This is a genomic window from Micromonospora sp. NBRC 101691 (assembly GCF_030269285.1).
Taxonomy (GTDB): domain Bacteria; phylum Actinomycetota; class Actinomycetes; order Mycobacteriales; family Micromonosporaceae; genus Micromonospora; species Micromonospora echinospora.
Genome location: NZ_BSTB01000019.1, coordinates 115,344 through 169,647, shown reverse-complemented (window position 1 = coordinate 169,647; position 54,304 = coordinate 115,344). Strand labels below are relative to the sequence as shown.

Here is a 54,304-nt window from a genome sequence, read left to right as displayed (position 1 = left end):
CAAGATCAAGATAAGCCTGCCGCTCGGCAGACAACTTCACCCGACCCTGAGGAGCCCGCACCCCACGCAACCCGAACACCACAACCCCTGCACACGTCAGGTGTTGCAACCACCACTAGAACCCAAGCTTTTTGCGGAGCAGGGGACCCCTGCAACCACGCGGGCGGTGGAGCGACGCAACCAGCCGGTGTGGCGCGGCGGCTGCCCGGAGGCGACGGGGTGAGCAGGCCGTGGCGCGCGGGAAGGGTGCCGGGGTCAGGCCCTCGTTGCTGCGGGGCCGGGGTCGTCCGGGGCGTCGAGTCGTCTCCGGCCCGGCCGCCAGCCCCGCCGCCGGCCCCGGCGGATGACCGGCCGGGACACCAGCAGGACGACCGCGAGGAGCGCGCCGACGGCAGCGGCCCAGATCGCCACGATCCGGTCCTGGCTCCACGGGTCCGGCACGGGCACCGGCTCGGCCATCGCCCCGAGCGGCGGATCGTCGCGCGTGCCGAGCAGACTGCCGACCGCCCGGTACGGATTGACCACGCCGTGCCCGACCTGGTCGTTGCGCCCCTCCGGCGGGGCGTCCGCGGTACGGGTCAGCCGGCTGGCGACCTGCGCCGGGCTGAGTTCGGGGTACATCGCGCGGACCAGCGCGGCCGCCCCGGAGACGTACGCCGCCGCGAAGCTGGTGCCCCCCTCGGGTTCGGTGAGCCAGCCGTCACCACCGGGTGCCGGGGCGACGATGTTGTGTCCGGGCGCGGCGATGTCGACGTAGTCGCCGCTGATCGAGGTGCCGACGTGACCTCCCTGCTCGTCGACGCCGGCCACGGCGATCACCCCGGGGTAGCCGGCCGGGTAGGCGGGCTGGTCCCGTTGCTGCTGCTGGTTGCCGGCGGCGGCGACCACCACGACCCGGTTGTCCAGGGCGTACTCGACGGCGGCGGCCAGTTGCGGGGTGGGCAGGGTTTCCAGCGAGAGGTTGATGACCTCGGCGTCGTTGTCCACCGCGTACCGGATGGCCTGGGCGATCTGGCCGGGCAGGCTCTCGTCGTTGGTGCGCCGGGTGTCCGGCAGCACGCGGATCGGCAGGATCCGGGCGGCCGGCGCTATACCGGTGAAAGGCGTCCCGGCCTCCGTCCGGCCGGCGATGATGCCCGCCACCATGGTCCCGTGCCCGGCCAGGTCGCACTGCCCGTCACGCTGTGGCAGGCCGCTGAAGTCCCGCCCGGCACGGACCTGCCCACGCAGGGCGGGATGGGTGGCGGACACTCCGGAGTCGATGACGGCGACGACGACGCCACCACCACGGGTCAGTCGCCAGGCCGCCGACGGCTCCAACCGCCGTAGCGGCCACGGCGTCGCCGTGGGGGCGTTCTCGCCGGCCGGGCCGCACTTGGGCGCGGCACGAGCCGGGGTCGGGGGTACGACGAGCGTCGCCAGCAGCGCGACCACGGCACCGCAGAACATCGCCCGCCACCGGGCCGGTCCTCGCGCGGCATGCGCCCGGAGCGGGCGGCGGTTCCCGGAGCGTCCGTGCACGGGCCCCAGGTTACCGAGGTGGTGACCGGGCCGGGCGGTCGGGCGGTCGGGGTGCGCGTCGGGGCGGAACGCTCCGGTCACCGTCCGATAGGGTCACCGGCGACCAGGCGTGGCGATCGACGAGGAGAGACGAATGAGTGCGCGGCTGTCGGCCCTGCGCCGGAGCGTGCTGGCCGGCGTGGCCGGGCTCGCGCTGACCGTCGTCGGGACGCCGGTGCCCGCCGTGGCCGCGCCGCCGCTTCAGCGGCAGTGGCACCTCGACGCGCTGCGGGTCGGCGAGGCACACCGGATCTCCACCGGTGCGGGCGTCATCGTCGCGGTGGTCGACACCGGGGTGTACGCGGCGCACCCCGACCTGGCCGGCCGGATCCTCGACGGCCGGCGGCTGATCGGCCGGGACGACAAGGGCCAGGTCGACGAACGCAACCACGGGACCGGGGTGGCCGGGCTGATCGCGGCCCGGGGCGGCGGCAACGGTCGGGCCCTGGGCATCGCTCCGGATGCACGGATCCTGCCGGTAACCGTCGCGACCAACACCTTCGGCGGCAGCAACCTGCCGGAGGGCATCCGGTACGCGGTCGACCACGGCGCGACGGTCGTGAACATCTCCAACGGCGGCCCCACGACCAGTTCCGCCCTGGACGAGGCGGTGCGGTACGCGCAGTCGAAGGACGTCGTGGTGGTCGCCGCGGCGGGCAACGCCGAGCAGGGCGACACCGGGGTGCTCTATCCGGCGCGACTGCCCGGGGTGATCGCGGTGGGCGCGACCGACCGGGACGGGGAGCCGTGGTCGGGTGGCACCCGGGGCGAGATCGCCATCACCGCGCCCGGCGTGGATGTCTCCACCACCGCCGGCCGCTGGTCGGACCTGACCGAGGGCGGCTACGTCACGGTGGACGGTACGAGCGCGGCGGCGCCGCTGGTGGCCGGGGCGGCGGCGCTGGTCCGGGCCCGTTACCCCGAGGCGAGCGCGGCGGAGGTGGTCAACCGGCTGGTATCCACCGCCCGGGACGCCGGTCCGTCCGGCCGGGACGACCGGTACGGCTTCGGCCGGCTCGACCTGGTCCGGGCGCTGACCGCCGACGTGCCCCCGGTGGACGCGAACCCGCTGGGCGCGGTTCCGGCGGCCGAGGCGACGGAGGAGACCGGCGGACGCGCTGGCCTCGCTCTCGGCCCGCTCGTCCCGGTGGTGATCGGGCTGCTGGTGGTGGCCGCCCTGGTGGTGCTGGTCGTGGTGCTGCTGGTGCTCCGGCGGAGCAACCGCGCGGCGGGCCGGTAGGCGGTCCGCCCGGCTCAGTCCACCGGGGTGAGTACGAGCAGGGACATCGCGTTCGGCGTCAGGTCGAAGGTGGCGCTGACCGTGCCGGCGGGGTCCAGGGTGTAGCGCTGCACCCGCTGGAGCGACGACGTCGCCGGATCGTGCGTGTAGTTGCTGGTCACCGCGTCCACCAGGTAACGCTCGACCCGGATGCGCCGGCCGGCGAACTCCGCCGGGAGGTTGCCGACGTTGACGGTGACGCCGTGCGTGACCCGGTTCGTCCACTGGTAGTTGGTGGCGAGCACGGCGATCCCGGACGCGTCCCGCGTCGCCAGGGCGTTGACGCCGAGACCGGCCGGCGTGATCGCGTCCGAACCGGCGGGAACCCGGACCTTCTTCAGCATCCGCTGCATCCGCACCAGGTTGTAGTACGGGTACACCGCGCCGTCCGCGCCGTCGACGAACATCGACTTCCGGTCGTTGCTGCTGTGGTTGAAGACCCAGTGCATCGGCATGTCCGTGCCGCCCTCGAGGTAGAAGTAGCCGAGGGTGGCCATCGCCGCCGCGTGGGTGAGCAGGTCCTCGGTGAACGACGAAGCGCCGTTGCCGCCCGGGAAGACGCCGTACTCGGTGACGAACGTCGGGATGCGGTCGTCCAGGCCCCGCTCGCGCAGCCAACGCTGGACGGTGCTCTTCTCGGCGGCGACGGCGGCCACGTCGTCACGCCGCTGGTACTGGTGGTACGAGATGAAGTCGAGCCGCTTGGCCGGATCGGCGTCGTCCCGGTAGCGGTCGAGGAACTCCTCGATGTAGCTCTCGTTGAAGGTGTGCGTGACCGGCCCGCCGACCCGCAGCGGCTGCGCCGGCCGCAGTTCGGCGTTCACCTCGTTGACGATCTGGTATCCGATCCGGTACCAGTCGTAGTACTCGGCCGCCGACATGGCCCGGGGCTCGTCCGGTCGGGTCTTCCAGGGCCGGTCCGGTTCGTTGAAGATCTCGACGTAGCGCAGGCCCGGGTAGCGCTGCTTGTAGTGGCGGATGCCGTTCCGCAGCACCTCCCGGCAGCGTTGCGGCGTGGCGCGGGTCATCAGCTCCCGCCGGCACTGGTCGACGTTCATCATCAGCACGCCCGAGTAGCCGCTCACCTGGTCCAGGTAGCCGTACATGCTGCCGCTGCCCTGGCCGGCGGGGTCGTAGTCGTACCGGTCGGTGTTCGGGTCGTGGTAGGCGGCGGGCGCCGACCAGACCCGGGTGAGGGTCGGCCGCAGGTCCCGCACGAGCTGGAGATCCCCCGGTCCCAGCAGCGTGGTCGGACCGGCCTGGTTGTGGTAGGAGGCCGGGTTGTTGAGCTGCCCCCGGGACGCCCCGGCGTCCACCGTGACCAGTGCCGTCGTCCCCGTCGCCGGGGCCGCGTCGGCGCCCTGGCCGCCGGCTTCGTCCGGGGTGTCGGTCTGCTCGCGCAGTGCCACCGCCGCGGTCAGCAGGCTCACCACGATCATGAAACCGGCCAGCAGGCCGAGCCGGATCGGTGTTCGCACCCGGCACCTCCTCTCGGTCTCCCGACTGACGACTCAGGCCGGTGGCGGTGCGAGCGTCAGCCGGGCGAGGCCGGTCCGGAACGCCTCGACCGCGTCGGGTTGGGTGGTGAAGCGCCAGTCACCGCTGCCACCGTCGACCCGGTCGTACTCGAACCAGATGAACCCGACGACGTCGGTGCGGCGGTTCAACCAGCCGAACAGGTCGCGGATGAAGGGCAGCCGGTACTCCTCCGGCCGGCTGCCCGTCTCGGTGATCAGCAGTGGCCGGTCGGTGAACGCGCGGAGCTTGCGCAGGGTCGGTCCGAACAGTGCGGTGGCGGTCCGCTCGCCCGTCGAGTAGCCGACCAGCCCGATCCAGTCGACGTACCGGTCGCCCGGATAGAGCGCCTTCAGGCTGACCTTCGGCACCGGCCGGATGATGTTCGGACTCCAGATCCAGATGACGTTGGTCGCGCCGACCCGGGTGAAGACGTCGTGTACGTGCCGCCACGCCCGCACGTACTCCCCCGGCCGGTTGCCGGAGCGCTGTTCCGACCACGGGTACCACGAGCCGTTCATCTCGTGCGCGAAGCGCAGCCCGATCGGCCACCGGTGGTCGCGCACGGCGGTGGCGAAGCGCGTCAGGTACTCGTCGTGCTCCCCGGCGGCGATCCGCCGGAGCGCGTACGCCGGCTGGTCGAGGCCCGGTTCGCTGCCGCTCCACGGTTCCCAGGAGATCACCGGGACGCCGCCGTTGCCGTACGCCGCGTCGACGCTCTCCGGGCGGAACTCCTCGGTCCACTTCACGAAGTACTGGAGCAGGGTGGGTCGCGCGCCGGCCTTCGCGGCGATGGCGTCGATCTCCGGCTGTGACCACGGCACGTGTGGTGCGCTCAGCCCGAACCGGTGGCCCGGCGCGGACATGATGTCCTTCTTCGCCGGGATCCGGGTACGGCCACCGGACGCGCCCTCGCCGGGCACCGCCGACGGGGGCGGGCCGGCCGACGGCGCGACGGTGGGCGGAGCACCGGAGGCGCTGTGCACCACCCAGCCGCTGAGCAGGAGCAGCACCGCGGTGTTGGCGGCCATCCAGAGCTGGAACTGACGAGGCCGTCGCCGGGTGTGTTCAGACACCGAGCAGCACCGACGCCACGAGCATCGCCCCTCCCAACAGGTACGGCACCAGGACGAGCGGGTTGCGCCGCTTCTCGCCCTGGAAGCCGCCGGCCCGGGTGCCCCACCCGGCGTTGTGGGCCATCCGGAAGAAGCCGACGACCCGGACCGGCATCAGCACGAACGTGTTGATCATCATGAACGCCGGCAGGTAGAGCAGGTCCCGGGGCCGGAAGGCGAAGTGCCGGGCGAAGCGGATCATCAACGAGAGGATGGTCATCGCCGCGCTGAGCGCCAGGATCGCCCCGATGAGCCGCCATCCGGCCAGGTTGCCCGGCAGCCGCAGCTCGTCGTAGATGGTGACCGTCTCCCCGACCAGCACCGAGAACGCCCAGGAGAAGTACGAGCCGACCAGCACGAACGGCACCACGATGTCAGCGACGTAGAAGGTGGCGAGCACCGGGGTCCGGCGGACCATCCAGCCGAGCATCCGCAGGGTGTTGTACTGCGACCCCCGGGCCCAGCGGTACTGCTGCTTGACCAGTTTCCGCAGTTGCAGCGGCGCGTCGGTGTAGACCAGCGAGGTCGACTGGTACACCGTCCGGAAGCCGGCCTGCAACGTGTAGTTGGTCAACGTCCGGTCGTCGCTGACCTCGAGGAACACCCCGAGGAACTTCTCGCTGAGGAACCGGTCCATGGTGCGGACCAGGATGAACCGGCGGAAGGCGATGGTCCGTCCCGGCAGGCAGCCCACCGTGCCGAGCACGCTCATCGCCGGCATCGAGTACTCGTTGCGGACGTTCTCCAGCCAGTCCGCCCACCGGGTCAGCACGGTGCGCTCCGGGTTGAGGATCCGTTGCCGGGTGGTGACCCCGCCGACCCGGGGGTCGCGGAACGGTTTGATCAGCTCGGACAGGGTGTTCCGGGTCCAGATGGTGTCCGAGTCGACCAGCACGGCGATGTCACCGGTCGCCATGCCGACCCCCACCTGGAGCGCGTTGCGCTTACCGGCGATCTCCGTCCACGCCCAGCGCACCCCGACCTCGGCGCAGACCTTCTCCAGCGTGGTGTTCCGGGGACCGTTGATGACCACGATGACCTCGGTGGGACGCTGCTCCAGGATGCGGTCCAGCACGGACCGGAACAGCTCCTCGGTCTCGTCCACCACCGGAATGATCACGGAGGTCGTCGTCCGGTACGGCGCCTTCCAGGGCCGGTACGAGGCGGACAGCACCACGCGTACCAGCCACAACGCCCAGATCATCATCATGAACAGGGCGAAGAGGTACAGCTGTCCCTTGCTCAGCCAGGAGTTCACCTGGAGCAGGAACGCCAGCATGTCAGCTCTCCCCGAACTCGACGACGGCTCGACCGGTGGTCACCGGACCGGCTGCTGCTCGCTGCCCACCTGGCGCCGCAGCAGCAGCGCCACGGTGTAGCCGGTGGGCCGGAACACCCGGTCGACGTCGTACTGGCTGCGCAGCACCGGTTCCTTCAGGTCACCGAGGCCGCGCAGCGGGTCGTCCTGCCGGCCGGTGCGGACCACCCACACCCGCTCGGGCTTGCCGAAGCAGCGGGCGACGTCGGCGCACTCCCGGCCGGTGAACGAGCCCCCGGTGCGGGGCGGCTGGGCCAGCAGCGCGTCCCGGGGCGGGCTCCCGGCCCGGGTGTACCGGGCGACCGCGTCCCGGGCCACCCACTGGTCGCCGCCGACGTTGCCGCCGTAGAGCACGGTGTCCTCCGGGCGGCCCTGCTCCAGCAGGAGGGTGCCCAGATCCCGGCTCGCCTGGCCGTGCCCGTCGGTCTCGCGCAGGTCGACCTGGGTCGGCAGGCCGACCAGAGCCACCACGACCACCACCGCCAGCCCGCGCAGCACCGGCGCGCGGCTGAGCGCGGTCGCCGCCAGCAGGGCGAGGGCGGGCAGCACGAAGAGCAGGTACCGGGGCAGCCAGAGCGGGGTCACCTGACTGATCGCGTAGAGCGCTAGCACCGGCACGAACGCCCACGCGGTGTAGACCACCGCCGGTCGGCGCAACGACGTCCCGACCAGCGCCAGGGCCAGGACGACCCCGCCGATCAGGGCGTCGCCGGTCAGCCCGCCGGGCAGGTCCGCGACCCGGTCGAGGGTCGCCTCCGGGATCCAGGCCACCTGGGCCCGCTGGGACCGGGCCAGGTGGAGCACCGGCAGCGCGGGCAGCGTCCCGACCAACGCGGCGACCAGCCAGGCCCAGCCCGACCGGGGCCGCATCAGCAGGACCACCAGCGCATGCCCGGCGAGCAGCAGCAACCCGACGAACTGGGTGAGTCCGAGCAGGGCCACCGCACCGACGTACGGCACCCACCGCCGGGCGCCGGGCCGGTCGATCGCCCGGACCAGCAGCCAGGTGGCGAGCACGGCGGCGAAGATCGCGAGCCCGTACGGACGGGCTTCCTGCGCGTACCGGGAGGTGCTCGGCAGCACCGCGAAGATCAGGCCGGCGGTCAACCCGACCCGGGGGCTGGCCAGCCGGGTGCCCAGTGCCCCGACCAGACCGGCCGCCCCGGCCATGGCGAGCATCGACGGCAGCCGCAGGACCAGTTCCGAGTCGCCGAGCAGGCCGGTCACCAGGTGCATGAGCGCGTAGTAGGGACCGTTGGCCGCGTCGAAGTTGTGCAGGACGGCCCACAGGTCGCCCCACGAAGCCCGCGCCATGCCCCAAGTGGCGAGTTCGTCGCCCCACAGCGCCGGCCAGGTGACCCGGGCCAACCCGAGGACGGCCATCAGCAGGGTCGGGACGATCCACGCCAGCCGGGCGAGGGAACGCCCGCCCCGGTCACCGGGGTCGTCCGGCTCCGGCGCTGCCCCCTCGACCCACCCGTCGGTCGGTCGGAACTCGGTGGGGGTCTCCACCATCCGCACACGCGGAATGATCAGCGTGCGGTCTCTGTCGTCAGCCATGGCGCTTTCCGAGTGAGGGGCTCGGGCCAGCGCCAGGGTACTCGACCGGCGTCACGCGTCGGCCGGTGACCACAGCCGTCCGGGAGCCGCAGCACCTGGTAGGACCACCTCGGGATCCGCACCGGCACCGTCCGGCGTCGATACCCGGAGGCATCCGGGCAGGTCGGAGCAGGCCTAACGACCGGGCTGCATGCTCCAGGCGATGCCGTCGAGGATGTCGTGCTCGCTGGCCACCAACGCGGACATCCCGGCGCGCTCCATGATCACGCGGAGCACCAGGGCGCCTGCCCCGATCACGTCCGCCCGGCCCGGATGCATCACCGGGATCGCCAGCCGTTCCGCGCGCGTCCGGCTGAGCAGGTCGGCGGTCACCCCGGCCACGGTCTCGTACGACACCCGGGCGTGGTGGATCCGCTCCGGGGCGTACTCGTGCAGGCCCTGGGCGATGGCGACCACGGTGGTGACCGAACCCGCGAGCCCGACCAGGGTGGCGGCCCGCCGCCCCGGCACGACCGTGAGCGCCCGGTCCACCGCCGCCGCGACGTCCGCCTCGGCCGCGGCCACCTCTGCCGGGGTGGGTGGGTCCCCGTGCAGGTGCCGCTCGGTCATCCGGACACAGCCGATGTCCACCGAGATCGCCGCCTCGACGCCGTCCTCGCGGGTGCCGAGGACGAACTCGGTGGATCCACCGCCGATGTCGACCACCAGGTACGGCGGCTCGGCGTCGGTCGGCAGCCCGCGCACCGCGCCGGTGAAGGAGAGCCGGGCCTCCTCGTCGCCGGTGACCACCTCCGGCGCGACGCCGAGGGTCCGTTCCACCATCGTCCGGAAGTCGGCGGCGTTCGAGGCGTCCCGGGAGGCGGAGGTGGCGCACATCCGCACCCGGTCCACGCCCTGCTTCTCGATCTCCGCCGCGTACCCGGCCAACGCGACACGGGTCCGCTCGATCGCCTCGGGGGCGAGTCGGCCGGTCTGGTCCACCCCCTGACCGAGCCGGACGATCTCGAGTCGTCGGGTGATGTCGGTCAGCGGTGCCGTCGGCCCGGCCGACGGGTCCGGCAGGTCGGCGATCAGGAGTCGGATCGAGTTGGTGCCGCAGTCGATGGCCGCCACGCGCGTCGTCACGGCAGCAACCCTACGGCAGCGGTCGGACCGCTGCCGGCGGACCGGCGGCGGTCGCCGGCAGGTCTCCACCGACGACAGCCGACCGGCCGCCACCGGCGGACGACGAGCCCTCAGCCGCCACCGGCCTACGGCGAGCCGCCACCGACGACGGCCGGCACACCTTCACCGGCGGGCACGCCCCCACCGGCGGGCGACGAACCGGGCCGCCGACGGTGCCGCCGGACCAGCACCGGCAGCCACGGCGCGACACCCACCGCCACCAGCAGGGACAGCAGCGGCAGCCGCCACCAGAACGGGACACCGGCCGACAGCGTCGGCTGGGACGTGGTGTCCGGCATCCACGGGTAGCTGGTCTTGGCCCAGGCCAGGAAGGCGTCCCCGATCGGCATCGCCCCGAGGGCGTACCGCTTCGTCCACGGGGTCTGCACCGGCAGCCCGGCGAACTCGCCGTAGTTGGCGAGGGCCCCGGCGAGCCGGTGGTCGCCGTGCCGCTGGGCCGCGCCGAGGGTGACCACGGTGGCCGAGAGGCTCACTCCGAGCAGCAGCGGACCCGAGTCGACGTCCCCCGGGCCGTCCAGCCCCGCCGGGTACTCCCGCACCGCAGGGCCCAGCCCGAGCGGCGTGACCAGGTAGCGGTCCCGGAACGCGAGGTACTGCTGCCGGGCGAAGATCGGGTCGATCTCGGGCAGGAACCGGTGGATGACGCTCTGCGAGGTGCCCCGGGCCACCTCGACCGGCGCGCCGGTGACCGGGTCGACCCGGTGCGGCAGCAGCCCGGTACGCGGGTCCAGCCGCTGCCGGACGCCGTCGAGCCACCGGTCGACGGTGCCCCGGAAGCGGGGCGGCAGCAGCGTGTCGTGCAGCCGCAGCGAGGCGACCGCCACGGTGGAGTCCACCGGCCACGCCTGCTGCGGGTAGGCGGCCAGGTACGGGGTGACCGACGCGTCGAAGGCCGCGCCGAGCGCGGCGGAGGCCTCGGCGAACCGACGAACCTCGGCCGGGTCGCGGCGCTCCGCCGGTGCCAGGGCGAGCACCCCACCACGCAGCCAGTTCGTCCAGCCCTGGTGGAACACCCCGTACGGCGGGGTGAGCTCCGGGCTGAACGGAGCCACCCCGGCCGGTGACTCCAGTCGGGCCAACGCCCAGCGGGCCTCCCGCGCCGACTCCTCCCGACGGGCGGGCTCGCGCATGCCCAACTCCACCCGGGCGAGCCCGTAGAGGACGTGCGCGAAGAAGTACCCCTCGGGGAAGAGGGCTTGGGCGTCCTCGCCGGTGCCGTCGTCGAGGGCAGCCCGTAGGAAGGCCAACTGGCGGGCCACTCCGGGTGGCTCGCCGCCGGCGGCGGTGGCCGGCGCGACCAGGCGGACCACCCCGACCAGGGCGGCCAGGCTCAACAACGCGGCGGCGACCCCGACCATCCGACGGAGAACGATCACGGGGACCAGGATGCCGGGACGCGTCAAGCGGCTACGGAGGGCGGCGGTGAGTGGTCGGGGGCGGGGGTGGTCGCGGCCGGGGTGGTTGCAGCCGGGGTGGTTGCAGGGGGCCCCTGCTCGGCAGAAAGCGGTAACAGGGGACCCCTGCTACCACCCCAGCCGGCGGCCGGGCGTCACAGGCGCAGCAGCATCCGGGTGTTGCCGAGGGTGTTCGGCTTGACCCGTTCCAGGTCGAGGAACTCCGCCACACCCTCGTCGTACGAGCGCAGCAGCTGCTCGTAGACCGGCTGCGGGACCGGCGCGCCGTCGATCGCCTCGAACCCGAACGAGCCGAAGAACCGGGTCTCGAAGGTCAGCACGAAGATCCGCGCCACCCCCAGCTCGCGGGCACCGTCGATCAGTTCGGCGACGATCCGGTGGCCGAGCCGCTGTCCCCGGCACGCCGGGTCCACCGCGACCGTCCGGATCTCGGCGAGGTCCTCCCACATCACGTGCAGCGCGCCGCAGCCCACCAGCGCGCCGTCGGCGACCCGCTCGGCGACCCGGAACTCCTGCACGTCCTCGTAGAGGGTGACGGTGGCCTTGCTCAACAGCCGTCGGTCGTCGGTGTACGTGTCCACCAGCCGGCGGATGCCCCGGACGTCCCCGGTGCGCGCCCGTCGGACGACGTACCCCTCGGCGCTCATTCGTCCGCCGGCACGTCCACGCACGGCCCGGCGGCCCACCACTTCTCCACCAGCGCCAGCGTCTCGTCGCCGAACGGGTTCACCCCCGGTCCCGCGCCGAGGGCGTGCCCGAGGTGCACGTGCAGACACTTCACCCGCCCCGGCATGCCCCCGGCGGAGATGCCGGCGATCTCCGGCACCTGGCCGATCGCCTCCCGCCGGGCGAGGTAGTCCTCGTGCGCCGCCCGGTAGCGGGCGGCCAGTTCCGGGTCGGTGGCGAGCCGCTCGGCCATCTCCTTCATCAGCCCGGCCGACTCCAGCCGGCTGCACGCCGCCGTGGCCCGGGGGCAGGTGAGGTAGAACAGCGTCGGGAACGGGGTGCCGTCCGCCAGGCGGGGGGTCGTCTCCACCACGTCGGGCAGGCCGCACGGACAGCGGTGGGCCACCGCGCGGGTGCCCCGGGGCGGGCGTCCGAGCTGGGCGGCCACCGCCGCCAGGTCGGCCTCGGTCGCCGGCTCGCGCTGCGGCGGGGGCACGGAGTCCGCAGCCGGCTCCGGCGGGGGTACGAGCGTCACGGTCGTCATCTCTCGTCGGTGCTGTTCGGTCGTCCGGATTGCCGGGTCGGGGTCGGGTCGGGTGTCCGGCGTCGCGGGCACCCGTCGGGGCGTCGCCGGTCTCACCAGTCGTGGCGTCGCCGGTCTCACCGGTCGGGGCGCTCGGCGTTGGCCGCTTCGATGCTCGACCAGAGCGTGTCGTACCACGGGTCGTCGCTGCGCGGGCGCTCGGACCGGGGCGGCAGGGGGCCGCCGGTCCCCGGGTCGGTCGCCGACCGGCCCTTCAGCACCAGCACCGGCACCTCGCCCGGGTAGACCATGAAGAACCGCTGCCGGGCCTGGCTCTCGATGTACGCGGCATCCTGCCACTTGGCCGCCTCGACGGAGAGATCCTCGATCAGTTCCCGCTGGGCGGCCTGGGCCGCCTCCATCCGCTCGATGTCGGCCTGCTGGTCGAGGTAGACCCGGACCGGGTAGGTGTAGCCGAGGGCGAGCGCGATCAGCACCGCGAAGAGCACGGTGGCCCGCCCGGTGAAGCGCCGGGGACGGGGTGCGGAGAGCCGCTTGACGGTGCCACCGGCGGCGGTCCGGCGGGCCGCCGGACGGCTCGCCGAGCGTACGCCCTCGGCGCCCCGGGCGGTGCCCGGAGCGCGACCGGTGGTGCCCCGCGACTCGGCGCGGACGCCCTCCCGGCCGGTGGTCCGCACGCGGGCCCCACCCGGCCGGCCGGGGTGACCCGGCCGGCGGGTGGGACGCTGCCCGCCCGGTGTGCGGCGCGGCTGCATCGTCGTCACACCCCTCCCCGACGCGTCACGCGCCGTCAGGCGGAACGGTAGCGCGGGAAGGCACCCGCACCGGCGTACCGGGCCGCGTCCGCCAGCTCCTCCTCGATCCGCAGGAGCTGGTTGTACTTGGCGACCCGGTCGGAACGGGCGGGGGCGCCGGTCTTGATCTGGCCGCAGCCGGTGGCCACCGCCAGGTCGGCGATCGTGGTGTCCTCGGTCTCGCCGGACCGGTGGCTCATCATGCACTTGAAGCCGGCCCGGTGGGCCAGGTCGACCGCGTCGAGGGTCTCGGTGAGCGAGCCGATCTGGTTGACCTTGACGAGCACCGCGTTCGCGGCCTTCTCGGCGATGCCGCGGGCGATCCGCTGCGGGTTGGTGACGAACAGGTCGTCGCCGACGATCTGGATCCGGTCGCCGACCGCGGCGGTCAGGGTGGCCCAGCCGCTCCAGTCGTCCTCGGCCAGCGGGTCCTCGATCGACACGATCGGGTAGTCGCCGGCGAGCTTGGTGTAGTAGTTGCTCATCTCCTCGGCGCTCTTCGGCGAGCCCTCGAAGGTGTAGGTGCCGTTGTCGAAGAACTCCGTCGCCGCCACGTCCAGGGCGAAGACGATGTCGCTGCCCACCCGGTAGCCGGCCTTCTCGACCGCCTCGGCGATCAGGTCCAGCGCGGCGGCGTTGGTGGGCAGGTTCGGGGCGAAGCCGCCCTCGTCGCCGAGGCCGGTGGAGAGGCCCTGCTTCTTCAGCACCGACTTGAGCGCGTGGTAGACCTCCGCGCCGGAGCGCAGTGCCTCGCGGAAGCTCGGCGCGCCGATCGGCGCGATCATGAACTCCTGGACGTCGACGTTCGAGTCGGCGTGCGCGCCACCGTTGAGGATGTTCATCATCGGCACCGGCAGCAGGTGCGCGTTCGGTCCGCCCAGGTAGCGGAAGAGGCTCAGCTCGGCGCTGCCGGCCGCCGCCTTCGCCACCGCCAGCGAGACACCGAGGATGGCGTTCGCGCCCAGCTCGGACTTGTTGTCCGTGCCGTCGATGTCGAGCATCTTCTGGTCGATCAGCCGCTGCTCGCTGGCCTCGTAGCCGACGAGCTGGTCGACGATCTTGTCCTCGATGTTCGCGACCGCGTTCTCGACACCCTTGCCCAGGTAGCGGTCGGAGTCACCGTCGCGCAGCTCGATCGCCTCGAAGGCGCCGGTGGAGGCGCCGGAGGGCACCGCGGCGCGGGCCACCGTGCCGTCGTCCAGGCCGACCTCGACCTCGACCGTCGGGTTGCCCCGCGAGTCCAGGATCTCCCGGGCGACGATTCCCTCGATGGTTGCCACTGAGTCGCTCCTCGTTGTTCGTGTGAGAGTGTCCGGTCCGGTAGGGCCGCGACGGTGCGGCTGAGGCAGACGTTGAACGCAGCGTATCGGGCGACGCTCGTGGGCACCGCGTCGCCCGGTGTACCACCGGTGGTGGTTCCGGCGGACATTCCCGGATTCTCACCGCTCAACCGGCAACCGGTTTGCGATCGGTGGACCCGATCGGCAAGGCTGAGCATCATGCCCGCCGCCTCGACTGTTCTTCGCGTGCTCGCCGTCTCGGTCGTCGCGTCGCTCACCGTCACGGGTTGCCAGGCCCTGGAGGACACCGGACGCGTGATCGGCCGGGGTGACCTCGTCAACGAACTGGCCGCCCGACTGGACAGCGCGCACGAGTTGACCTACTCCGCCGAGTACCAGCTACCCGGTGGTCGCACCGTGTCCATCGCCCAGTCCCGGGACCCGGTCCGCACCGCGTACACGTACCCCGACGGCAAGATCAGCGTCAGCGCCGAATCCCTCGCCACCTGTCAGACCACCGGCAAGCCGGTGTGCACGCTCACCGTGCCGCCGACCCCGGCCAACCGCCCCTCGGTGGCCGTCTTCACCGAGGCCGAGCGGCGGGGCATGGTCACCCCACCGGCGGTCATGGGCCTGCTGACCACCGCCGCCCTCGACCCGAACGCGGTCATCGAGCAGAGCGACACCACGCTGGCCGGGCATCCGGCCACCTGCGTCGACGTCCGCTCCGCCGAGGTGTCCCCGTTCACCGCCTGCGTCACCAGCGACGGCGTGCTGGGCAGCTTCACCGGCACGGTCGAGGGCAAGCCGACCGAGCTGGCGCTGAGCAGCATCCGCGACTCCGTCGACGACGCCGCCTTCGACCTGCCGCCCGGCGCGGGCGTGGTCGACCGCCGTCCCAGCCGGAGCTGACCCGCTGCCCGGGTGGTTGCCGGGGGCCCTTCCTCGTCAAAATGCGGTAGGAAGGGTCCCCTGCAACCACCGTCGGAACCCGGCCACCGCCGCCTGCGGGGCAGTGGGCGGGCTCAGACCCCGAGCAGCGTGCGCAGATGGCGCGGGGGCGGGCAGTCGTGGGCGAGCATCGCGTCGTGCCAGCGCCGCGCCGGCATCTCCGCCGGGCGGGCCGCAGCGATCTCCGCGATCTCGGCGTAGCCGACGAAGTACGTGGAGAGCTGCGTCGAGGTGAGCAGCGCCCGCCGCCACTTGCCGGCCGCCTCCCCCTCCTCCTGGAAGCCCCGGCCGGTCATCAACGCCATCGCCTCGGCCTCGGGCAGGTCCTCGCAGTGCGTCAACTGGTCGACCAACGCGTTGATGGTCATCCGCAACTGCATCTTGAGCTGCTGCAACCGCACCGGCAGGCCACCGAAGCCGGCGGCGGCCATCAGCTCCTCGGCGTAGACCGCCCAGCCCTCGACGAACGGACCGGAGCGGGCCAGGGCGCGAACCCGGGTGCCGCCGGCGTACCGCCGGGCGTGGGCGAGCTGGAGGAAGTGTCCCGGCATCGCCTCGTGCACGGTCAGGTTGCGGATCATGTGATCGTTGTACTCGCGGTAGAACGACTCCACCCGCTGCGCCGGCCAGTCCGCCGGGGTCGGCGCGATGCAGTAGAACGTGGGCAGGTCCGCCGTCTCCAGCCCGCCGGGCGAGTCGCAGTACGCCACCGCCACGCCCCGGGCGAACTCGGGCATCTCCTGGATCACGCACGGGTCGTCGACCAGCGAGACCAGGTCGTGTGCCCGGACGAAGTCGGTGGCCTCGTCGAGGGTGATCGAGGCCAGGTCGACGATGGTGTGGTCGTCCGGGTGCTCGGCGGCGAGCAGGTCCAGCGCCCGGCGTACCGTCTCGTCGTCGGCCGGGCCGCCGACCAGCTCGACGGCCGCCACGCGGATCTCCTCGGTCACCCGCTCCAGGTTGGCCCAGGCCCGGCGCAGCACCTCGGCGGCGGTCAGCTCGGTGTCCAGGGTGTGCCAGAGCCGGGCCTCCCAGCGGCGGCGGCCGAGCCGGGGGTCCGGGCCCGGCCCGTCGTCGGCGACCAGCCCGGCCCGCAGCCAGTCCGCGAACTCCTCCAGCGCGGCCACCGCCGCCCGCGCCGCCGGTTCCACCCGGTCGCCGAGCGCGGGGGCCTGCGCCAGCAGCGCCGGCACCTCCTGACGCACCAGCGCCGCCGTGCCGGTGAACTGCCCGACCGCCGTCTCGGCGTGGATACGTGGCATGTCCCGCAGCGTCGCGCGTGCGGTCGCCAACGCGTCGGGTACGGCCGACAACCGCCCGGCCAGGTGGGTCAGCCGCACCTCGACCGGGGCGTACGGACGGGACAGCAGGGCGTGCAGCAGCAGGCCGGGGTTGTGGCGCAACGGGTCCCACTCGTGCGCCCGGATCTCGGTCGACTCGAAGAGTTCCCGGTCGACCAGAGCGGTGAGCAGGGCGTGGTCGACCGACTCCTCCATTGGGAGGGAGTCGCCGTCCACCTCGGCGAGCGCGTGCGCGGCCTCGGTCAGCATGCGGCGGTCGGCGGCGACGGTGTCGGCGGACCAGTCCGGCAGCCGGTCGTCGTACCGGTGGTCCCCCGCGCCGGAGGCCAGCTCCGGGCGACTCTCCAACAACGCGTCGACGATCCGTTCGGCCCGCTCGGTGAACATCCCCCGACCCTAGCCGCCCGGCCGCCCACCGGGGTCAGTGCGTCGGCGGCTCGGCGGCGCGGATGGTGGCGGCGTGGGCGAGGGTGGCCCGGCGGAGGGCGGCCTCCGGGTCCAGGCCGGCGGCGCGGGCCTCGGCCACGATCCGCAGCAGTTCCGCGCCGAGTCGGGTCTCCGGGTCGGTGTCCCCGGCGGGCACGGGAGGCGGCACGGCCAGGCCGATCCGCCCGGCGCGTTCCAGGATCTTGGCGGCCAGGGCGAGGGCGGGCTGGCTCATGGCGATGCCGTCCAGCACCGAGTCCCGGGCCTTCTCGGCCCGCTTGATCCGCTCCCAGTTCGCGGTGATCTCCTCCAGGGTGCCCGCCTCGGCACCGGCGAAGACGTGCGGGTTGCGCCGGACCATCTTGTCGACCAGGCCACCGGCCACGTCGTCGATGCCCCACCGCTCGTCCTCGGGCAGTTCCTCGGCGAGCCGGGCGTGCAGCACCACCTGGAGCAGCACGTCACCCAGCTCCTCCCGGAGCGCGTCGGTGTCCCCCGCGCTGATCGCGTCGTACGCCTCGTAGCACTCCTCCAGCAGGAAGCCGGAGAGGCTGCGGTGGGTCTGCGCCCGCTTCCACGGGTCACCGCCGGGCGAGGCGAGCCGGTCCATCACCTCGACCGCGTCCAGCAGTCGCGCGCCCGGTGGGTCCCAGGAGCCGTACATCAGCTCCAGCTCGGCCAGGCCGGGTTCCCGGGCCAGACGCAGGCCCAGCTCACGGGCGAGCGTCTCGTCGCCAGTCGGGCCGGCCAACCAGACCACGGTGCCGTGCCGGGCCGCCGCGTCGAGCAGCGCCTGGGTGGCCGCTCCGTCGACCACGGTGACCTCGGCGCCCGTCGTCCGCAGCGCCGTGGTCACCGCGCTCTCCGCGCCGGTCAGCACCGGATGCGCGCGTACGACGTCCCAGGCCGCGGCGGTCAGCAGCCCGGCCGGTAGCCGGGGCGAGGTGACCAGCAGCACGATCCGCCCGGTCATCGGTCCTCCCGGGTGGTCGCCGCCCCGCCGACCCGCCCGGCGGTCCTCGGGGGCCGGGTGGTCGTGGGCGTCACAGCGGTCATGCTCAGGCGGCGTCGGTCACCGCGTCGGAGCCGGCCTCACCCAGCGGCACGCTGACCGCCGCCACGTTGCCGGCAAAGCTGAGCACCGGGAAGGACAGCGGACGGTAGCGCGGGTTGACCGTGACGTCGTATCCCTCGACCGCCTCGGCGAGCGCGTTGCGGGTGGCCAGCGCGGTGCGCAGTTGCTCCCCGTCGAGCTGGGTCGCCGCCTGCTCGACGGTCACCTCCGCCGGGATGGCGCCGGCTGCCTTGCCGGCCTCGACCAGGTCGGTCATCTCCTGCTCGCTCGGCGCGACCGGCTGGCCGGAGGGCACCCCGGAGAGGCAGGTGTACAACTCCGCCACCCGCTGCGGGTACGTCGTGTCGGTCGGGTAGCCGAGCTGCTGGCTGACCTGCTCGACCGGCACCTGGGTCTGCGGGCGGTAGCCCTTGTCGGCGGAGAGCCGCTTGCACACGTCACCGAGGACCAGGGTGCTGACCACCTCGCCACGGCTCGGCAGCCGCTGCTCGCCGGGCGCGCCCGGCTGGCCGGCGGGCTGGTCCGGGGCCGGCTGCTCCGGGGTCGACGCGGCGGCGTCGTCCCGCAGCTCGTCCAGGATGCGGGTCACCGCTTCCTCGGTGATCCGCTGGTCGCCGACGTAGGCGGCGACCCCGGGCTCGGAACGGCAACCGGAGAGGGCGACGAGGCCGACCGCCACGCTGGCGACGGCGACAAGACGGCGAGCACGCATGACCGTCACTCTCTCACGTCGGTGCCCCCACCCCCGCCCCGGCCTGCCCCTCAACGCGCCGGTACGGGGGTCGGGGCGCCGAGGACGTCCGCGAGGAGCTGGGCGCACCACTCCAGGAGCGCCTGGTCGCGCAGCGGTTCGCCGCCGACCCTCCTGGTGCTGGGTCGCGGCACGCTGACCTGGTCGAGCGCGGACTTGTAGACCGAGTCCGGGTGGTACCGCTTGAGTCGCAGCTGCTTGGAGTCGGGCAGCGGCAGCGGGCCGAACCGGATGTGCTTGCCCTGCATGCTCACGTCGGTCAGGCCGTACCGGCGGGCCAGCAGCCGGAACCTCGCCACCGCAATCAGGTTCTGCACCGGGGCGGGCGGCTCGCCGTACCGGTCGGTCATCTCGGCGGCCACCTCGCGCAGCCGCTCCTCGTCGCGGGCCTCGGCGAGCTTGCGGTACATCTCCAGGCGCAGCCGCTCCACGCCGACGTAGTCGTGCGGCAGGTGCGCGTCGACCGGCAGGTCGATCTTGACGTCGGTCTCCTCCTCGGGACGTTCGCCCTTGAACGCCTGCACCGCCTCGCCGACCATCCGGACGTACAGGTCGAAGCCGACGCCCTCGATGTGGCCGGACTGCTCGCCGCCGAGCAGGTTGCCGGCGCCCCGGATCTCCAGGTCCTTCATCGCCACGTACATGCCCGCGCCGAGTTCGGTGTGCTGGGCGATGGTGGCCAGCCGCTCGTGCGCGTGCTCGGTGAGCGGCTTCTCCGACGGGTAGAGGAAGTACGCGTACGCCCGCTCCCGGCCCCGGCCGACCCGGCCCCGGATCTGGTGCAGCTGGGCCAGGCCGAGCAGGTCGGCCCGCTCCACGATCAGCGTGTTCGCGTTCGGGATGTCGATGCCGGACTCCACGATCGTGGTGCAGACCAGGACGTCGAACTCCTTCTCCCAGAAGCCGACCATCACCTTCTCCAGGGCGTCCTCGCCCATCTGGCCGTGCGCCACCGCGACCCGGGCCTCGGGCACCATCTCCCGGATCCGGCGGGCCGCCTTGTCGATCGACTCGACCCGGTTGTGCAGGTAGAACACCTGGCCGTCGCGGAGCAGCTCGCGGTGGATGGAGGCGGCCACCTGCCGCTCGTCGAACGCCCCGACGAAGGTCAGCACCGGGTGCCGCTCCTCCGGCGGGGTGGCGATGGTGGACATCTCCCGGATGCCGGTGATCGCCATCTCCAGGGTCCGCGGGATCGGGGTGGCCGACATGCTGAGCACGTCGACCGACGCGCGCAGCGTCTTCAGGTGCTCCTTGTGCTCGACGCCGAAGCGTTGCTCCTCGTCGACGATCACCAGGCCGAGCTGCTTGAACCGGGTGGCCGCGGAGAGCAGCCGGTGGGTGCCGATCACGATGTCGGCGCTCCCCTCGGCGACCATCTCCATGGTCCGCTCGGCCTCCTTCGGCGTCTGGAAGCGGGAGAGCTGCCGGATCTCGATCGGGAACTGGCTCATCCGCTCGGCGAACGTGTTGTAGTGCTGCTGGGCCAGGAGGGTGGTCGGCACGAGCACGGCCACCTGCTTGCCGTCCTGCACCGCCTTGAACGCCGCCCGTACCGCGATCTCGGTCTTGCCGTAGCCGACGTCGCCGCAGATCAGCCGGTCCATCGGGACGGTCTGCTCCATGTCCCGCTTGACCTCCTCGATGGCGGCGAGCTGGTCCGGGGTCTCCTGCCAGGGGAAGGCGTCCTCCAGCTCCCGCTGCCACGGGGTGTCCGGCCCGAAGGCGTGCCCCTTGGACGCCTTCCGGGCGGCGTAGAGCTGGATGAGCTGGGCGGCGATCTCCTTGACCGCCTTGCGGGCCCGGGCCTTGGACTTCTGCCAGTCCGCGCCGCCCATCTTGTGCAGGGCCGGCTGCTCGCCGCCGACGTACCGGGAGAGCTGGTCGAGCTGGTCGGTGGGGACGAAGAGCCGGTCGCCGGGCTGGCCGCGCTTGCTCGGGGCGTACTCGATGACCAGGTATTCCCGGGACGCGCCGTTGACGGTCCGCTGCACGAGTTCGACGTACCGGCCGATGCCGTGCTGCTCGTGCACGACGTGGTCGCCGGCCTTCAGCTCCAGCGGGTCGATGGTGTTGCGCCGCCGGCTCGGCAGCTTGCGCATGTCCCGGGTCGAGGTGCCCCGACCGCCGGTGACGTCGTTGCCGGTGAGCAGGACGAACCGGGACGCCTCGTCGACGAAGCCCTGGCTGAGCGAGCCGCAGGTGACCAGCAGTTCGCCCGGTTCCGGGGCGGTCGGCACCTCCTCGGTCAGCCGGGCGCCCAGGCCGGCGTCGCGGAGCACCTCGACGGCCCGCTGGGCGGGACCGTGCCCCTCGAAGACCAGCGCGATCGACCAGCCCTCGCCGGCCCAGCGCTTCAGGTCGTCGACCAGCCGGGGCGTCTCGCCGTGGTAGAGCGGGGCCGGCTGCGCGGCCAGGGTCACCGCGATGGCGTCGTCGGGGGTGACGTCGACCTCGGCCGGGTCGTCCTCCCAGGGCTGGCGTGCCGGCACGCCGTCGGTCTCGACCAGGCCGAACGGCGACAGCGTCCACCAGGGCTGGCCCAGGGCGGCGGCGGCCGAGCGTACCTCGGCCAGGGTCTTGAAGGCGGCGGCGCCGAGGTCGACCGGGGCCCGGCCCCCGACGGCCGCCGCGGCCCAGCTGGCCTGGAGGAACTCGTCCGAGGTACGGACCAGGTCGTGCGCCCGGGTGCGGATCCGCTCCGGGTCGCAGAGCAGGACGTGGGTGCCGGCCGGCATGTTGTGCAGCAGCAGTTCCATCGAGTCGGGGCCGACCAGCTCCGGCGCGAGCGACTCCATCCCCTCGACCGGGATGCCCTCGGCCAGCTTGTCGAGGATCTCGGCCAGCTCGGGATGCTCCTGCGCCAGGACGGCGGCCCGCTTCCGCACCGCCGGGGTGAGCAGCAGCTCCCGGCAGGGCGGGGCCCAGAGGCGGGGGGACGCCTCGATGGTGCGCTGGTCGGCGACGGCGAAGGTGCGGATCTCCTCCACCTCGTCGCCCCAGAACTCGACCCGGGACGGGTGCTCGTCGGTGGGCGGGAAGACGTCGAGGATGCCGCCCCGGACGGCGAACTCGCCCCGCTTGGTGACCAGGTCCACCCGGGCGTACGCCATGTCGGTCAGCCGGCGGGCGACCCCTTCCAGGTCGGCCTCCCCGCCCGGGGCGAGCTGCACCGGTTCCAGGTCGCCGAGGCCCTTGAGCTGCGGTTGCAGCAGCGACCGGACGGGCGCGACGACCACCCGCAGCGGCCCGCTCCGGCCGTGCGCGTCGACCGCGTCCGGGTGGGCGAGCCGGCGCAGCACGGCCAGCCGCCGGCCGACGGTGTCGGACCGGGGCGAGAGCCGCTCGTGCGGCAGCGTCTCCCAGGAGGGAAAGACCGCGACCTGCTCGGACGGGAGCAGACTGCCCAGCGCGGCGGCCAGGTCGTCGGCCTCCCGGGTGGTCGCGGTGACCGCGAGCACCGGCCGTCCGGCCCCACCCTGCGCCCCGGCCACGTCGGCGGCCACGGCGGCCACGGCGAACGGGCGCAGGGCCGGCGGGGCGGTCAGGTCGAGTCCGTCGACCTGCGCGGCACCGGAGCGCGCCAGGTCACGCGCCCGGGCCAGCCCCGGGTCGGTCAGGGCGGCGGAGAAGAGGCCGGTGAGCATCTGCATCACTTCCAGTGAGTGTCGCCGAGAGAGCACGCCCGGTGGGCTGCTGGCACACGAACAGGTACCCCGAGTCCGGCCGGACGGGGGTGTACGAACGCCAGCCTATCTCGCGGTACGAACGATTTGGCCGGTGCCGGCACCACCGTTCCGGGGCGGATCCGGCGCCACGGACGCGCCACGACGCCCCACGCCGACGGACGTCCAGGCAGCCGACGCAGGCCGCTGGCGCGGATCGAGTCGGCGCGGATCGAGTCGACGCGGATCGAGTCGACGCGGATCGAGTCGACGCCGGCCGGACCCCACGAGGGGGTGCGGGGCATCCGCGGTCGGTCGCGCGACCCCGACCAGGCGGACCCGTCGTACGCTGGGCGCCCCTGTCCCGCCCGAGAGCTGGAGCAACCCGGTGACCACCCCTCCTCCGCCCGGCCACCCGCCGCAGCCCCCGTACGGCCAGCCCTCGTACGGCCAGCCCCCGTACGGCAACTCGCCGCAGCCGCCGTACGGCACCCCGTCGCCGGGATACCCGCAGCCCGGACACCCCGCGCCCGGGTACCCGACGGGTCATCCGGGTTATCCGCCCCCGCCGGCCCCGACGGCCAAGCGCATCCCGGAGGACCAACCCTTCGTGGTCCGCCCCAGCGTCGCCAAGCGGGGCCTGGTCATGGGCGCGGTCGCGCTGGTCCTGCTCAGCCCGATCGTCTGCCTCGCCGGCCTCGGTCTGGCGGGCTCCACCGACCCGGACATGCGCGCCAACGCCGCCCTCGGCATCGTCGGCATCTTCGTCTGCCTGCTCGCCGCGATCGGCCTGCCGCTCGGGATCCAACTGTGGCTGATCGCCTCGGGCGGTCCGGTGCTGGCGCTGAGCCCGGCGGGGCTGTGGATCCGGACCCGACCGACCCGTGGCCAGGCGGTCTGGGTGCCCTGGGAGGCGGTCGCGCAGATCCGTCGCCGCCGGTGGAGCCTGGAGAAGATGCTTGTCGTCCAGCTTCGGGATCCGCGCATGTTGCAGAACCTCGGGGCGTACACCGCGCTGGACAGCAGCATGTTGAACGCCTTCTACGGCTCCGGTCTGGTGGCGACGCTGAACTTCGCGGACCGCTCGGAGCAGGAGATCGTGGCGGCGGTGACCCACTACAGCGCCGGCCGCTGCCCCATCGCCTCCTGACCGTCCCGACCCGCCGACGCGGTCCGGTCCGCCCTGGGCCGGAGAAGCCGCCACGGATTGCGGCAAGTCGGGGCAACCTCGACACCGGACACCCCGACTTGCCGCAATCAGGGAGTGGATCAAGACCGGCCGGATCAGGGTCGGTCGGCGGGGTTCATGCGGCGATGATCGCCGGACAAGGCCGCAGTTTGCGGACCAGCCGGCCGGCGAGGTGGGCCAGCGCCCGGGACTGAACCAGGTCGAGCGGCCACCGTTCCACGTGCTCGCCGGCGGAGAGTTCGAGCAGCAGGCCGGTGGGCGGGGTCGGACCGACATCCATTCGCCACAGACCGAGCCGCGCCTGGATCACCTCGTCGCCGCGAACCGCCGTCCCGACCAGACGGGACAGGTGCAGGTCACCCGACGCAGCACAGTCAGGGCCGCGCAGGCACCAGGGCGGATGGTCGGAACTGGATAGGTTGGTCACGGGCCGGGGCTCCTTCCCGGTCAAGGCCCGGGGATCGGAGCTCCACCTCCGCCCCGGGCCGTTCCTCTCTGTACGAGCAACCTGCCACGGCCACCCACCAAAACCTATGACGACCTGTCATGTCAGGTCAAGCCTTGATCTCGCATTTCATTGACGCTTTGCCGGCACCCGTGATCACATGGGCAGTACCTGCCACGGAAGTTCACCCATGACTGCCTATACGAAGAAGCAAAAGCTCATCGACGCCCTGACCGAGCGGATCGAGTCAGGCGAGTACCCGCCGGGCAGCAAGCTGCCCTCGGGCACCGAACTCTGCGCCGAGTTCACGGTGTCCCGCCAGGTCGTACGCTCCGCCGTCGACTGGCTCAAGGCGCGGGGACTCGTCGACGGCGCGCCCGGTGCCGGCGTGTTCGTCCGGGAGCGGGCCAGCCCGTAGCCGACCGCACGACCCCGACCAGTTCGCCGATGTCGGGGGGTCCGGTCGGGTGGACACCCCGACATCGGCGAACTGGAGTGGATCAAGCACGGCGGGGTGGGCGAGGATCCGACCCGGTCCTGGGAGCCGTCAGTAGCGGACGGTGATGCGGCGGGTCACGGCGTCGACGCGTACCTGCCCGCCGTACGGGACGATCAGCTGCGGGTCGGTGTGGCCGAGGTCGACGTCGAAGACGACCACGGCGTCCGGGGCGTACTCGCGCAACGCGCGGGTGACCGCCACCCGCTGCGCCTCGGCGTACGCGTAGCGCTGCTCGACGGTGTGCGGGCGGGCGAAGTCCCAGGCCTTGGCCCGCCCGACCAGGACGGCGGGGAAGCCGGCAAGCAGCCCTCGCTCCCCCAGGTTGCGCAGCATCCGGTACACCTCGACGGCCGACGGCAGCTCCTCGGACGTCTCGACCAGCAGCACCGAGCCGGCCAGCTCGGCGGCCGGGGCGATCCGGTCGGCGGCGGCCAGCCAGTGCAGGATCTCCAGGTTGCCGCCCCAGGCCGGTCCCTCGACGGCGCGCTGCGGCCCGGCCCACGTCCAGCCGGTGCCCGGGAACATCGGTGGCTCGGTGTCCAGGGTCGACGGGTCGCCCCAGTCGAGGGGCTCGTCGCCCCACTCCCGGGCCGGGCGCAGCTCGTACCAGTCCGAGGTGAACAGGGCGGCGCGCAATGAGGCCATGGTCAGCGGGTGCGGGCTGCCGAGGCGGCCGAGGTGCACCAGCACGGACCCGCCGTGGTAGCCCACGACGCCAAGCCGGTGCAGGTGGTTGAGCAGGCTGGTGTTGTCCGAGTAGCCGAAGTACGGCTTGGGGTTGGCGCGCAGCACCGCGTCGTCCAGGTGCGGGGTCACGGTGATCTGGTCGTCGCCGCCGATGGTGGCGAGCACCGCCGTGACGGTCGGGTCGGCGAACGCGGCGCTGACGTCCCGGGCCCGGTCCCGGGGGTCGGCGTCCATCACCCGGGTGGTCGGGTACTCGACCGGCTCCAGCCCGAACTCCTCCCGGAGCCGGCGCAGACCCAGCTCGTAGACGTGTGGGAAGACCGCCGGCAGTCCGGCGGACGGGGAGACCACCGCGACCCGGTCGCCGGGGCGCGGTTTGGGCGGGTACGTGCGGTCGACCATGGTCCGACGCTATCGGCCGCCCCAACCGGTTTTCCTCCTCGCCGCAGCACACCTGGGGATTCCCACGCAATGAGCGACATCTCAGGGCCCCTCCCCCCACGGGGAGGTGGCGCGGATACGATCCAGGGAGTCGGACAGCGCAGTCCTTCGTCCTCACGTAAGGAGCGCACCCCGTGACCGACCAGCACGACCACGACGGCCCGGACGCCGCGCTGCGGGCCGACATCCGCCGACTGGGCACCCTGCTCGGACAGACCCTGGCCCGCCAGGAGGGGCGCCCCCTGCTCGACCTGGTCGAGGAGATCCGCGCCCTGGTCCGCACCGACGCCCCGGCTGCCGCGCACCGCCTCGGCGGCCTCGACGTCACCACCGGCACCAAGCTGGCGCGGGCCTTCTCCACCTACTTCCACCTGGCGAACATCACCGAGCAGGTGCACCGGGCGCGGGACCTGCGCCGTCGCCGCGCCGTGCAGGGCGGCTGGCTGGACCAGGCCGCCACCATGATCTCCGAGCGTGGGGTACCGGCGGAGGAGATCGCCGGGGCGGCCCGCCGGCTCGCGGTCCGGCCGGTCTTCACCGCCCACCCGACCGAGGCGGCCCGCCGTTCGATCCTGTCCAAGCTCCGCGCCATCGCCGACGAGCTGGACACCGAGACGGCCAACGCGATCCTCTACGGCGCGAGCGACGAAGGGCCGGCGAACCGTCGCCTCGCCGAACTGCTCGACCTGATGTGGCAGACCGACGAGCTGCGGCTGGACCGGCCGGACCCGACCGACGAGGCCCGTAACGCCATCTACTACCTGCGCGACCTCTACGCCGAGGCCGCGCCGCAGGTCCTCGACGACCTGGCCGACACGCTGCGCACCCTGGGGGTGGAGACCTCGCCGACCGCCCGGCCGTTGACCTTCGGCACGTGGATCGGCGGCGACCGGGACGGCAACCCGTTCGTCACCCCGGCGGTGACCCGTGAGGTGCTGGTCATCCAGCACGAGCACGGCATCGCCGCCACCGAGCGGGCGATGGACCACCTGATCAACGAGGTGTCGGTCTCCCGTCGGCTGCGCGGCGTCTCGCTCGACCTGTCGGCCAGTCTCGCCACCGACCTGGACGCGCTGCCCGAGGTGGCCCCCCGGTTCCGCCGGGTCAACGCCGAGGAGCCGTACCGGCTCAAGGCCCGCTGCGTGAAGGCGAAGCTGGCCAACACCCGGCAGCGGCTGCGCCAGGGCACCCCGCACGTGCCGGGACGGGACTACCGGGGCTCCGCCGAGCTGGTCGCCGACCTGGAGCTGCTGCGCGCCTCGCTGGCCCGCAACTCCGGTCAGCTCACCGCCGTGGGGCGGCTCGCCTCGACGATCCGGACGGTGTCGGCGTTCGGCCTGCACCTGGCGACGATGGACATCCGCGAGCACGCCGAGGCGCACCACGCGGTGCTCGCCCAGCTCTACAAGGCCGTCGGCGAGGTGGACGACTACCCGTCGCTGACCCGCCTGGAGCGGACGAAGCTCCTCGCCGACGAGCTGACCGGACGCCGGCCGCTCTCCACCGCGGACACCCCGCTGACCGAGGGGGCCCGGAAGACCTTCGACGTCTTCGGCGCGGTCCGCGAGGCGCAGGACCGGTTCGGCACCGAGGTCATCGAGTCGTACATCGTCTCGATGACGCTCGGCGTGGACGACGTGCTGGCCGCCGTGGTGCTGGCCCGCGAGGCGGGTCTGGTCGACGTGCACAGCGGCCGGGCGCGGATCGGGTTCGTGCCACTGCTGGAGACCCCGGCCGAACTGAACGCGGGCGGCGAGCTGCTCGACGAGCTGCTGTCGCTGCCGGCGTACCGGCAGCTGGTGGCGGCCCGGGACGACGTGCAGGAGGTGATGCTGGGCTACTCCGACTCCAACAAGGAGGCCGGCATCACCACCAGCCAGTGGTCGATCCACCGGGCACAGCGGGCGCTGCGGGACGTGGCCGCCCGGCACGGCGTGCACCTGCGGCTGTTCCACGGCCGGGGTGGCACGGTCGGCCGGGGCGGCGGCCCCACCCACGAGGCGATCCTGGCCCAGCCGTACGGCACGCTCGACGGCGCGATCAAGGTCACCGAGCAGGGCGAGGTCATCTCCGACAAGTACACCCTGCCGTCGCTGGCCCGGGAGAACCTGGAACTGACCCTGGCCGCCGTGCTCCAGGCGACGCTGCTGCACACCGCGCCCCGGCAGCCGGCCGAGATGCTGGAACGCTGGGACGCCACGATGGACGTCGTCTCCGAGTCGGCGTTCCGGCGCTACCGCTCGCTGGTGGAGGACCCGGACCTGCCGGCGTACTTCTGGGCGTCCACGCCGACCGAGCTGCTCGGCGCGCTGAACATCGGTTCCCGGCCGGCGAAGCGGCCGAACACCGGCGCGGGCCTGTCCGGACTGCGGGCGATCCCGTGGGTGTTCGGCTGGACGCAGACCCGGCAGATCGTCCCCGGCTGGTTCGGGGTGGGCTCCGGGCTGGCCGCCGCCCGCGAGGCGGGGCTCTCCGACGTGCTCGCCGAGATGCACCGGAACTGGCACTTCTTCCGGACGTTCCTGTCGAACGTCGAGATGATGCTGACCAAGACCGACCTGACCATCGCCCGCCGGTACGTCGAGACCCTGGTCCCGGAGCCGCTGCAACCGATCTTCGCCAAGATCGAGCAGGAGTACGAGCTGACCAAGCGGGAGGTGCTGGCGGTGACCGGTTCCCCCGCTCTGCTGGAGAACTCCCCGGTGCTCCAGCGCACCCTGGCCGTACGGGACACCTACCTCGAACCGCTGCACCACCTCCAGGTGGCGCTGCTGCGGCAGTACCGCGAGTCCGGGGCGGCCGGACGCGCGGTGGCCACCGCGCCGGGCGGTCGTCGGGCCCCCAGCGACGGCACGGCCCTGGAGCGCGCCCTGCTCACCACGGTGAACGGCATCGCCGCCGGAATGCGTAACACCGGCTGACGGGTTGGTGCGACCAGCACCGTCGGGTTGGTAGCAGGGGACCCTTCCTACCGTTTTTTGATGAGGAAGGGTCCCCTGCTACCACTCGGGCGCAGGCGGGTGAGCCGGCTGGGCACGCGGGTGGGCGTCGAGGCCGAGCGCCGTCCGCGCCGCCCGGATGTGGTCGAGTCCTTCCAGGGCGGTCTCCCGGGCGATCTCGTACTGCCGGACCGTCCGGGCCCGCTCCAGCTGGCTGCCGGCCGCGTTGTACCGCTCACCCGCGTCGACCAGCGCCTGGCGGACCGCCGGGGTGTCGCCGTGCAGGTTCATCACCTGGCCACCGAGGCGTTCGTACCAGCGCAGCGCCTCGGCCCGGGCGTCGGCGGTCTCCCGGGCCCGCTGCCGGGCGCTGTGCCACTGCCACCAGACGAAGCCGGCCACGTGGAGCAGCGCGAGAACGCCGAGGAAGATCAGCGTGTCCATGGCCCGACGGTACCCCTGGTCCGCACGTCGTACCGGTTTTGGCAAGCTCGGGGGATGGACTTCTCGACGCTGGCCGTGGTGGTGGTCTGCCTCGGTGCCGGCGGCGCGGTCGGCTGGTTCGCGGCGCGGGCCCGCGCGGCGGCGGAGATCGCCCGGCTGGACGCCACGCTGCACGCCGCCCGCGAGGGCGAGGGCCGGCTGGAGCAGTCGATGCGGGCGTTGAACTACGAGGCTACCGCCCAGTCGCAGGAGGCGGTGGCCCGGGCGGTCGCGCCGCTGCACGACACGCTGCGCCGCTACGAGTCCCGGGTGACCGAACTGGAACGGGACCGGGTCGACGCGTACGCCGAACTGCGCGAGCAGGTGCGGGCCATGGGCGCGGTCTCCGGCGAGCTGCGCACCGAGACCAAACAGCTGGTGGCGGCGTTGCGCGCCCCCCAGGTACGCGGACGGTGGGGGGAGCACCAGCTCCGCCGGATCGTCGAGGCGGCCGGCATGCTGGAGCACTGCGACTTCGCCGAGCAGGTCACCGCCACCGTCGACGACCGGCAGGTCCGCCCCGACCTGGTGGTCCGGCTGCACGGCGGGCGTTCGGTGGTGGTGGACGCCAAGGCGCCCTTCGACGCGTACCTGACCGCGATGGAGGCACGTGACGACCGGGAGCGGGACACCCGCCTGCGGGCACACGCGAAACACCTCCGGGCCCATGTGGACGCGCTGGCCGCGAAGTCCTACTGGGCCGCGTTCGACGACACCCCGGAGTTCGTGGTGCTCTTCGTGCCGGCCGACCCGTTCCTGGACGTGGCGTTGCAGCACGACCCGACGCTGCTGGAGCACGCGTTCGGGCGCAACGTCGTGCTGGCCACCCCGGCGACCCTGGTGGCGCTGCTACGGACGGTGGCGTACTCCTGGCGGCAGGAGGCCCTGGCCCGCAACGCGGTGGCGGTGCACTCGCTGGCCCGGGAGCTGTACGGCCGGCTGTCCACGCTGGGCGAGCACGTCGGCCGGCTCGGGGGCTCGCTCGGCGCGGCGGTGACCGCGTACAACCGGGCGGTCGGCTCGCTGGAGGCACGGGTCCTGGTCAGTGCCCGCAAGTTGGCCGAGCTGGGGGTCTCCGACCGGGAGCTGCCGGTGCCCTCCCAGGTGGAGCTGGCGCCCCGGCAGCCGCAGGCCCCGGAACTGGTCGAGCCGACCGGTCAGACGTCCACTTCGTCCGTTCGGCCCACCAGCATCGACGACTAGCACTTTTTCCGTGACGGGGTGGACCTATTCACGTCACGAGGTGGTCACAACCTACTTCGGAGTAGTGACATCGACTCCCGACACCACGAAGGATCACGCTCACGAGTGCTCTGCATCGCAGAGCCCTGGTTCTCTGGAGGAAAGAGAACGTGAGTAAACCCCGCAATCTGAGCCGGCGTACCTCCGCCGCGCTCTTCGCGTCCGTCGTGGCGGCTGGCGCCATGACCGGCGCGGGTGGTGCCGCCACCGCGAGCGCCGCTCCGTCCGATGCCGCTCCGGCCACCGCCGCCGAGACGCTGGGCGCGCACGACGCCAAGCTCCTCGCCGAGGCCGAGGCCAAGAAGGCCCCCACGGTCACGATGATCGTCGCCACCGACAAGGGTGAGGCGAAGAAGGTCGCCGACGGCGTGGAGAAGCTGGGTGGCGCGGTCAGCCAGCGCTTCGACAGCATCGGCTACGTCCTGGCCAAGGTGCCCACCGACAAGGCGCTCAAGGCGGCCCGGCTGCCCGGTGTCGCCGCGGTGGACCTGGACGAGGTCATCCAGCTGCCCGACCCGACGCCCGAGGCGGCCCCGGCCGGCAGCAGGTCCGCGAAGCAGGGGACGACCCTCAGCGGCCCCGGCGCGGACACCGGAGCGGTCAACCCGTACATGCCGACCCACGAGACCGGCGCCGAGAAGTTCAAGGCCAGCAACCCGCAGTGGGACGGCCGTGGCGTCACCATCGGCATCATGGACTCCGGTGTGGACCTCGACAACCCGGCGCTCCAGAAGACCACCACCGGCGAGCGCAAGATCGTCGACTGGGTGACCGCCACCGACCCGCTGGAGGACGCCACCTGGCGGGCCATGATCACTGAGGTGACCGGGCCGACCTTCACCGTCGGCACCACCACCTTCAAGGCCCCCGCCGGCACCTACCGGTTCAACCGGTTCAGCGAGTCGATCACGCGGGCCAGCGACCCGGCCGGCGACGTCAACCGCGACGGCGACACCACCGACACCTGGGGCATCATCTACGACCCGGTGACTCACAACATCTGGGTGGACGTCGACCAGGACAACGACTTCACCGACGAGGCCGTGATGCGGCCGTACAAGGAGAAGTTCGACGTCGGCCGCTTCGGCACCGACAACCCGGCCACCGCCGTGCGGGAGCAGATCCCGTTCGTGGTCGAGTACCGCGAGGACGTGGACACCCGTCCGGTCGGCGGCCCCGGCCTGGTCGACTACGTCAACATCGGCATCGTCGAGAGCACCCACGGCACGCACGTCGCCGGCATCACCGCCGCCAACGACATGCTCGGCAACAGCGCCTTCGACGGCGCCGCCCCCGGTGCCAAGCTGGTCTCCGCCCGCGCCTGCTCGTGGGGTGGCGGCTGCACCTTCGCCGCCCTCACCACCGGCATGGCCGACCTGGTGATCAACCGCAAGGTCGACGTGGTCAACATGTCGATCGGTGGCCTGCCGACCCTGAACGACGGCTCGAACGCCCGCGCGGTGCTCTACAACGAGCTGGTCGAGGTCTACGGCGTCCAGCTCGTCCTCTCGGCCGGCAACTCCGGCCCGGGCCTGAACACGGTCGGCGACCCGTCGGTGGCCACCAACGTGATCAGCACCGCGGCCAGCATCAGCAAGGACACCTGGCTGGCCAACTACGGCTCGGTGGTGAAGACGAAGAACGCCCTCTTCAACTTCTCGTCCCGTGGCCCGCGTGAGGACGGCGGCCTCAAGCCGCAGCTCGCCGCGCCGGGCTCGGCCATCTCCACCGCACCGACCTGGCAGGCCGGCAGCCCGGTCGCCGAGGCCGGCTACCCGCTGCCCCCGGGCTACGCGATGCTGAACGGCACCTCGATGGCGGCCCCGCAGGCCGCCGGCGCCACCGCGCTGCTGCTCTCGGCCGCCAAGGCGACCGGCAAGGGTGTCAGCCCGGCCGCGCTGCGCCGCGCGCTGTACACCTCGGCCAAGCCGATCGCCGACGTCCCGACCTACGGGCAGGGCTACGGCATGGTCAACGTGCCGGGCGCGTGGAACCTGCTCCGCAAGGGCGTGGAGACCCGCACCTACACCTCCGAGGCGGCGGTCTGCACCGAGCTGTCGGGCAACCTGACCCGGTACGACTCCTCGCTCGGCCAGTTCGTGCCGAACCCGCACCGGGGCGTGGGCGTCCACAACCGCTGCGCCGCGAACGAGGGTGGCCACAAGGTCGGGCAGAGCAAGACCTACCCGGTCAAGATCACCCGTACCAGCGGCCCGGCCGGCACGATCAAGCACGACATCGAGCTGCGCGGCAACGACGGCACCTTCAAGGCGCCGAAGTCCGTCTCGCTGCCGCTGAACAAGACCGTCACGGTCAACGTCACCGCCAAGGCGACCACCGCCGGGGCGCACGGCGCGATCATGACGATCGACGACCCGGCGACCAACGTCGTCGACTTCGAGGTCTCCACCGTGGTGGTCGCCTCGAACGACGTGAAGGCCCCGGACTTCGCGTACTCGGCCTCGGGCTCGGTGGACCGGAACGGCTTCACCTCGTACTTCGTGACCGTTCCCCCGGGCACGGGCGCGCTCCAGGTGAACCTCTCCGGCATCGCCACCGGCTCGCAGACCCGGTTCATCGCCTTCAACCCGTACGGCGTGCCGGTCGACAGCACCTCCAGCCTGGGCTGCTACACCAACTTCTCCGACGCCGCCGCCTGCAAGCCGCAGGAGCGGGACTACCAGAACCCGATCGCCGGGGTCTGGGAGATCGAGGTGGAGTCGCGGCGGACCTCGCCGGCCCTGAACAACCCGTTCAAGCTCGACGTGCGGGTCCAGGGCGTCAAGGTGGAGCCGGCCGTCGTCGAGCTGCCGTCGGTCCCCGCCGGTCAGCCGACCCAGGTGACCTGGTCGCTGAAGAACACCTTCGGCCCGGTCTCGGTCTCCGGCCGGGGCGGCCCGCTCTCCAGCGTCGTCGCCGCGCGTCCGACGATCGGTGAGGGCGCCTCGCAGGAGTACGTCGTCGAGGTGCCGGCCGGTGCGACCACCTTCACCGCCCGGATCGGCAACCCGGCCGAGGTCGGCGCCGACCTCGACCTGTTCGTCTTCCGCGGCACCACCGAGGTCGGCCGGCAGGCCGACGGTGACTCCGAGGAGGCGGTGACCATCAACAACCCGCCGGCGGGCACCTACCGGGTGGTCGTCGAGGGCTACGCGGTCAACGGCCCGGGTTCCACCACCGCCTACGACTACCGGGACTCGTTCTCGGCGCCGGCGCTGGGCACCCTGTCCGCCCCGACCACGGCGACCCCGATGCCGCACGGCGCCACCGCCAGCCTCACCGGCACGGTGACGGCGTCGTCGACGCCGCAGGCGGGCCGGTCGCTCTTCGGCGAGCTGGCCGTGGTGACCAGCGAGGGCGCGGTCGTCGGCCGTGGCTCGGTCTCCATCGGCGCGGTCAACTGACCCGTTCCTGAGCACCACCGGAGCCCGTCCCCGCTCGTCGCGGGGGCGGGCTCCACCCTTTTTCGGTGGTCCGGTGTCCGGCGCGCTCAGGCGACCGTGGACCCGGTGCCCGGCACGATCGGTCAGGCGGGTGTGGCCCGGTCCACCAGGAAAGGAGTGCCCTGCTGGCAGGTGGTCATCAGGTCGGGCTGGACCCGGCCGGTGACGGTGAGCTTGGCACCCGACTTGATCACGTCACGGGGGCCGCCGACGAGCAGGTACTCGCCGAGCAGCAGACAGCCCGGCTCGACGCCGGAGGTGACGGTTCCGGTGATGGTCGCGCCGCCCGGAGCGGAGGACGCGCCCGGCCCGCCCGGCGGCCACTCGGTGGGCTTGCCCTCGGTCGGCGGTACGCCGGGGGCGGCCGGATCGGCAGTCCCGTCGGTTGGGGTGGTCACCGGCGCTCCCGTCTGACTCGGGCTGGCGGCCGTGCCGCCATCCTGGTTACCGCTGCCGTCCTGGCCGGCACAGGCGCCCAGCGCCAGGCAGGCGACCAGGAGCGGCAGCGCGATCCGATACGTCTTCATACCGCCTCAGACGCACCGGGCGGCGGAATCGTTCCGCCCCCGGACCATCGGGACGGTCAGCTCCGGGCACCGGTGGCGGCGGCCCGCATGTCCCGCTTCAGCTCCTGCGGGAGGGAGAAGGTCAGCCGCTCGTTGGCGGTGACGATCTCCTCCACGTCGGCGAAGCCCCGGACGGCGAGGTGGGCCAGCACCTCCTGCACCAGCTCGTCCGGGACGCTCGCGCCGGAGGTCAGGCCGACCGTACGGGCCTCGGCCAGCCAGGCGTCGTCGATCTCGGAGGCGAAGTCGACCAGGTAGCCGGCGCGGGCCCCCGCGTCCAACGCGACCTCGACCAGGCGGACCGAGTTCGAGGAGTTGCGTGAGCCGACGACGATCACCACGTCGCACTCCGGCGCGATCTCCTTGACCACCTGCTGCCGGTTGGAGGTGGCGTAGCAGATGTCGTCGCTCGGCGGGGACTGGAGCATCGGCAGCCGCTTCTTCAGCCGGGCCACCGTCTCCAGCGTCTCGTCCACCGACAGCGTGGTCTGGGAGAGCCAGACGACCTTGTTGGGGTCACGCACGGTCACCCGGTCGGCGTCCTCGGGGCCGTCCACGAGCTGGATGTGGGCGGGGGCCTCGCCGGTGGTGCCGACGACCTCCTCGTGCCCCTCGTGCCCGATCAGCAGGATGTCGTAGTCCTCGGCGGCGAACCGCTTCGCCTCGTGGTGGACCTTGGTGACCAGCGGGCAGGTCGCGTCGATGGCCCGCAGCGACCGCGCCCGGGCCTGCTCGTGCACCTCGGGGGCCACGCCGTGCGCGGAGAAGATGACGGTCGCGCCCTCGGGGACCTCGTCGTTCTCCTCCACGAAGATCGCGCCCTTGGCCTCCAGCGTCCGCACCACGTGCTTGTTGTGCACGATCTGCTTGCGCACGTAGATCGGGGCACCGTAGAGCGTGAGCGCCTCCTCGACGGTCTGCACCGCGCGGTCGACGCCGGCGCAGTAGCCACGGGGCTTCGCCAGGAGCACGCGCTTGCCGGTCTGGGGGGTCGCCTGAGCCTCGGTCACCCGCCCATCGTACGTGCCGCCGGCAGGGGCGCATGTCGTGTGGCGTCCGTCTCCCCGACGGCGGACGCCTGCGGCGGAACGAGCACGTGGGGCTGCCGGGGCGGCACCGGACGGGGCTGGTCCGGGCGGGGCTTAGGGTGGGCGGGTGAGTGGTCAGAGTGCCGGAAACACGGGCGGCGAGAGTGGCGGAGCGCCCCGGAGCACGGCCGAGGAGCCGTGGCCGGTCCGGGTGGTCAGCCAGAAGGTCGGGGCCTGGATCGCCCGGCTCGGCTGGGTCTGGGTCGACGGGCAGGTGGCGCAGATCAGCCGGCGGCCGGGTGCCTCCACGGTCTTCCTCACCCTGCGTGACCCGTCCGCCGACCTGAGCCTCACCGTCACCACCAACCGGGACGTGCTCGACGCAGGCGCGCCGGAACTGCGCGAGGGCGCCCGGGTGGTGCTGCACGCCAAGCCGGAGTTCTACGCCGCCCGGGGCACGCTCAGCCTCCGCGCCGACGAGATCCGTCAGGTCGGCCTCGGTGAGCTGCTGGCCCGGCTGGAGAAGCTCAAGAAGCTCCTCGCCGCCGAAGGGCTCTTCGACCGGGCCCGCAAGCGCCGGCTGCCGTTCCTGCCCGGCCGGATCGGGCTGATCACCGGCCGGGCCTCGGCCGCCGAGCGGGACGTGCTGACCAACGCCCGCCGCCGCTGGCCGGCGGTGGAGTTCCGCACGGTCAACGTGGCGGTGCAGGGAGCCGGGGCGGTGCCGCAGATCGTGGACGCGCTGAAGGTGCTCGACGCCGACCCGTCGGTCGACGTGATCGTCATCGCCCGGGGCGGCGGTGGCATCGAGGACCTGCTGCCCTTCTCCGACGAAGCGCTCTGCCGGGCGGTCTTCGCCTGCCGTACGCCGGTGGTCAGCGCGATCGGCCACGAGACCGACACCCCGCTGCTGGACTACGTCGCCGACCTGCGCGCCTCCACCCCGACCGACGCCGCCAAGCGGGTCGTACCCGACCTGGCCGAGGAGGTGCGCCTCATCCGGCAGGCCCGGCACCGGGTGGAACGGGCGGTCCGCAACCTCGTCGACCGGGAGTCGCACCGGCTCGACCTGCTCCGGTCCCGTCCGGTGCTGGCCCGCCCGCAGGTCATGGTCGAACAGCGGGCCGCCGACCTGGCCGCGCTGCGCGCCCGGACCGACCGCTGCCTGGGCCACCGGCTCGGCGCCGCCGAGAACGACCTGCGGCACACCCTGGCCCGCCTGCGGGCCCTCTCCCCCGCCGCCACCCTGGACCGGGGCTACGCCATCGTGCAGCGCGCCGACGGGCACGTCGTCCGGGCGGCGACCGAGGTGGCCCCCGGCGACCCGCTGCGGGTACGCCTCGCCACCGGCGAACTCGCCGCGACGGTGGACGGCTGAGCCGCGTGTGGTGGGATGACAGGCGATGACTGCGGAGAAGAACCCCGAGAACCTCAGCTACGAACAGGCCCGCGCCGAGCTGGCCTCGGTGGTGGAACGGCTGGAGGCCGGCGGTACGTCGCTGGAGGAGTCGCTGGCGCTCTGGGAACGGGGCGAGCGGCTCGCCGAGATCTGCCAGCACTGGCTGGACGGGGCACGCGCGCGGATCGACGCCGCCCGCCAGGAGGCCGACGCCTGAACCGGGTGCGGGGCGGACCGCGTCCGCCCCGCACCCGTTGGTGGTGTGCCTACTTGAACATCTCGTACACGTCGTCGGAGGCCTCGACCACCTGGTCCGCCGGCGGCTTCTGCACCGGGGTGGTCGTGCCGTAGTCGGCGTACGTGACGACCAGGTTCTGCGCTGCGCTGTCCCCGGCGGCCGGCACCTCCAGGCCCAGCTCGACCAGGCGGCCCTGGGCGTCGAGCTTGGCGGTGAACGGCACCGCCGAGGCCTGGCCGGCGAGGGCCTTCACCACGTCGGCGTCGAGCATGTCCGAGTCGGTGGCCTTGGTGGCGTCGATGGTGCCCGCGTACAGCCCGTCGCCGGTCTTGCGGACCTCGGTGATCGCCTTGGTCAGCGCCTCGCTGCCGGCCGGGTCGACGTCGTCGAAGCTGAACTCCAACTGGTCGATGCCCTTGATCCGGGACCGGTCGAGGTGCTGGTACTTGCCGGCGGTGGCCTGCTTCGGCATGGCGGTGGCCATCGCGCCGCCGAACTGCACCATCACCCAGCTGTCGGTGTCGATGAAGATCAGGTGCATCTCCATGGTGAGGTCGGCCGAGGCGGCGTCGCCGCCGGTCATCGACATCTCGGCGCTCTTGGTCGGCGCGTGCACCTTGCCGGCGCCGTTCAGCTCGCCGCCGTTGATGGTGAAGCTGAAGTTGCCCTTGCTGATCTCCTTGGTCGAGGCGAGCAGCGCCTCCTTCGCGTCCGAGGGGACCGCCGAGGAGGCCGCGGAGCCGCTGGCGGCCGGCTCGGCCGTCGACTCGGTGCCGTCGGACTTGCAGGCGGTGAGGCCGGGTACGAGCAGGGAGGCGGCGAGAACGCCGGCACTCCACCGTCGGATCTTCACGTGGACGTCTCCAGTTGTCGTCCGGCGCGACACCGGCGCCGGAAAGGGGGATACCGGGAAACGGGGGTGCCCGTCCGGAAACTACTTACCCGGTCCGGCGCGGACCCTACCGTACGGAGTCGGCCAACTCGCGTAGTTCGTTCTCGGTCGCGTCCCCCACCACGATCACCGTCCGCGCGGGTTCCAGGAGCACCAGGGCACGCTCGTTGCCCCGGGCGGTGTAGCGCTGCCAGCTCCGGCCCTCCAGGTCGAGCGCGCCCTGCGGCTGGCTCTGGTCGGTGAGTTCCTGGGGCAGGAGCCGTTCCACCGGCACGTTGCTCTGCACGAGCTGGACGCCGCGTCCCTCCGGCGTCAGATAGCCCAGGCGCAGGCTCGCCCCCTGCTCGGTCTGCTGGAACCGGGCCGTGATGGTCTGCCAGTCGGAGCCGAGACCGGACGGTTCGGCCACCGGGAAGACGTTCGCCGCCCGGGCCTGCTCGACGGCCGGGGCCGGGTCGACGGTGGTCGGCTCCTCGCCGCCGAGGAAACCCCGGTAGAAGGCGAGCAGCAGGGCGATCGGCACGAGCAGCACCAGCAGCGAGATCGCCATGTCCTTCGGGGAACGTTCGGAACGTCCCGCCTGTCCGCCGGCGGGCACCGGCGGTTGCCCCTGCGGTGGGGTCGTCGCCGGCCCGGGCGGGGTCAGCGGCGGCTGGCCGTCCGGCGGGGTCGAGTCGGCGGGTACGCGGTCTGCGGTCTCCACCCCCCTATCTTCGCAGCCCCCGGGTCGGCCGGATCCGGGCCACCACGGCTCCACGACGGCGTTAGGTTGACCACCGTGTGAGGGCGTTTCGCTGGCCATCGTGTGAGGATCAGTGACAAAGCCGGCGGCGGCGACATCCCGCCGGTCCACCCCGCACCGTCGCGAGGAGGAAGCCGTCATGACGAACACCAGGACGCGGATCCCCCAGGATCTCGACCGCAATCTCGCCCTCGATCTGGTCCGCGTCACCGAGGCGGCGGCGATGGCCGCCGGGCGGTGGGTCGGACGGGGCGACAAGGAGGGCGGGGACGGGGCAGCCGTCGACGCCATGCGCAAACTGATCAACTCGATCCCGATGCGGGGCGTCGTGGTGATCGGCGAGGGCGAGAAGGACAACGCCCCGATGCTCTTCAACGGTGAGGAGGTCGGTGACGGCAGCGGGCCCGAGGTGGACGTGGCGGTCGACCCGATCGACGGCACCACGCTGATGAGCAAGGGCATGCCGAACGCCCTGGCGGTGCTGGCGGTGGCCGAACGCGGGGCGATGTTCGACCCGAGCGCCGTCTTCTACATGGAGAAGCTCGCCGTCGGGCCGGCGTACGCGGACGTGGTCGACATCAACGCCGGGGTCACCGAGAACCTGCGCCGGATCGCCAAGGTCAAGGGCACCGACGTCTCCGGCGTGACGGTCTGCGTGCTCGACCGCCCGCGCCACGACGACCTGGTCGGCCAGATCCGCCGGACCGGGGCCGGCATCCGGTTCATCTCCGACGGTGACATCGCCGGGGCCATCGCCGCCGCCCGGGGCGAATCCGACGTCGACGTGCTGATGGGCATCGGCGGCACCCCGGAGGGGATCACCGCCGCCTGCGCGCTGAAGTGCATGGGCGGGATGATGCAGGCCAAGCTCTGGCCCCGGGACGACGCCGAGCGGGCCAAGGCCCTCGACGCCGGCCACGACCTCGACCGGGTGCTCACCACCGACGACCTGGTGACCGGGGACAACTGCTTCTTCGTGGCCACCGGCGTCACCTCCGGGGACCTGCTGCGCGGGGTCAGCTACCGGGCCGGTGGGGCGTACACCCAGTCGATCGTGATGCGCTCCAAGAGCGGCACGATCCGGGTGATCGACTCGTACCACCGTCTGGAGAAGCTGGCGCTCTACTCGGCGATCGACTTCGACGGCCGTCCCCTGGCCGAACAGGAGTGACCGCGCCGCCCCGGGCCGACGTGGTGCCGTCGGCGGCGCTGCGGGTCACCGGAGTCGGGCTCGCCGTCATCTCCGGCCTCGCCGTGGCACTCCAGTCACGGATCAACGGCGAGCTGGGCGTACGCCTCGGCGACGGCATCGCCGCCGCGGTGGTCTCGTTCGGTCTGGGGCTGCTCGTCCTGCTGGTGCTGGTCCCCCTCGTCCCGGCCGGGCGTCGGGGACTTCGCCGGTTGCGGAGCGCGCTCACCGCCGGAACCCTGCGCCCGTGGCAGTGCCTCGGCGGGATCTGCGGCGCCCTGCTGGTCGCCACGCAGGGGCTCACCATCGGCACGCTCGGCGTGGCGGTCTTCACCGTCGCGGTGGTGGCCGGGCAGACCGGCAGCAGCCTCGCCGTGGACCGGGCCGGGCTCGGCCCGACCGGTCGCCAGCCGGTGACGGCCAACCGGCTGGCCGGGGCGGCGCTGACCGTGGTGGCGGTGCTCATCGCCGTCGGCGACCGGCTGGGCGACCCGGGCACGCTGGCCCTGGCCCTGCTGCCCCTGCTCGGCGGGATCGCCATCGCCTGGCAGCAGGCGGTCAACGGCCAGGTACGCGCGGCGTCGGGCAGCGCGCTGACCGCCACGCTGGTCAACTTCGCGGTCGGGACGCTGGCGCTGCTCGTCACGCTCGCCGTCGACCTGCTGGTGCGCGGTCTGCCGACCGGCGGTTTCCCGTCCGAACCCTGGTTCTACCTCGGCGGTCCGATCGGCATCCTGTTCATCGCGCTCGCGGCGGCGGTCGTCCGGTTCACCGGGGTGCTCCTGCTCGGGCTGGCGACCATCGCCGGTCAGATCGTCGGGGCGGTGCTGTTGGACGTGGTGCTGCCCACGGCGGCCTCGCACCCCGGACCGGCCACCCTGCTCGGGGCCGCCCTCACCCTGGTGGCCGTGCTGGTCGCCGCGCTCGGCCCACCGGTACGCCGCTGATCCGGTGGCGGGTACGCCCACGCCCCGAACTGCTCCCCGGCACGCCGCACGCCGCTGCTGCGGTGGTAGCAGGGGACCCCTGTTACCGCTTTTTGCCGAGCAGGGGTCCCCTGCAACCCGGGCGGGGTGCAGCGGTCAGGTGCCGTCGGAGGAGTGCCCCGGGAAGAGGTGCGCCGCCGGGTCGATCGCCACCGCCGCGTTGTTCACCGCGGTGGCCGCCTCGCCGAAGCCGGTGGCGATCAGTCGGACCTTGCCCGGGTACTCGGTGATGTCCCCGGCGGCGTAGACCCGGGGCAGGTTGGTGGCCATCGCGCTGTCGACCACGATGTGCCGGCGGTCCAGCCGCAGCCCCCAGTCGACGAGCGGCCCCAGGTCGGCGGTGAACCCGAGCGCGGCGATCACCGCGTCCGCCGGCAGGGTCTCGGCGACCCCGCCGCTCACGGCGACGTCGACGCCGGTCACCACGGTGTCCCCGTGCAGCTTGGTGACCTCGGCGTTGACCACGATCCGGACCGGCAGCTCACGGACCCGGGCCACGGTGGCGGCGTGCGCGCGGAACCGCTCCCGCCGGTGCACCAGGGTCACCGAACGGGCCAGCGGGGCCAGCGCCGCCGCCCAGTCGAAGGCGGAGTCACCGCCACCGACGATGAGCACGTCCCGGCCGGCCAGGTCGGCCGGCTGCGGAACGAAGTAGACCAGCCCGGTGCCGACGTAGCCCACGGCGGCCGGGAGCGGACGGGGGGTGAAGCTGCCCAGCCCACCGGTGATGATCACCGCGCCGCAGTGCAGCCGTTCGCCACCGGCGAGGGTGAGCACCGGTTTGCCGTCCTGGTGTTCCAGGCGCTCGGCGCGGACGCCGAGCAGGTACTCGGGGTTGGCGGTGGCCGCCTGGGCGACCAGGTTCGCGACCAGGTCCCGTCCCTTGATCGCGGGAAACCCGGCGATGTCGTAGATCATCTTCTCCGGGTACATCGCCGCGATCTGCCCGCCCGGCTCCGGCAGGGCGTCGACGACGGCCACCGACAGCCCTCGGAACCCGGCGTAGTAGGCGGCGAAGAGGCCGGACGGACCGGCCCCGATTATGGCGACATCGACCTCTCGCATCCGCGTACCGTCACTCTCCGCCCGGGGATCAACACATGCCGATTCAGACGGTAGGGGCGGCGGTTGCGCTGAGCAAGCACCTCACACACGGAACGTTCAGGAGGTGGTGAGCGGGTACCCCGCGTCGACACCGGGCCGACGGCGGAAGAGCACTGCGGCGAGCACCCCGCCGACCAACCCGAACAGGTGCCCCTGCCAGGAGATTCGCTCGTCGGTGGGGAGGATGCCGACCAACTGCCAGCCGTAGAGGAGACCGACCAGGAGCACGACGGCGAAGTTCCACCATGTGCGCTCCACCACACCCCGGGTGAGCAACAGGCCGAGGTAGCCGAAGATCACCCCGCTGGCGCCGACCACGATCGAGTTGGGCGATCCGGTGAACCAGACGCCCAGACCGCTGACCAGGATGATCACCAGCGTCGACCAGAGGAAGCGGCGGACCCCGGCGGCGAGCACGAAGGTGCCGAGCAGGATCAGCGGAATGCTGTTGCTGTAGAGGTGGTCGAAGCCGTGGTGGAGGAAGGGCGAGAAGAAGACGCCGTCCAGCCCGTCGATGCGCTTGGGGATGATTCCGGCGGCCGGGTCGAAGCCGGCGCCCAGCCAGACGTCCAGCGCCTCGACGAGGAAGAGCACCGGTACCACCGCGCACATGGCGACGAAGGCCCGGCCCAGCGAGGCGTAGAACGCCTCGCTGCCGAACCGGTTGGGGTCGCCCGCCGGGCCGCCGTCGAAAGTCACCCACAAGTAGCTATCAGCTCTGACGGCGGACCGCCACCCACACCTGCCCGTCGGGCTGCGGATTCACCCTCGGTGAAGACGACGGCGGGGATGGGTGACACCGCCACCCATCCCCGCCGGTCGGATCCGGACGATCAGTACCAGCCGGTGTCCTGGGAGTGCGCCCAGGCCTTGCACGGGGTGCCGTACCGGCCCTTGATGTAGCCGAGGCCCCACTCGATCTGGGTGGCCGGGTTGGTCCGCCAGTCGTCGCCGGCCGAGCCCATCTTGCTGCCCGGCAGCGCCTGCGGGATCCCGTACGCGCCGGAGGAGGGGTTCTCGGCCTTGTGGTTCCAGCCGCTCTCCTTCTTCCAGAGCCGGTCCAGGCAGGGCATCTGGTCGATGCCGAAACCGGAGTTGAGCAGCATGGCGCAGCCGGTCTTCCGGTTCCCGCTGTACTCGTTGCACGAGGCGGGGATCGGGCCGTCGTACGGCTTGGAGGCCTTCTCCGCCGCCTCCTTGGCGGCCTCCTCGGCCTCCGCCTTGGCCTTCGCCTCGGCCTCGCGCTTCTTGCGGGCCGCGCGCTCGGCGGCGGCCTTACGGGCGGCCAGCTCGGCGGCGGCCTCGGCCCGCTGCGTGTTCCGCAGTTCGGTCTGGTACCTGGCGGACTCGACGACCTGCTCGGTCTGCACGTACCGCGACTGCTCAATCTCGACCTGGCCGACCTGCGCGGTCGCGTCCGATGGCCGGGTCTGGCGGTCTTCGCCCAAGTAGAAGCCGCCGGCGACGCCCACGGAGAGCAACGCGACGGCGGCGGTTCGGGCACCCAACCGGCTCCACAGCCGACTCACGAAGAGGTCCCTTCATCGGGGGCAAGGACACGGCGCGGCCGATGCCGGTCAGCACCGGGCGGACCCGCGCCGTGAGCGCCCCGACCGTGCCGGTCACCGCCGGCACCGTGGGCCGGTGACTCCCGACCCCTGTGACGAATGATCACCAACGATCTTTCTGGTGCGTGGGCGCTCGTGGGACACGATCGCGCACCATGGGGCCATTGGGAAACCACACGCCGCAAATGTGACCTGCGCCACTATGCAAATAGTGGTAAAAACGGGCCTAAGCGACAGTCAGAGCGGGATGTCCTCCAGGAGGTCGGTCACCATCGCCGCGATCGGCGACCGCTCCGAACGGCTGAGCGTGACGTGCGCGAAGAGAGGGTGGCCCTTCAGCGCCTCGATGACGGCGGTCACCCCGTCGTGCCGCCCCACCCGGAGGTTGTCCCGCTGGGCGACGTCGTGGGTGAGCACCACCCGGGAGCCCTGGCCGATCCGGGACAGGACGGTGAGCAGCACGCCCCGCTCCAGCGACTGCGCCTCGTCCACGATGACGAACGCGTCGTGCAGGCTCCGACCCCGGATGTGGGTCAACGGCAGCACCTCCAACAAGCCCCGGGAGGTGACCTCCTCCAGCACGTTCTCGTGCACCACGGCGCCCAGGGTGTCGAAGACCGCCTGGGCCCAGGGCGACATCTTCTCCGCCTCCGAGCCGGGCAGGTAGCCCAACTCCTGGCCGCCCACGGCGTAGAGCGGACGGAAGACGACCACCTTCCGGTGCCGGCGGCGTTCCATCACCGCCTCCAGGCCGGCGCAGAGCGCCAGGGCGGACTTTCCGGTGCCCGCCCGACCACCGAGCGAGACGATCCCCACCGACTCGTCGAGCAGCAGGTCCAGGGCGATCCGCTGCTCCGCCGAACGCCCGCGCAGGCCGAACGCCTCCCGGTCGCCCCGGACCAGCCGGACGGTCTTGTCCGGCTGGACCCGCGCCAGGGCCGAGCCGTTGCCCGAGTGCAGCACCAGGCCGGTGTGGCAGGGCAGCCCGGCCGCGCCGTCCAGGTCGAGCGTCTCGCCGCCGTACAGCTGGCCGATCTGTTCCTCGGCGACCTCCAGCTCGGCCATGCCCGTCCAGGTCGGATCGCTCGCCTGACCGTGCCGGTACTCGTCGGCGCGCAGCCCGACGGCGGCGGCCTTGACCCGCAGCGGCATGTCCTTGCTGACCAGCGTCACCCGCCGTCCCTCAGCGGCCAGGTTGAGCGCCACGGCGAGGATCCGGGCGTCGTTGGACTCGGTGCGGAACCCGGGCGGGAGCACCCGGTCGTCGGTGTGGTTCAACTCCACCCGCAGCGTGCCGCCCTCGTCGTTGGCGGTCACCGGGTGGTCCAGCCGGCCGTGGGTGATCCGCAGTTCGTCGAGCATGCGGAGCGACTGCCGGGCGAACCAGCCGAGCTCCGGATGCTGCCGCTTGCCCTCCAACTCGGAGATCACCACGAGGGGGAGGACCACCTCGTGCTCGGCGAACCGGTGGAACGCGGCAGGGTCGGAGAGCAGAACCGAGGTGTCCAGGACGAAGACCTCTGGTCGGGGCTCCCCGGGCTCGGCGGGCGCCGTCGCCGCACGGCGGCTCCGGGACGTCCGGCGGGTGGTCGTGGTCGCGGCCGGGGTCTGATCGCCACCGGCGGGGGTACGACGAGTCGTCACAGGCCTGCTCCGACGGATGGGCACCCGCCACCCGCGTTCCGCCTCCTCCGGTGCCCGGGGACACGGGGTCGGATGCGGGCCCCGTGCGCGAGGTCGCAGATCCGGGCTGGCCGGCTGGCCCGGGAGAACCCCGCGCCATGACTAGACGCTAGCGTCGCCGTGCCCGTTCCGGCTAGAGGCGAAGATGGATCTCAATCGAGCAGTGCACGAACATCCTGTTCGACCGGCATGTCGGTAGGCGCTGACGGCCACGCCCGCGGTTCCGGCGGGAACCGGAGATGGTCGTCGACCCGGGGCGGACGTGGGCACGTCCGGGGACGCCGGCCGGGATGTGTGCCCCCTGCGCGCACCCCGGCCGGCCCCGGTCCCGCGTCCCCGGGACGGGACGCGGGTCCACGACGCGTCGCGGGCGACGCGCCGGGTCCGCCGGGCGGCGGTCGTCGTCGGCTCAGCCGTGCCGGCCGGCCAGCGTCCCGGTCGGGTACCGTCCGCCGACGGTCACGGTCGACTGGCCCGCGCCGACGGTCACAGCGGATCGGCCGACGCCGACCGCCACGCCCGGCTGACGTCCTCGGGGGTACGGCTCGACCGCGACCCCCCGGGTGGTTCCGCCCGCCGCGAACGCCGAGCCGGTGTACGTGGTGCCCGTCCGGGTGACCGGCACGCCGGCCCGGACGGCGGGCCCCGAGGGGACGGCCAGCGCCGAGGCGAGGGCCACCTGCGCCTCCCGGCGTCTGCGGTTCCACGCGCCCCGGTCCCCGTCGAAGTAACCCTGGCGGTAGCCGAACCGGTACCCGATCCGGTAACTGAGCTGGCCGTGCAGCCGTCCGGCGGCGTAGCTCGTCGAACCGAGCAGCAGGACCAGGAAGACCGCGAAGAAGGGGCTCATCCGGCGGCTCCGGTGTCCCTCGGGCCGGGGCGGGACGTCATCGCTCCTCCGGCCCGGGCAGGGTGGGATCGGCGACGAGCAGCCGGTCCAGGTCGTCGGTGCCGACCTCCTCGACCAGCTCGACGCTGATCCGGCAGCCGTCCAGGAGGACCTCCGCCACCGAGGTGCGCCGGATCTCGCCCCCGGCGTCGTAGACCCGGACGCTCAGCTCCGGGCAGCCGAGGTGCGCACGCCAGGCGTCCCACTCGACGCGGTCGGCCACGTTCAGCGAGACGTGCCGGCTCCCTCGGGCGAGGTAGAGGCGCCACGGGGCACTCAGACCCGCGGCCACTCCCTCCGCCACCAGGCCGAACGCCTGGGCGCGGGTTGCGAGTTCAGTCACCACACCTCCCTCGTACCTGGTGTGTGGCCTCCGGGGCAGACCACCCCGGGCACGCCGCACACCGCAAATTGTCCCATGGGCGTGACAGTAGCAGCTCCCGGTGCTTTTGGGACCACACTCGGTGATCGATCGTCTGCCCACGTCAGGGCGGCTGGCGACACCCCGCTCGGCGGCTGTCGAATGCGAAGAGGATGTCACATACACGTGACAAGAGCGCGTCTCACGACGACCCGGCAGACGGCCGGTCGTACCGTCGTCGGGTGACCCACGCCCACGCGCGCAAGATCGAATTCGCCGCCTTCGTGCGCCGGGCGCTCGACGACGCGCGGACGGCCCGGGCCTGGAGCGGCACCGAGGTGTCCCGCCGGACGGGCGTCTCCCGGCAGACCATCAACCGGTGGGTCCGGGGCGACTGGAGCAGCGACCCCGAGGCCGCCCGGGTGGTCTCCTTCTGCGAGGGGCTCGGGCTGGACCCGACGGCGGCCTTCGCCGCCCTCGGCTGGGACCGGACGGACCCGTCCCGTCGCCGGCCGGAGACCCCGCCGATGGACCCGGACGTCGAGGCGCTGTTGCGTCGCCTGGTCGACCCCGGCGTCTCGGACCTTGAGAAGTTCCACATCCGAGAAACCGTCCGATACCTCGCTTACCGCCCTCCGCTCCCCGCCATCCCCAATCCGGACAAAAAGGTGGGCTAGTTCCTCAGATGGCGAAAAGAACGCCGACCGGGAAATCCCCGTTCCGCACCGGACGGCGGGTTCGCGCGCTAGCGTCCCCCTAACTGCTTGGGCTCGTCGTCGGCGGGGGACGGGACAAGGCCGAACCCAGCCCTGCGGGACAGAAGGAGGGGTCTGTCCATGACCCTGAAGTGGTTGGCAGTCCTGGTCGCGACGGTGTCCGTGACACTGTCCGTGACCGGAAACGTGGTGGTCGGCGCGATCGACGGCGGGCAGCTTCCCCTGGTCGTCAACCTCTTCGCGCTGACCACGGCCGGCACGGCGGTCGTGCTGGCGGTCCTCGCCGAGCTCTACGACCGGCTCAACGACCGGCTCACCGCGCTCACCGAGTTCCTGGTGGCCCGGCTCAACGACATCGAGGCGCACACCGGGGACCGGAACGCCGGTTTCGTCGAGGGCTACCTGCTCAGCCACGACCGGGAGGCCACGGTGGTGCCGTTCGGGCGGCGCGGACGCGGGGCCGCCGAACGCTGAGGAACGCGGGTCGGCGTTCCGGGAGAGCTTCTCGCGACCACGAATGTCCGGCCCTTCGAGGGGTACGCTGACGCGCGTGCCGCCGTTGAATCTGGGCAACCAGGAGCCGAAGAGCCCGCTCGACGCCGCCCACGCGTGGGCCGCGACCGCCGAGCGGGCGGGAGACTACGTCCTCTTCTTCGACTTCGACGGCACACTCGCCCCGGTCGACGACGACCCCAACGCGGTCGAGCCCGCCCCGAAGGTCCTCGCCGCGCTCGAGGCGCTCGCCCCCGTCGTACGGCGGGTCGCGATCGTCTCCGCCCGCCCGGTCGAGTTCCTGCGGGACCACTTCGGCGGGCTCGTCGGCATCGACCTCTACGGCCTCTACGGGCTGGAGCACAGCCACTCCGGCGGTGAGACAGTCACCGAGCCGGCCGCCCTGCCCTGGGTGCCCACCATGGCCGAGCTGGCCGACCTGGCCCGCGCCGAACTGCCCCCGGGCACCCTGGTCGAGTTCAAGCGACTCTCCGTCGCCCTGCACTACCGCACCGCGCCGCACCTGGCCGAGGCGGTGGAGAGTTGGGGCCGGGCCCAGGCCGACCGGCTGGGGCTGCGGGTGCAGGCCGGTCGGATGGTGCTGGAACTCAAGCCCCCGGTCGACCGGGACAAGGGCATGGTGATCGACGAAGTGGTCCGCTCCGCCGCCGGGGCCTGGTACTTCGGCGACGACGTCTCCGACATCAAGGCGTTCACCGCGCTGCGCGCCCGGGCCGCCGCCGATCCCGACTTCGTCGGGGTCTGCGTCGCGGTGGCCAACCCGGAGACCGGGCAGGAGGTCGCCCGGGCCGCCGACCTGACCATCGACTCCCCGTCCGCCCTCGGCGACTTCCTCAGCGACGCCGCCGCCCGGCTGCGCTGACCAGTCCGGCTCGCCGGACGGCCCGGCTGAGCCACCCGGTCGTCCCCGGTTCCTCCTCGGCCCGACCGGACGCGAGGGGATCCCCCGCCCCGGGTGGGCGGAGGATCCCGGTCAGCAGATCCCGGTGGCGGTCAGGCCGGCAGGGTCCACTTCTGGTTCGCGCCACCGTTGCAGGTCCACAGGTGCACGATGGCGCCGTCGGGGGCGACCGTCAGACACTTGCCGGACTGCGGGTTGCGCAGGGTGCCGTCACCGTGGGCCACCCACTGCTGGGAGCCGAGGCCGTGGCAGCGCCAGAGGATGATCTGGTTGCCGTCCGCTGATCCGCCGCTGTGCACGTCCAGGCACTTGCCCATGGACATGACGCTGCGGTTGGGCATCAGCGCCCAGCCCTGCGGGTCGGACGCGTCGCAGGTCGAGACCTCGATCTGCGCGCCGTCGTTGAACGGCGACCGGATGTCCAGGCACTTCCCGCTCTGGGCGGTGACCGCGCCGATCCGGGCGGTGTCGCCGGTCGGCCCGTTCTTGGCCACCGCCTCGGCGATCCGGATGCTCTGCATCAGCTCGTCCACCGCCGGGATGCCCTCGGGCACGGGCGGCTCTTCGAGCAGCCGCTCACTGGCCACCTCCAGCCGCTGCCGGAGCTGCGTCGACCGGTGGTCGAGCGCCCAGTTCAGGCACCGCTCGACCGGGTCCCACCGCTCCGCCGACGTACAGGGCAGCACGTGCTCGTTCTGGCCGGTGCGCGGGTTCGGCTCCGTCCCGCCCGACGGCTTCACCTCGCACCGGTCGTTGACGATCCTCGCGCAGTAGTTGGCGAGCGCCTGCCGGAAGCCGTCGCTGACCCGCTTCGCCGGCGTGATGCCACCGGAGAGCCCCTCCCGGCCGCTGACCACGTTGGCCTCCAACTGCCCCTGGTCGAACGGGATCCGGGACTGGCCGAGCAGGTGGATGCCGATGGTCTGGTCGTGCTCCAGCGATCGGGCGAAACCGAGCTTGGTGTACGACTGGAGCAGCAGCGCCGTCCGGGTCAGGTTGGTGTTCAACCGGTGGAGGTCGGTGCCCGGCTTGTCCAGGTCCCGGACGATCTCGTGGTAGTACTGCCCGGCCTGGCCGTAGAGCCAGTCCCGCACCCGGCTCTTGAGCGTCGCCTCACCCGGCGCGGTGCCCTGCACGGTCTCGAAGTCCGGCTTGACCGTGCCCCACTTCTCCGACATGCCCTGGGTGGGACTGCGCAGCCAGCCCTGCCGGGGGTCGTGCGGCGGGTAGTACTGCTCGATCTTGCCGTACGGGTAGACCTTGGTCCACTCGCGGGCGGTGAGCCACTGGCCGTCCCAGTTCTGCCGCACCTGGAAGGTGATCTGGAGGTCGGCGGAGACCGAGTACGGCCGGTCCCCACCCGGGTCCGGAGGCTCGGACATGTTCACCCAGGAGGCCTGGTAGCAGGTCTGCGCCGGGGTGTTCGGGCGGCCGTAGTCGGCGAGCCACATCTCCTTGAGGTTCTTGCTGACCACGTTGGTCGGCCGGCTCGGCTTGAAGGTGGCCGTCCCGGCGCACGGCGAGACGGTCGTCGGCTCGGCCGTGCTGGCCCCCTCGACGTCCTGGGTGGGCAGGCCGAACATGGTGTAGTTGAGCCGGTCCTGCTGGACGGCGTTCCGCTTCTTCTGCAGCTCGCCGACCAGCTCGAAGCCGGTGGCGCGGTAGCTGTCGAGCAGCTTGACGTAGACCGGGCCCAACTGCTCCGGCTTGTCCCAGCCCTGCGGCTGGCTGAACCGCCGGACCGCGGTCTGGATCGCCTGACCGGCGGCGAGGATCTCGCCGGTGGTCAGGTTCACCTGTGCCGCGAACTGGGGGTTCTGCGCCACCATGTGCTTGTAGCCCTCGGCGGCCAGCATCCAGTGCTCCACCGCCGGCACGGCCGGCGCCTGCACCGGCACGCCGTCGCTGGTGACCGCCGGCAGGTTCAGGTACCGCTCCGCGTAGTCGGTCAGGTAGCGGACCGAACCCTGGTAGCCGAACGCGCCGAGGTTGTTCTCCGGGTTCGGGTCGCCGAGGCCGGCGGTGAACGGTGCGGCCTTGCTCTGCAGGCTCGCCGCCGTGTTCAGCGCCTCCACCGTCGCCTTGTACTCCTCCCAGGTCAGCGGGGTCTCCGGGTAGCGGGCGGCGTGGCTGACCCGCTGATTGATCAGCCCCTTGAGCTGGGTGACCTGGCTCTCCTGGAGGGACCGCATGATCGAACTGCCCCAGAAGTCGACCCGCTCGGTCACCAGGGCGAGTTGCCTGATCACCTGCACCAGCTGCTCCTGGGTCAGCCACACCTCGGTGAGCAGCCGGTTGAACTGCTGGTCCATCTGCTCGAACATCTGCACCAGGGCCAGCTCGATCCGGTCGAACCGGGTGTTCATCTCCGCGCGGAACTCGTTCAGCTCCGCCCGGAGCTCCTTGAGTTCGGTGAGGATCTGTTCGTCGACGGTCGGACCGGTGCCGCCGAAGAGCGGCACCAGCGACTGGATCGCACCGAGCACCGCGCCGGCCATGCCGATTCCGCTCGCCGAGAAGAGCGCGGCCTTCAGACCGTTCGCGGCCAGCGTCGGGAGCCAGTCGCTGACCGCGGTGGCGATCTGGATGGCGGCCCGGCCGGTGCCGGTCACGATGTCGCCGACCTTCTTGTCGGCGACGCCGATCAGCTTGCCCAGCAGGTCGACCGCACCGGCGGCACCCTCCAGCCACCTCCGGCGCTCCTCGGCCTTCGCCTTGGCCTGGTCGATCTCGGCCTGGGTGGCCGGTCGCCCGTCCACCGGCAGGGCCGCGTTCACCGCCTCGACGTCCCGGTTGGCGGCCTCGGTCTGCTCGTTGATCTCGTTGATCAGCGCGGCGATCTGCCGGTTGCCCTCGTTGACGTAGCCCTCGAGGTTCACGGCGTGCTCGAGCAGCCCCTGTACGTTGACGTACGTCGCGATCAACGGGTCCGCCATCAGGTCGTCCTGGGTGGCGTTCGCGACGATGTTGTACTTCGCGCCGAAGTAGCCGTTCCAGGCCTCGGTGAAGGTCGGGTCGATCGCGCCCCGGCCGGCCACCTCACCCCAGATCCTGTTCTGGTGCTCGAAGACCTGACTGATCACGGAGTTGTGCCGCTGCGCGGCATGGATGTCGTCGAGCGTCTCGCCGAGCGCCTTGATCTCCTTGCCGAGCGTCGACTCGGCCAGTTCCTTGAAGATCGGCGCGGCCACCGCGCCGGACGGGTGCAGCGCGGAGAGCTCCAGCAGCTTCACCATGAACTGGTACGTCGGCCGGGCCAGGTCCTCGGCCCCGAGCTGGCTGGTGTACCACTGGTTCATCGACGCGGTGTACTGCACCAGCTGCTGCGACGTGACCTGCGGATTACGCTGCCGGTGGCCGACCATCGCCGCGCTGAGGAACAGTTGCCGCAGTCCCTCGTTCCCGGTGGCCCGGGACCGCATGTACGCCGCGAACAGGCCCCGGCGCTGCGTGTCCTGGTCGACGACGACGACCCCGCCCGACGCGTACGCCGACGGCGACACCACGACGTTGCCCACGGCGGCGACCAACGCGACCGCCGCCACGGCGCAGAGCCGCCCCCACCGACCGGCGAACCCGCGTCGCCGTCTCGTTGTCGATCCCCTTCGGATCATTACCTCTCCTCCCGGTGCCGCCCACGGTCGGACGGCACGGGGAGGTTCGCCGGAGGATCGTCCCAGCCGGAAGGGACAGGTGTCCCGGGCAGCCGGGCAGGTCGGAACGCCGACAGTTCCCCGGTGCGGTTTGTTGACAGTTGTCCTGCGGCAAGAACCGGATCGGACGGTCAGACGCCGTAACGGCGTTGCCGGCTGGCGTACGAGCGCAGCGCCCGGAGGAAGTCCACGCGGCGGAAGTCGGGCCAGTTCAACTCGCAGAAGTAGAACTCCGAGTGCGCCGACTGCCAGAGCATGAAACCGGAGAGGCGCTGCTCACCGCTGGTCCGGATGACCAGGTCCGGATCGGGCTGCCCCCGGGTGTAGAGGTGCTCGGCGATGTGCTCGACGTCCAGCACCTCGGCGAGTTCCTCCAGGGTGCCACCGGTGGCGGCGTGCTCCAGCAGCAGCGAGCGGACCGCGTCGGTGATCTCGCGCCGGCCACCGTACCCGACCGCGATGTTGACCTGGGCGCCGCCGCTGCGCTCCCGGGTGCGCTCCTCGGCGGCCTTCAGCGCGGCGGCGGTCTGCGCGGGGAGCAGGTCGAGCGCGCCGACCATGCGCAACCGCCACGGGTTGCCCTCCTCGGCCAACTCGACCACCAGATCCTCGATGATCTGCAACAGCGGGTCGAGTTCCCGGGCCGGGCGGCGCAGGTTGTCGGTGGCGAGCAGGTAGAGGGTGACGTGCCCGATCCCGGCCTGGTCGCACCAGCCGAGCACATCCTTGATCTTGGCTGCGCCGACCCGGTGCCCGTCGTTGGGATCGACGAAGCCCATCTCCTTGGCCCACCTGCGGTTACCGTCGCACATCACGCCGACGTGCCGGGGCACCGGCTTGCCCGCGAGCTTCGCCGTCAGTCGACGCTCGTACACCGAATAGAGCAGGTTCCGCAGAGTCATCACCATGCAGCGTAGCGACCCGGGCCGGGAAGGGGTACGTCCCACCTCAAACCCGCCCGGACAGTCCCCAGCCGATCATCGCCAGCGTCCGGGCGTCCAGCCGACCGTCACCGAGCCCCAACTCCGCCACGGTACGGAAGACCCGGTCGTCGCGGCGGGCCGCGCGGACGGCCCCGTCCACCACCCGCCGCCGCCGGGCCAGCCAGGCCGCCGCGGAACTGTGCCGCAGGTGGGTGCCGAGACGACGGCGCAGGTCGGCGGCGTACCGGTCGGCGGCCCGGTCCGGACTACGGGCCGCCGTCGCGCCGGCCAGCGCGCCGGAGAGCAACGCGTAGAAGATCCCCTCCCCGGTGAACGGGTTGATCAGCGAGAGCGCGTCGCCGGCCAGCGTGACCCGGCCCCGCCCGGGTGCCGGTCGGTAGGTGGAGAGCGGCAGGTGGTGGGCGCGCAGGTCGGCCACCGTCGCCGGGTCGGTGCCGGGCAGCAGCGCGGCGAGACGGTCGAGCAGGTGCGTCCGGCTCAGCGGCTCGCCGCGCAGCACCTCCCCGTACCCGACGTTCGCCCGGCCGTCACCGATCGGGAACGACCAGGCGTACGCCGGCCAGCGCGCGGCCGAGGTCACGATGAGCTGCTCCGGCGGGCCGGAGCGGGCCGTGGCGTACCCCCGGATGGCGAGCGCGAGATGGCGTTCCGGATTGATCGGGTGACCGAGGAGCCGGCGCACCACCGAACCGGCCCCGTCCGCCCCGACCACCGCCCGGGCCGCGAACACGTCGTCCAGCAGCACCCGGTCGTCCCGCTCGACGACCCGGCGCACGGTGTGCCGGCGCAGCTCCGCGCCGGCCGCCACGGCCGCCGCGACCAGCCGGGCGTCGAACACCGTCCGGGGCACCGTGTACGCCGGCCGGGGCAGCGCCCGGGCCACCGTGTCGCCGCCCGGGGCGACCAGCCGCAACGCGGGCAGCGGCGGGTATCCGGCCACCGCGTCGGTGACCCCGAGCCGGGCGAGCACGTCCAGCGCGTGCGCGGCGATGCCGTCCCCGCACGCCTTGTCCCGGGGGAAGTCGGCCCGGTCCAGCAGCAGCACCCGGGCCCCGGCCCGACGGGCGGCCAGCGCGGCGGCGGCTCCCGCCGGTCCCGCCCCCACCACGGCGACGTCGTACGCCTCGCTCACGCGGCGCCACCTCCAGCTCCGGCCCGACCACT

At 72.6% G+C, this 54,304-nt stretch carries 45 protein-coding genes and 1 pseudogene (1 of these 46 running past the window's edge); 14 read left to right on the top strand and 32 right to left on the bottom strand.

Features of this window, described 5'->3' with window-relative positions:
- Positions 1-255: 255 nt before the first annotated feature.
- A complete protein-coding gene (gene mycP / locus QSK20_RS25340; protein WP_285791109.1) occupies positions 256-1,521 on the bottom strand; it encodes a type VII secretion-associated serine protease mycosin in 1,266 nt (421 codons plus the stop codon).
- 133 nt (positions 1,522-1,654) lie between these two features.
- Here mycP (QSK20_RS25340) and mycP (QSK20_RS25335) point away from each other — a divergent pair, with 133 nt between their 5' ends.
- Positions 1,655-2,800, top strand: a complete 1,146-nt coding sequence (mycP, locus tag QSK20_RS25335) for a type VII secretion-associated serine protease mycosin (protein ID WP_285791108.1) — start codon at positions 1,655-1,657, stop codon at positions 2,798-2,800.
- 14 nt (positions 2,801-2,814) lie between these two features.
- On the opposite strand, the gene QSK20_RS25330 is transcribed toward mycP (QSK20_RS25335), so the two are convergent.
- The 10 genes from QSK20_RS25330 to eno all read right to left on the bottom strand — a co-directional run bounded on the left by QSK20_RS25330 (position 2,815) and on the right by eno (position 14,231).
- On the bottom strand, positions 2,815-4,317 hold the full coding sequence (locus tag QSK20_RS25330; RefSeq protein ID WP_285791107.1) for a GH39 family glycosyl hydrolase: 1,503 nt from the start codon (positions 4,315-4,317) through the stop codon (positions 2,815-2,817).
- 33 nt (positions 4,318-4,350) lie between these two features.
- Positions 4,351-5,430, bottom strand: a complete 1,080-nt coding sequence (locus QSK20_RS25325; RefSeq protein ID WP_285791106.1) for a glycoside hydrolase family 26 protein — start codon at positions 5,428-5,430, stop codon at positions 4,351-4,353.
- Positions 5,423-6,748 carry a glycosyltransferase family 2 protein gene (locus tag QSK20_RS25320; protein WP_285791105.1) on the bottom strand — a complete coding sequence of 442 codons (1,326 nt, stop codon included), beginning with the start codon at positions 6,746-6,748 and terminating at the stop codon, positions 5,423-5,425. The genes QSK20_RS25325 and QSK20_RS25320 overlap by 8 nt, the downstream gene beginning before the upstream one ends.
- 39 nt (positions 6,749-6,787) lie before the next feature.
- Positions 6,788-8,347 carry a glycosyltransferase family 39 protein gene (locus QSK20_RS25315; RefSeq protein WP_285791104.1) on the bottom strand — a complete coding sequence of 520 codons (1,560 nt, stop codon included), beginning with the start codon at positions 8,345-8,347 and terminating at the stop codon, positions 6,788-6,790.
- Positions 8,348-8,521: 174 nt separating this feature from the next.
- Complete coding sequence (locus QSK20_RS25310) at positions 8,522-9,460, bottom strand: Ppx/GppA phosphatase family protein (RefSeq protein ID WP_285791123.1); 939 nt, start codon at positions 9,458-9,460, stop codon at positions 8,522-8,524.
- Between the two features lie 137 nt (positions 9,461-9,597).
- The gene (locus QSK20_RS25305; protein ID WP_285791103.1) at positions 9,598-10,908 is read right to left on the bottom strand and encodes a hypothetical protein; all 1,311 of its coding nucleotides are present in this window, start codon (positions 10,906-10,908) and stop codon (positions 9,598-9,600) included.
- Positions 10,909-11,081: 173 nt separating this feature from the next.
- Positions 11,082-11,594 (bottom strand): amino-acid N-acetyltransferase, encoded by a 513-nt coding sequence (locus QSK20_RS25300; protein WP_285791102.1) that lies wholly within the window; start codon positions 11,592-11,594, stop codon positions 11,082-11,084.
- A complete protein-coding gene (locus QSK20_RS25295; RefSeq protein WP_285791122.1) occupies positions 11,591-12,148 on the bottom strand; it encodes a DUF501 domain-containing protein in 558 nt (185 codons plus the stop codon). Before QSK20_RS25295 ends, QSK20_RS25300 begins: the two co-directional genes overlap by 4 nt.
- A gap of 125 nt (positions 12,149-12,273) precedes the next feature.
- Positions 12,274-12,912, bottom strand: coding sequence for an FtsB family cell division protein (locus tag QSK20_RS25290; protein ID WP_285791121.1), 639 nt, complete (start codon positions 12,910-12,912; stop codon positions 12,274-12,276).
- A 35-nt stretch (positions 12,913-12,947) separates the two neighbouring features.
- The gene (gene eno / locus QSK20_RS25285) at positions 12,948-14,231 is read right to left on the bottom strand and encodes a phosphopyruvate hydratase (RefSeq protein WP_285791101.1); all 1,284 of its coding nucleotides are present in this window, start codon (positions 14,229-14,231) and stop codon (positions 12,948-12,950) included.
- Between the two features lie 219 nt (positions 14,232-14,450).
- On the opposite strand from eno, the gene QSK20_RS25280 reads away from it, so the two are divergent.
- Positions 14,451-15,143, top strand: coding sequence for a hypothetical protein (locus tag QSK20_RS25280; RefSeq protein ID WP_285791100.1), 693 nt, complete (start codon positions 14,451-14,453; stop codon positions 15,141-15,143).
- A gap of 113 nt (positions 15,144-15,256) precedes the next feature.
- On the opposite strand, the gene QSK20_RS25275 is transcribed toward QSK20_RS25280, so the two are convergent.
- From QSK20_RS25275 to mfd, 4 genes are all read right to left on the bottom strand, one after another.
- The gene (locus QSK20_RS25275) at positions 15,257-16,870 is read right to left on the bottom strand and encodes a DUF885 domain-containing protein (RefSeq protein WP_285791099.1); all 1,614 of its coding nucleotides are present in this window, start codon (positions 16,868-16,870) and stop codon (positions 15,257-15,259) included.
- 34 nt (positions 16,871-16,904) lie between these two features.
- On the bottom strand, positions 16,905-17,882 hold the full coding sequence (locus tag QSK20_RS25270) for a nucleoside triphosphate pyrophosphohydrolase (RefSeq protein WP_285791098.1): 978 nt from the start codon (positions 17,880-17,882) through the stop codon (positions 16,905-16,907).
- An 85-nt stretch (positions 17,883-17,967) separates the two neighbouring features.
- Entirely contained in the window at positions 17,968-18,696 is a 729-nt protein-coding gene (locus QSK20_RS25265; RefSeq protein ID WP_285791097.1) for a hypothetical protein, read from the bottom strand.
- Positions 18,697-18,746: 50 nt separating this feature from the next.
- Positions 18,747-22,382 (bottom strand): transcription-repair coupling factor, encoded by a 3,636-nt coding sequence (mfd, locus tag QSK20_RS25260; RefSeq protein WP_285791120.1) that lies wholly within the window; start codon positions 22,380-22,382, stop codon positions 18,747-18,749.
- A 406-nt stretch (positions 22,383-22,788) separates the two neighbouring features.
- On the opposite strand from mfd, the gene QSK20_RS25255 reads away from it, so the two are divergent.
- Positions 22,789-23,550: a hypothetical protein gene (locus tag QSK20_RS25255; protein WP_285791096.1), complete on the top strand. Its 762-nt coding sequence runs from the start codon at positions 22,789-22,791 to the stop codon at positions 23,548-23,550.
- A 154-nt stretch (positions 23,551-23,704) separates the two neighbouring features.
- Here QSK20_RS25255 and QSK20_RS25250 read toward each other — a convergent pair whose 3' ends face one another.
- Positions 23,705-24,016, bottom strand: coding sequence for a hypothetical protein (locus QSK20_RS25250; RefSeq protein WP_285791095.1), 312 nt, complete (start codon positions 24,014-24,016; stop codon positions 23,705-23,707).
- A gap of 208 nt (positions 24,017-24,224) precedes the next feature.
- Here QSK20_RS25250 and QSK20_RS25245 point away from each other — a divergent pair, with 208 nt between their 5' ends.
- Positions 24,225-24,452, top strand: a complete 228-nt coding sequence (locus QSK20_RS25245) for a winged helix-turn-helix domain-containing protein (RefSeq protein ID WP_091457163.1) — start codon at positions 24,225-24,227, stop codon at positions 24,450-24,452.
- A 129-nt stretch (positions 24,453-24,581) separates the two neighbouring features.
- Here the strand turns inward: QSK20_RS25245 and QSK20_RS25240 are convergent, their stop codons facing one another.
- Complete coding sequence (locus tag QSK20_RS25240) at positions 24,582-25,622, bottom strand: S66 family peptidase (RefSeq protein WP_285791094.1); 1,041 nt, start codon at positions 25,620-25,622, stop codon at positions 24,582-24,584.
- A gap of 173 nt (positions 25,623-25,795) precedes the next feature.
- On the opposite strand from QSK20_RS25240, the gene ppc reads away from it, so the two are divergent.
- Positions 25,796-28,582 (top strand): phosphoenolpyruvate carboxylase, encoded by a 2,787-nt coding sequence (gene ppc / locus QSK20_RS25235; RefSeq protein ID WP_285791093.1) that lies wholly within the window; start codon positions 25,796-25,798, stop codon positions 28,580-28,582.
- A 105-nt stretch (positions 28,583-28,687) separates the two neighbouring features.
- Here the strand turns inward: ppc and QSK20_RS25230 are convergent.
- Positions 28,688-29,044, bottom strand: a pseudogene (locus QSK20_RS25230) (hypothetical protein); the annotation flags it as partial.
- A 54-nt stretch (positions 29,045-29,098) separates the two neighbouring features.
- Between QSK20_RS25230 and QSK20_RS25225 the strand changes: the two are divergent.
- Both QSK20_RS25225 and QSK20_RS25220 read left to right on the top strand, forming a co-directional pair.
- Complete coding sequence (locus tag QSK20_RS25225; protein ID WP_285791092.1) at positions 29,099-30,286, top strand: DNA recombination protein RmuC; 1,188 nt, start codon at positions 29,099-29,101, stop codon at positions 30,284-30,286.
- A gap of 149 nt (positions 30,287-30,435) precedes the next feature.
- A complete protein-coding gene (locus QSK20_RS25220) occupies positions 30,436-33,729 on the top strand; it encodes a S8 family serine peptidase (protein WP_285791091.1) in 3,294 nt (1,097 codons plus the stop codon).
- 122 nt (positions 33,730-33,851) lie between these two features.
- On the opposite strand, the gene QSK20_RS25215 is transcribed toward QSK20_RS25220, so the two are convergent.
- Complete coding sequence (locus QSK20_RS25215; protein ID WP_145834108.1) at positions 33,852-34,295, bottom strand: hypothetical protein; 444 nt, start codon at positions 34,293-34,295, stop codon at positions 33,852-33,854.
- Positions 34,296-34,351: 56 nt separating this feature from the next.
- On the bottom strand, positions 34,352-35,344 hold the full coding sequence (locus QSK20_RS25210; RefSeq protein ID WP_285791090.1) for a 4-hydroxy-3-methylbut-2-enyl diphosphate reductase: 993 nt from the start codon (positions 35,342-35,344) through the stop codon (positions 34,352-34,354).
- Between the two features lie 145 nt (positions 35,345-35,489).
- Between QSK20_RS25210 and xseA the strand changes: the two genes are divergently transcribed.
- Positions 35,490-36,740: an exodeoxyribonuclease VII large subunit gene (xseA, locus tag QSK20_RS25205; protein WP_285791089.1), complete on the top strand. Its 1,251-nt coding sequence runs from the start codon at positions 35,490-35,492 to the stop codon at positions 36,738-36,740.
- Positions 36,741-36,765: 25 nt separating this feature from the next.
- Positions 36,766-36,978, top strand: a complete 213-nt coding sequence (locus tag QSK20_RS25200) for an exodeoxyribonuclease VII small subunit (RefSeq protein ID WP_285791088.1) — start codon at positions 36,766-36,768, stop codon at positions 36,976-36,978.
- 49 nt (positions 36,979-37,027) lie between these two features.
- Here the strand turns inward: QSK20_RS25200 and QSK20_RS25195 are convergent, their stop codons facing one another.
- Together QSK20_RS25195 and QSK20_RS25190 are read right to left on the bottom strand one after the other, a co-directional pair.
- Positions 37,028-37,852, bottom strand: a complete 825-nt coding sequence (locus tag QSK20_RS25195; RefSeq protein WP_285791087.1) for a hypothetical protein — start codon at positions 37,850-37,852, stop codon at positions 37,028-37,030.
- 106 nt (positions 37,853-37,958) lie between these two features.
- Positions 37,959-38,693 carry a DUF4245 domain-containing protein gene (locus QSK20_RS25190; RefSeq protein WP_285791086.1) on the bottom strand — a complete coding sequence of 245 codons (735 nt, stop codon included), beginning with the start codon at positions 38,691-38,693 and terminating at the stop codon, positions 37,959-37,961.
- A gap of 79 nt (positions 38,694-38,772) precedes the next feature.
- Between QSK20_RS25190 and glpX the strand changes: the two genes are divergently transcribed.
- Both glpX and QSK20_RS25180 read left to right on the top strand, forming a co-directional pair.
- Complete coding sequence (glpX, locus tag QSK20_RS25185; RefSeq protein ID WP_285791085.1) at positions 38,773-39,804, top strand: class II fructose-bisphosphatase; 1,032 nt, start codon at positions 38,773-38,775, stop codon at positions 39,802-39,804.
- Positions 39,801-40,769 (top strand): DMT family transporter, encoded by a 969-nt coding sequence (locus tag QSK20_RS25180; RefSeq protein WP_502889014.1) that lies wholly within the window; start codon positions 39,801-39,803, stop codon positions 40,767-40,769. Before glpX ends, QSK20_RS25180 begins: the two co-directional genes overlap by 4 nt.
- 135 nt (positions 40,770-40,904) lie before the next feature.
- Here the strand turns inward: QSK20_RS25180 and QSK20_RS25175 are convergent, their stop codons facing one another.
- The 6 genes from QSK20_RS25175 to QSK20_RS25150 form a co-directional block, all read right to left on the bottom strand.
- Positions 40,905-41,873 carry an NAD(P)/FAD-dependent oxidoreductase gene (locus QSK20_RS25175; RefSeq protein ID WP_285791084.1) on the bottom strand — a complete coding sequence of 323 codons (969 nt, stop codon included), beginning with the start codon at positions 41,871-41,873 and terminating at the stop codon, positions 40,905-40,907.
- A 96-nt stretch (positions 41,874-41,969) separates the two neighbouring features.
- Entirely contained in the window at positions 41,970-42,611 is a 642-nt protein-coding gene (locus tag QSK20_RS25170) for a rhomboid family intramembrane serine protease (RefSeq protein ID WP_145834112.1), read from the bottom strand.
- Between the two features lie 134 nt (positions 42,612-42,745).
- The gene (locus QSK20_RS25165) at positions 42,746-43,441 is read right to left on the bottom strand and encodes an aggregation-promoting factor C-terminal-like domain-containing protein (protein WP_285791083.1); all 696 of its coding nucleotides are present in this window, start codon (positions 43,439-43,441) and stop codon (positions 42,746-42,748) included.
- A gap of 276 nt (positions 43,442-43,717) precedes the next feature.
- On the bottom strand, positions 43,718-45,124 hold the full coding sequence (gene phoH2, locus QSK20_RS25160; RefSeq protein ID WP_285791082.1) for an RNA 5'-3' helicase PhoH2: 1,407 nt from the start codon (positions 45,122-45,124) through the stop codon (positions 43,718-43,720).
- A 448-nt stretch (positions 45,125-45,572) separates the two neighbouring features.
- Positions 45,573-46,013 carry a hypothetical protein gene (locus tag QSK20_RS25155; RefSeq protein WP_285791081.1) on the bottom strand — a complete coding sequence of 147 codons (441 nt, stop codon included), beginning with the start codon at positions 46,011-46,013 and terminating at the stop codon, positions 45,573-45,575.
- A 37-nt stretch (positions 46,014-46,050) separates the two neighbouring features.
- Positions 46,051-46,395, bottom strand: coding sequence for a hypothetical protein (locus tag QSK20_RS25150; protein WP_285791080.1), 345 nt, complete (start codon positions 46,393-46,395; stop codon positions 46,051-46,053).
- A 191-nt stretch (positions 46,396-46,586) separates the two neighbouring features.
- Between QSK20_RS25150 and QSK20_RS25145 the strand changes: the two genes are divergently transcribed.
- The 3 genes from QSK20_RS25145 (at position 46,587) to otsB (ending at position 48,504) form a co-directional block, all read left to right on the top strand.
- Positions 46,587-47,090, top strand: a complete 504-nt coding sequence (locus QSK20_RS25145) for a helix-turn-helix domain-containing protein (protein WP_502889013.1) — start codon at positions 46,587-46,589, stop codon at positions 47,088-47,090.
- 159 nt (positions 47,091-47,249) lie between these two features.
- On the top strand, positions 47,250-47,603 hold the full coding sequence (locus QSK20_RS25140; protein ID WP_285791078.1) for a hypothetical protein: 354 nt from the start codon (positions 47,250-47,252) through the stop codon (positions 47,601-47,603).
- Between the two features lie 76 nt (positions 47,604-47,679).
- Entirely contained in the window at positions 47,680-48,504 is an 825-nt protein-coding gene (gene otsB, locus QSK20_RS25135) for a trehalose-phosphatase (RefSeq protein ID WP_285791077.1), read from the top strand.
- 131 nt (positions 48,505-48,635) lie between these two features.
- On the opposite strand, the gene QSK20_RS25130 is transcribed toward otsB, so the two are convergent.
- The 4 genes from QSK20_RS25130 to QSK20_RS25115 form a co-directional block, all read right to left on the bottom strand.
- On the bottom strand, positions 48,636-52,157 hold the full coding sequence (locus tag QSK20_RS25130; RefSeq protein WP_285791076.1) for a ricin-type beta-trefoil lectin domain protein: 3,522 nt from the start codon (positions 52,155-52,157) through the stop codon (positions 48,636-48,638).
- Between the two features lie 170 nt (positions 52,158-52,327).
- Entirely contained in the window at positions 52,328-53,098 is a 771-nt protein-coding gene (locus tag QSK20_RS25125; protein WP_285791075.1) for an isoprenyl transferase, read from the bottom strand.
- Between the two features lie 46 nt (positions 53,099-53,144).
- On the bottom strand, positions 53,145-54,272 hold the full coding sequence (locus QSK20_RS25120) for a geranylgeranyl reductase family protein (protein ID WP_285791074.1): 1,128 nt from the start codon (positions 54,270-54,272) through the stop codon (positions 53,145-53,147).
- A protein-coding gene (locus tag QSK20_RS25115; protein WP_285791073.1) for a hypothetical protein crosses the window boundary here: on the bottom strand, positions 54,269-54,304 show its end. 825 nt of this gene lie beyond the right edge of the window; 36 of the gene's 861 nt are visible here — the last part of the coding sequence; its start codon lies off the right edge, out of view — the gene reads right to left on this strand; it ends in the stop codon at positions 54,269-54,271. Before QSK20_RS25115 ends, QSK20_RS25120 begins: the two co-directional genes overlap by 4 nt.

Coding starts and splice junctions, on each gene's coding strand:
- mycP (WP_285791108.1), top strand. CDS start 1,655: ATGAGTGCGCGGCTGTCGGCCCTGCGCCGGAGCGTGCTGGCCGGCGTG.
- QSK20_RS25320 (WP_285791105.1), bottom strand. CDS start 6,748: ATGCTGGCGTTCCTGCTCCAGGTGAACTCCTGGCTGAGCAAGGGACAG.
- QSK20_RS25315 (WP_285791104.1), bottom strand. CDS start 8,347: ATGGCTGACGACAGAGACCGCACGCTGATCATTCCGCGTGTGCGGATG.
- QSK20_RS25300 (WP_285791102.1), bottom strand. CDS start 11,594: ATGAGCGCCGAGGGGTACGTCGTCCGACGGGCGCGCACCGGGGACGTC.
- QSK20_RS25290 (WP_285791121.1), bottom strand. CDS start 12,912: ATGCAGCCGCGCCGCACACCGGGCGGGCAGCGTCCCACCCGCCGGCCG.
- QSK20_RS25280 (WP_285791100.1), top strand. CDS start 14,451: ATGCCCGCCGCCTCGACTGTTCTTCGCGTGCTCGCCGTCTCGGTCGTC.
- QSK20_RS25275 (WP_285791099.1), bottom strand. CDS start 16,870: ATGTTCACCGAGCGGGCCGAACGGATCGTCGACGCGTTGTTGGAGAGT.
- QSK20_RS25270 (WP_285791098.1), bottom strand. CDS start 17,882: ATGACCGGGCGGATCGTGCTGCTGGTCACCTCGCCCCGGCTACCGGCC.
- QSK20_RS25265 (WP_285791097.1), bottom strand. CDS start 18,696: ATGCGTGCTCGCCGTCTTGTCGCCGTCGCCAGCGTGGCGGTCGGCCTC.
- mfd (WP_285791120.1), bottom strand. CDS start 22,382: ATGCTCACCGGCCTCTTCTCCGCCGCCCTGACCGACCCGGGGCTGGCC.
- QSK20_RS25245 (WP_091457163.1), top strand. CDS start 24,225: ATGACTGCCTATACGAAGAAGCAAAAGCTCATCGACGCCCTGACCGAG.
- QSK20_RS25240 (WP_285791094.1), bottom strand. CDS start 25,622: ATGGTCGACCGCACGTACCCGCCCAAACCGCGCCCCGGCGACCGGGTC.
- QSK20_RS25225 (WP_285791092.1), top strand. CDS start 29,099: ATGGACTTCTCGACGCTGGCCGTGGTGGTGGTCTGCCTCGGTGCCGGC.
- QSK20_RS25215 (WP_145834108.1), bottom strand. CDS start 34,295: ATGAAGACGTATCGGATCGCGCTGCCGCTCCTGGTCGCCTGCCTGGCG.
- QSK20_RS25200 (WP_285791088.1), top strand. CDS start 36,766: ATGACTGCGGAGAAGAACCCCGAGAACCTCAGCTACGAACAGGCCCGC.
- QSK20_RS25190 (WP_285791086.1), bottom strand. CDS start 38,693: ATGGCCAGCGAAACGCCCTCACACGGTGGTCAACCTAACGCCGTCGTG.
- glpX (WP_285791085.1), top strand. CDS start 38,773: ATGACGAACACCAGGACGCGGATCCCCCAGGATCTCGACCGCAATCTC.
- QSK20_RS25175 (WP_285791084.1), bottom strand. CDS start 41,873: ATGCGAGAGGTCGATGTCGCCATAATCGGGGCCGGTCCGTCCGGCCTC.
- QSK20_RS25155 (WP_285791081.1), bottom strand. CDS start 46,013: ATGAGCCCCTTCTTCGCGGTCTTCCTGGTCCTGCTGCTCGGTTCGACG.
- QSK20_RS25145 (WP_502889013.1), top strand. CDS start 46,587: ATGTCACATACACGTGACAAGAGCGCGTCTCACGACGACCCGGCAGAC.
- QSK20_RS25140 (WP_285791078.1), top strand. CDS start 47,250: ATGACCCTGAAGTGGTTGGCAGTCCTGGTCGCGACGGTGTCCGTGACA.
- QSK20_RS25130 (WP_285791076.1), bottom strand. CDS start 52,157: ATGATCCGAAGGGGATCGACAACGAGACGGCGACGCGGGTTCGCCGGT.
- QSK20_RS25125 (WP_285791075.1), bottom strand. CDS start 53,098: ATGACTCTGCGGAACCTGCTCTATTCGGTGTACGAGCGTCGACTGACG.